We start from the raw sequence: 57,671 nt of genomic DNA on the forward strand, positions 1-57,671 counted from the left end.
ACGGGATCTCGAAGGCGGAGAGGGACCCGGAGACCGAGAGGATGACGGTCAGCGTCAGGATCGGCTTGATGCCGGGGAGGATGATGTAGCGGAACTGGTGCCGGCGGGTCGCGCCGTCCAGTTCGGCCGCCTCGTACAGCTCGCCGGGGATCGACTGGATCGCGCCGAGGAAGAGCACGAAGTTCAGGCCCAGGTAGCGCCAGATCGAGACGCCGGCGAGCGAGGTGTTCGCGGAGACCGGGGTGCCGAGCCAGGCGTGGTCGGAGTGGTACCCGAACAGGGCGAGGATCGAGTCGAGGGTGCCGCCGTCCTGGAAGAAGTACAGGAAGACGAAGCCGATCGCGACGCCGTTGATCAGGTACGGGAAGAACAGCACGCCCTTGAAGAAGTTCCGGAAGCGGGTGTTGAAGCTGAGGATCGTCGCGAAGTAGAGCGCGGCCACGATCTGCACGGCGGAGGCGGCCAGGTAGTAGCCGCTGACGAAGAACACCTCGAACAGGTCGGGGCGGGTGAACAGTTCGGTGTAGTTCTCGGCACCCGTGTAGTGCAGTTCGGGGCTGACGCCGTCCCAGTCGGTGAAGCTGTACGCGACCATGTTGACGATCGGCGCGTAGGTGAAGGTGATCAGCAGGGCGAGGGGTGCGAGCAGGAACAGCCAGGGGGTCAGGCGCCGCCAGACGCGGGCCCGGCGCGGGGCCGGGGCCGGCACGGGGGTGTCCCGGGCCGGCCGCGTCGCGGGGTTACGAAGGGCCGTGCCGGCCATCAGGACCCCACGGTCTTCTGGGTGTCGGTCCACTTCTTGCCGAGCTCGTCGAGGAAGTCGTCCAGGCTGCCCTTGCGGGCGCCGCGTGCGAGGTCGACCAGGTCCTGGCGGTAGTCGGGGGTGTTGATGCCGACCTCGGACTCGGCGTCGATCAGCTTGACCTGGGCGCCCTTGCTGTCGTCCAGCTCGATGAGCTCGACGCCCGCGTCCTCGTACGGCTGGAGCACCTCGGGCATGGGCGCGTCCTTCAGCGGCGAGATGGCCAGGTTGTCCTTGTCGTAGCCGGACTTGTCGGTGAACCAGTCGAGCCAGGCGCGGGCGGCTTCCTTGTTCTTGGAGTGGACGTTGATGCCCTGGTTGTAGTCGGGGCCGACCGTGGAGCAGAACGTGCCGTTCGTCTGGGCGGGGAAGGGCATGAAGCCGATGTCGTCGGGGTTCGTGCCGGCCTTCCGGGCGGCGTCCTGGAACTGGATGATCGCCCAGGTGCCGAGCCACTGCGTGGCGATCTCACCCTTGGCCAACTGCGGCTTGGACGCCTCCCAGTTGGAGGTCGTCGGGTCCTTCTCGGCGAGGCCCTCGTGGACGATGTCGTGCAGGAGGGTGTCACCGACGCGCAGGTCGGCGCCCTCGGCCCAGGGGTTGCCCTCGGCGAGTTTGGTGGTGGCCTGCGGGTCGCAGTGGACCGCGCCGTTGACGGCCGTCCAGCCGCTCAGGGTCCAGCCGGCGGCGAAGTTGGTGTAGTAGGGGACCGCGTCGGTCTTCTCCTTGATGGCCTTCAGGGCGTCGATGAACTCGGCGGGTGTGGTCGGCCATGCGGTGACGCCGGCCTGGCTCCAGACGCGCTTGTTGTAGAGGAAGCCCGGCATCACACCGTTGGGGCTCTGGCCGTAGACCTTGCCGTCGACGGACGTGAAGTCGGTGAACCGGTACTTCTCGCTGCGCTCCTCCACCGTGCCGAGGGAGGCGAAGAACTTCGGGTAGTCGTCCTTCTTGATGACCGCCGGGATCAGCAGGACGTCGCCGTAGTTCTCCGTGTTCATACGGATCTTGACTTCGGCCTCGTAGTTGGTGAGGCCCTCGAACTCGACCTTCACCTTCGGATAGACCTTGTTGAACTCTGCGGCGTACTTGTCCATCGTGCCGTCCTGCACGAGGTCGGTGCGGACGGTGAGGACCTTGATGGTGCCGCTGACCTTCGACGGATCGTCAGCGGCCTTGGCGTCGGCGCCCTTCGACGTGCCTCCGGTGGAGGTGCAGGCGGGGAGGACGAGCAGCGCGGCAGCCACGGCGGTGGCCAGAACAGTACGGCGGTTCATGTGCGTCAGCTCCGTTCGACTGGGACGGAAGAGCACGTGCGGGTTGGCTGATTCGGCACTCTGACAGCGCTTGCCTCAACCGGTAAAGTCCCAAACCCGCCAACGATGCGAGAACTGCGTCAGGTCCTGGACTGGACCGGTTTAGGGAGCGCGCATGCTGGAGGCCACACCGCTCGACGAGGGATGGATCCTGCGACACGAGGGGGGTGAGCTTCCGGCCCGGGTGCCGGGCTGTGTGCACACCGATCTGCTGGCCGCCGGGGTGATCCCGGACCCCTTCCTCGGACGGAACGAGACCGAGGTCGCGTGGGTCGGACGGCGGGACTGGACGTACGAGACCGACCTGGGGTCCACCGGCGGGCACGAGCAGACCGACCTCGTCTTCGAGGGGCTCGACACCGTCGCCGAGATCACGCTCGACGGCCGGCTCCTGGGCCGGACGAGGAACATGCACCGGGCGTACCGCTTCGACGTGACGGGGCTCCAGGGACGGCTCGCCGTGCGCTTCGTCTCCGCCTACGCCGAGGCCGAGGCCGTGCGCGGAAAGCTCGGCGAGCGCCCCGCCGCCTACGCCGAGCCCTACCAGTACGTGCGCAAGATGGCCTGCTCCTTCGGCTGGGACTGGGGGCCCACCCTGGTGACGGCCGGGATCTGGCGGCCGGTGCGGCTGGAGCGCTGGTCGACGGCGCGGATCGCCCGGGTGCGGCCGCTGGTGAGCGTCGAACAGGGCGCCGGTGTCGTCGAGTTGCACATCGACGTCGAGCGGACCCGGGTGGAGGCCGACCTCACGGTGGAGGCGCGGGTGGCCGGGGTCCGGGTGCGCGGGCGGGTCGAGGGCAGCGCCGCCGTCGTACGCCTTCAGGTGCCGGACGTACGGCTGTGGTGGCCGCGCGGTTACGGTGAACAGTCGCTGTATGACGTGGAGTTGACGCTGCTGCACGGTGTGGACGCGTTGGACGGATGGCGGCGGCGGATCGGCTTTCGCGACCTGGAACTGGACACCTCCGCCGACGCGCACGGCACCGGCTTCACCCTGGTCGTCAACAGGGAGCGGATCTTCGCGCGCGGCGTGAACTGGATCCCCGACGACGTGTTCCCGTCCCGGGTGACGCGTGAGCGGTACCGGGAGCGGCTCGGGCAGGCGGCCGACGCGGGGGTGGATCTGGTCCGGGTGTGGGGCGGCGGGATCTACGAGAGCGAGGACTTCTACGACGCCTGCGACGAGCTCGGGCTGCTGGTCTGGCAGGACTTCCCGTTCGCGTGCGCGGCCTACCCCGAGGAGCAGCCGCTGCGGGGCGAGGTGGAGGCGGAGGCCCGGGAGAACGTCGTACGGCTGATGCCGCATCCCTCGCTGGTGCTGTGGAACGGCAACAACGAGAACCTGTGGGGGTTCCGGGACTGGGGGTGGGAGGAGCGGCTGGCCGGGGACTCCTGGGGCGAGGGGTACTATCTGGGAGTCCTGCCGCGTGTGGTGGCCGAGTTGGACCCGACACGGCCGTACACCGCGGGTAGTCCCTGGTCGGGTTCCTGGGAGCATCACCCGAACGACCCGGCGCACGGCACGCACCACTCCTGGGAGGTGTGGAACCGGGTGGACTACGCCGAGTACCGCAGGGAAGTGCCGCGTTTCGTAGCCGAGTTCGGCTGGCAGGCGCCGCCCGCGTACGCCACGCTGCGGCGCGCCCTGCCCGGGGAGGAGCCGGCTCCCGGCTCCCCCGGGATGCTGCACCACCAGAAGGCCGACGACGGCAACGGCAAGCTGGAGCGCGGGCTCGCCCGGCACTTCGCCGTGCCGGAGAAGGACTTCGACCGGTGGCACTACCTGACGCAGGTCAACCAGGCGCGGGCGGTGGCCGCCGGGATCGAGCACTGGCGGTCGCACTGGCCGGTGTGTGCGGGCACGGTCGTCTGGCAGCTCAACGACTGCTGGCCGGTGACCTCCTGGGCGGCCATCGACGGGGACGGGCGGGCCAAGCCGCTGTACCACGAGCTGCGGCGGGTGTACGCGGACCGGCTGCTGACGCTTCAAGTGCGCGGCGGCGAGCTGCTGTTGGCGGCCGTCAATCAGGGCGGTGAGGAGTGGCGCGGTTCCCTGACGCTGCGTCGGATGAGCGTGGGCGGCGAGGTGATCGGCCGGGCCGGACTGGAACTGGTGGCCGGGCGGCGGGCCGTGGGTGAGGTGCGGGTACCGCCGGAGCTGGTGCCGGTCGGGGCGGAGGAGTTCCTGGTGGCGGATGCCGACGGTGGCCTGCGGGCCCTGTACTTTCCGGTGCCCGACCGTGACATCCCCTATCGTCGGCCGGAGTTCGACGTGCAGGTGGCGCCGGGTGCGGTGACGGTGACGGCCCACACCCTCGTACGGGATCTGCTGCTCCAGGCGGACCGGATGGAGCCGGGGGCGCGGGCGGACCGGGGGCTGGTCACGCTGCTTCCCGGCGAACGGGTGACCATCGGGGTCGAGGGCTGGGAGACTCCCGATGCCGCCGCAGCCCGATCCGCCCTGTACTGCTTGGAGCCCAGCCGATGACCGCACCCCGGGTGACGATCAAGGACGTGGCCGCGCGCGCCGGCGTGTCCAAGGGGGCGGTGTCCCTCGCGTTCAACCACAAGCCCGGCCTGTCCGAGGCCACCCGGGACCGGATCTTCGCGGCGGCGCGGGAGCTGGGCTGGGCGCCGAACCTCACCGCGCGGTCGCTGTCCAGCTCACGGGTCGACGTGGTGGGGCTGGCGATCTGCCGGCCGGCCCGGATGCTCGGCCTGGAGCCGTTCTACATGGAGTTCGTCTCCGGGGTGGAGAGCGTGCTGACCGAGCACTCCTGCTCGCTGCTGCTGCGGCTGGTGAAGAGCGTGGAGGAGGAGGTCGGGCTGCAGGAGGCGTGGTGGCGGGGGCGGCAGATCGGCGGGTCGATCCTGGTGGACTTCCGGGCCGACGACCCCCGGGTGGCGGCGGCCGAGCGGCTGGGGATGCCGGTGGTGGCGGTCGGGCATCCCTCGCTGACCGGGAGCCTGACCTCGGTGTGGACCGACGACGCGACGGCGATGACGGAGGCGGTGCGGTATCTCGCCGCGCTGGGGCACCGTCGTATCGCCCGGGTGGGCGGCACGGCGGCGCTCGGGCACACGGTGATACGGACGGCGGCCTTCGACGCGGCGGCGCGGGCGCTGGGGCTGGCCGGGGCGTCGCAGGTGGCGACCGACTACTCGGGGGACGCGGGGGCGCGGGCGACGCGGGGCCTGCTGACGGCCGCTCCGCCGGACCGGCCGACGGCGATCGTCTACGACAACGACATCATGGCGGTGGCCGGGCTGTCGGTGGCCGCCGAGATGGGTGTCCGGGTCCCCGAGGACGTCTCCCTGCTCGCCTGGGACGACTCGCAGCTGTGCCGCCTGACGCATCCGACGCTCTCCGCGATGAGCCACGACGTGCACGGCTTCGGCGCAGAGGCGGCCCGGACGCTGTTCGGTGTGATCATGGGAGAGGGCCCGGGCTCTCATCCCGTACCGACGCCGGTGCTGACGCCGAGGGGATCCACGGCTCCCCCGAAGGTGTGACCTTCACCGCTTGGACGTGCGGGACTGGGCAGCTACGTTACCCACAAGTAGCATGGGCCTGAGCGCGCGCTCAGCGCAGCGCACCGCAGCAGTGCCATCCCGCACCTGGAGGAGAGCCATCGTGCCTCGTACCGTCAGGGACGTCGTCTTCGTCGACGGCGTCCGTACCCCGTTCGGCAAGGCGGGCCCGAAGGGCATCTACCACGAGACCCGCGCCGACGACCTCGTCGTGAAGGCGATCCGGGAGCTGCTGCGCCGCAACCCCGGTCTCGACCCGAAGAAGATCGACGAGGTCGCCATCGCCGCGACCACGCAGATCGGCGACCAGGGCCTGACCATCGGCCGTACCGCCGGCATCCTCGCGGGCCTCCCGCAGTCGGTGCCCGGCTACTCGATCGACCGCATGTGCGCCGGCGCCCTGACCGCCGTGACCACGGTCGCCGGTTCGGTCGCCTTCGGCGCCTACGACATCGCGATCGCGGGCGGTGTCGAGCACATGGGCCGCCACCCGATGGGCGAGGGCGTCGACCCCAACCCGCGCTTCGTCTCCGAGAAGCTGGTCGACGAGTCGGCGCTGTTCATGGGCATGACCGCCGAGAACCTGCACGACCGCTACCCGCAGATCACCAAGGAGCGCGCGGACGAGTACGCGGTGCGCTCCCAGGAGAAGGCCGCCAAGGCGTACGCCAACGGCAAGATCCAGGCCGACCTGGTGCCGATCTCGGTGCGCCGTACGAACCCCGAGGCCGGCGAGACCGGCTGGGGTCTGGTCACCGCCGACGAGCCGATGCGCCCGGGCACGACGCTGGAGAACCTGGCCGGCCTGAAGACCCCGTTCCGGGTGCACGGCCGGGTCACCGCCGGTAACGCGGCCGGTCTGAACGACGGTGCCACCGCCTCCCTCATCGCCTCCGAGGACTTCGCCCGCGAGAACGGCCTGCCGGTCAAGATGCGCCTGGTCTCCTACGCCTTCGCGGGCGTGGAGCCGGAGGTCATGGGCTACGGTCCGATCCCGGCGACGGAGAAGGCCCTCGCCCAGGCGGGCCTGTCCATCTCCGACATCGGCCTGTTCGAGATCAACGAGGCGTTCGCCGTCCAGGTCCTGGCCTTCCTGGACCACTACGGCATCGCGGACGACGACGAGCGCGTCAACCAGTACGGCGGCGCCATCGCCTTCGGTCACCCGCTGGCCTCCTCCGGCGTCCGGCTGATGACGCAGCTGGCCCGCCAGTTCGAGGAGCAGCCGCAGGTCCGCTACGGCCTGACCACCATGTGCGTCGGCTTCGGCATGGGCGCGACGGTCATCTGGGAGAACCCGCACTTCGACGGAGGCAACAAGTGAGCACCACCGCTGAGCTCCTGAAGGGCGCGGCCGAGCTGTTCCCCGACGAGGTCGTCACCCAGGCGCACGTACGCCACCTCGACCTGCCGTACGGCGCGGGCCGCTTCGCCCTGATCACGCTGGACAACGGCTTCGACCACACCAAGCCGACCACGTTCGGCCCGGCCTCGCTGGCGAACCTCAACACCGCGATCGACCAGGTCGAGAAGGAAGCGGCCGAGGGCGACATCGTCGGCGTCGGCATCACCGGCAAGCCGTTCATCTTCGCCGTCGGCGCCGACCTCAAGGGCGTCGAGCTGCTGAAGGAGTACGACCACGCGCTGGCCATCGGCAAGGGCGGCCACGAGGTGTTCAAGCGCCTCGCGGGTCTCGCCGTGCCGAGCTTCGCCTACTACAACGGCGCGGCCATGGGCGGCGGCGTCGAGGTCGGTCTGCACTGCACCTACCGGACCGTCTCCAAGGCGCTCCCGGCGTTCTCCCTGCCCGAGGTCTTCCTCGGCCTGGTCCCCGGCTGGGGCGGCTGCACCCTGCTGCCGAACCTGATCGGCGCCGACAAGGCCGTCTCGGTGATCATCGAGAACAGCCTCAACCAGAACAAGCAGCTCAAGGGGCAGCAGGTCTTCGACCTGGGCATCGCCGACGCCCTGTTCGAGGGCGCGGACTTCCTGGAGCAGTCGCTGATCTGGACGGCCCAGGTGCTGAAGGGCGACGTCGAGGTCGAGCGCCCGGTGATCGACCGCGGCGACGCCTGGGACCAGGCCGTCGCCAGGGGCCGCTTCATCGCGGACTCCAAGGTGCACGGCGCGGCCCCGGCCGCCTACCGCGCCCTGGACATCATCGCCGCCGCCAAGAACGGCGACCTCCAGCAGGGCTACGACGCCGAGGACACGGCGCTCGCCGACCTGATCATGGGCGGTGAACTGCGCGCGGGCATCTACGCGTTCAACCTCGTCCAGAAGCGCGGCAAGCGCCCGGCGGGCGCCCCGGACAAGAACCTGGCGCGCCCGGTCTCCAAGGTCGGTGTCGTCGGCGCCGGTCTGATGGCCTCGCAGCTGGCGCTGCTGTTCCTGCGCCGCCTGGAGGTCCCGGTCGTCCTCACGGACATCGACCAGGAGCGCGTCGACAAGGGTGTGGGCTATGTCCACGCCGAGATCGACAAGCTGCTCGGCAAGGGCCGCATCAACCAGGACAAGGCCAACCGCCTCAAGGCGCTGGTCACCGGCGTCCTGGACAAGGCCGAGGGCTTCGCGGACGCGGACTTCGTCATCGAGGCCGTGTTCGAGGAGATCGGCGTCAAGCAGCAGGTGTTCGCGGAGGTCGAGGCGGTCGCCCCGGCGCACGCGATCCTGGCGACGAACACCTCGTCGCTCTCGGTGTCGGAGATGGCGTCGAAGCTGAAGCACCCCGAGCGGGTCGTCGGCTTCCACTTCTTCAACCCGGTGGCGGTGCTGCCGCTCCTGGAGATCGTCCGCGGCGAGAAGACCGACGACGCCTCGCTGGCCACGGCCTTCGCCGTCGCCAAGAAGCTGAAGAAGACCGCGGTCCTGGTCAAGGACGCCCCGGCGTTCGTCGTGAACCGCATCCTGACCCGCTTCATGGGCGAGGTCCAGAACGTCATCGACGAGGGCACCCCGGTCGACGTGGCGGAGAAGGCGGTGGAGCCCCTGGGCCTGCCGATGTCCCCGCTGGTCCTGCTGGAGCTGGTCGGCCCGGCCATCGGTCTGCACGTCTCCGAGACCCTCAACCGGGCCTTCCCGGACCGCTTCAAGGTCTCCCCCAACCTCAAGGCGGTCGTCGAGGCCGGCAAGCGCGGCTTCTACGTCTACGACAGCGGCAAGCCGGAGCTGGACCCGGAGGTCGCCGCGCTGCTCAAGCAGGGCGACACCGTCCTGACCGAGGAGCAGGTGCGCGCCCGCGTCCTGGAGGCGGTGGCGCAGGAGATCGGGCTGATGCTCGACGAGGGCGTCGTCGCCGAGGCGCAGGACATCGACCTGTGCCTGATCACGGGCGCCGGCTGGCCCTTCCACCTGGGCGGCATCACACCGTACCTGGACCGCGAGGGCGTCTCCGAGCGAGTGAACGGCAAGAAGTTCCTGGCTCCGGGCGTGGCCTCGGTGCCGGCGTAACGGCCGTACGTGACTGAAGAGGGCCTCCGCCTGCGGGCGGAGGCCCTCTTCGTCATCCCTGGTCCTGCTCGGCGGCCGCCGCGAGCTTGGCCCTCAGTTCGGCGTTCTCCGCCTCCAGGACGGCGATGCGCTTGCGGGCGAAGTACAGCTCCATCACGGCGTCATGGAACTCGGAGATGAGCTCTTCGGGCGTCAGTTGCATCTCATGTCCCCCCTACGCCGACGCCACTTGGGTGACCGTGCCGTTGCCGCCCTTCCAGTAAAGGGCGCCGTTGCGAGCGTAGAGGGAGCCGCCGCCGAGTGCGGCGGGCGCGTTCGTCGGTACGGCGGTGACGTCCGCCAGTCGTACCACGCCCTCGGCGAGCACGGCCGACGCAGCGTTCTCGGCGCGCTGCACCACATGCAGCTGCGCCTGGGGCGTGGCGCCACGGGCGATACCGATGCCGACCCGGCCCGAACCCTTGACGGTGAGGTCGTCCAGGCCGTCGTTGTTGCGCAGGACGAGCAGGGCGCCCTTGGTGGCGCCGTCGGTCGCGGTCACGAAGATGCCCTGCGCGGCCGTGCCCGCGGTCCGGAGGTCGAGGGAGAGCGCGGCGGCGTTCGCGTCCGAGCCGTCGGCGTACCCCATGTGGGAGATCTTCAGGGTGCCGCGCCCGGTCTCCCTTCCGGTCACGTACATCGCCGAGTCCTCCGGGTTGTCGGAGGTGACGTTCAGCGCCACCGACGCACCGGAGGTCGCCTTGTGGTTGATGGTGACGGTGTGCGCCGTCGTGGACGTCCCGTAGAACTGGGCGGGCGAGGTGTACAGCGTGTACGCGTCGTCGGCAGCCGCCTCCGAACCGGCCGCGACGGTCACCGCGCCCGTGGTGAAGGCGCCCAGGAAGACTCTTCGTCCCACTGCCATGAACGGACTCGCTCTCTTCGTGGTGGAGTCGCATCGCGTCCGCGTGATGCGGAGATCATGTGATCACACCTCCTGCCACGCTGTCAGGGCCAGGCCGGGCTCGTCCTTGCGGCGGCTGATGAGGAGCCTGCCGGTGGACGGGGACAGCGCGGCGGCGACCACCCGGTCCTCGGCGTCCTTGGCGAGCGCGATCTCGGCGTCGACGGGCAGGATCGGGCCGGATTCGGTCCACCAGGCGCCGGCCGACTCGTCCTCGGTGGGGTACGCAGCGAAGACGACGCGGCCGTTGGACGAGCGCTGGGCGAGCATTGTGCAGTCGTGGCCGTCAAGTTCACAGCGGATCGCGGCGACCGGGCCGGGGCCGGCGGCGCTGATCAGGGCTTGGGGCTTGGAGCCGGGGCGCCAGGCGCACAGCTCGCCGACCTCGTCCGTGAAGAATAGGGTGGTGTTCTCCTCGGAGGTGGCCACGGCGCACAGCGTGCCCGGGCGGGCCGCGACCTCCGCCCTCTCTTCCACCACGACGCCGGTGGCGGGCTTCTCCTGTCGCCGGTGCAGGAGGGCGCCGGGCGCGACCGCGTACACCTCCCAACGGCCGTTCTTGCCCGCCACGGCGGCGGGCGGGCCCTGGATGTCCTCGCCGCCGAGGTCGAACCACGGGCCCCATCCGCCCTTGATCGACTGGGCGCGCATGCTCAGCCCGCCCTTGGCATTGCGGACGAAGACATGGGCGCGGCCCTGATTGTCGACGGCGACGGAGGGGTCGCCGGTGCACCGGCCCTTGCCGTTCGGGTGGCCGATGGGCTCCCAGTCCAGGGGGGCCAGCAGGGGCCTGAAGTGCGTGGAGTGCACCAGGCCGGATTCGTCGGCCACCGTGGGACGCCATGAGACCAGATGTCCGTAGGCGTCGATGCCCTGGCCGACCGAGAGGACGGGGTGCAGGCGCTGGTCTCCGCCGATCTTGCGCGGGGCGTCCCAGGAACCGCCGGGTACCCGCTCCGCCCGGCACAGCACGGCGTCGCCGGAGAGCTGGTAGACACTGAGGCGGCCGTCCCGGCCGCGTATGAGCCACTTGCCATTCACCCGTTCACTCTATTCCGCCGGTCGCCCGCATCCCCGTCGGGGACCCCGCGGCGCGTGCGAGGCTGGACGCCCGGTCGGCCCGGGCGCTTGCTGTGCGGCATGTGCATAAGGTCCCGCAGGGCGTGCTGCACCAAGAGGAAGGCGTCGGCGAGCGCAGGCTCCCCCGTGTCGCAGCCGGTGACGGGAGTGACGTTGTCTGACAGCTGGAAGTGTTCGCGTACTCGGTCTGGCCCGATGGCACCGTTGAACGGCTGGAATCTGGTCCGCTCCTCGGCGACGTCTTCCATCAGGATGCGTCCCTCATCGCCGTGGCAGGACAAGATCACATAGGGTGCGATCGGTCTCATGCCGTCCAGCGCCGCCACCAGATGGCGAGGCGACCGGCTGGACCTCGCGCACCCGCGACGGACGCTGAGCGGCGAGCCACTCCGCTCTTCTCGATGCATCACTCGGCCAAGATGCCACGGCCACGGCCGTCGACACCGCTGATCACGAAACTGCGGTCGAGCCTCCAAAGTCACCGGTATCGCATCCAGGGTGTCTCTTTGACCCGTGGTTCCTGAAGCTCGGCCTCCCTCTGAAGGCTGACGGCGACGCGCGGGATTCTGTCGGAATGGATACGTTCGCGGCGCGGCTGGACGGCGCATGGGAGTGGTGGACGGCCGCCATTGAGGAAGCGCAGGAGGGACGCTGGGTTCGTGATGCCGTGGAGCGGCAGGTGGTGGCGGACGTCATGGCCGGCGACCATTGCCCTGCACGGAGGCCGACTGGCGCCGTTCACCGAGGACTCATGGCACGAACGCATAGGGCGGATCGGCAACTGGGCCGGGGTGCTCCGGCTCGCCGCCCGGGCAGGGGGTGGGAACTCCAACCTGTCGTCGGGCCCAGCCCGAAGCACCCGCGGGTATGGCCGAGCTGCTGTCCGGCATCCATACGATCGGCGAGCAGGGTGAAAAGGGGATGACTGAGCTTCTTCGAGAGCGTCGGGTACCGCCAGAGAAGGAAGTCCCCCAGCCGAGGGTTTCCTTACCGGGCCATGATCCATCGAGGATCTCGAGCTTTCGACGAGGGCCGAACCCTGACCCTCTGACCGCGCATCAAAAGTGACCCACTTGGTGATCTTCCTCTGACCATGACCTTGGTGATCAAGGTCATGAGGGAAGAGGTGATCTGCGTGGCGGACTGGGCGGAGATCCGCAGGCTGCACCGGGCCGAGCAGATACCGATCCGGGCGATCGCGAGACACCTGGGGATCTCGAAGAACACGGTGAAGCGGACGCTGGCCAGGGACCGGCCGCCGAAGTACGAGCGGGCAGCGAAAGGCTCGGCTGTGGACGCGGTCGAGGTGCAGATCTGCGAGCTTCTTCGGGAGACTCCGACGATGCCCGCCACGGTGATCGCGGAGAGGATCGGCTGGCACCGTGGGATGACGATCCTCAAGGAGCGGGTGCGTGAGCTCAGGCCGGCGTACTTGCCGGCCGATCCGGTCTCGCGGACGACATATCAGCCGGGCGAGCTGGCCCAGTGCGATTTGTGGTTTCCGGACGTGACGTGCCCCTCGGTTATGCGCAGACCGGCAGGCCGCCGGTGCCGTCCGGGCCAAGACCCTGCTCGCCGACAAGAACTACTACGGCCGCCAGTTCGAGCAGCAACCTGCCGAGCGCGGCGTGCGGCTGGTGCGTCCGGCCCGCAAAGGCGAGGCCCGACGGGCCGGGACACACCTGCCCAAGCCGCTTCGGCAGCTGATCGAGTCGGTCAACGACATCCTCAAGGGCCAGCTCGACTTGGAGCAACGCGGCGGCCGCACGCCTGCAGGCTCGCCTCACCGCCGCCATCTGGCGCAACAACCAGACCGGACAACCGATCCACCGCTCACTGACCGCCTACAATCACTGCCCCCTTGGAATCGATCACCTAGTCGCGGGCCGGTTCCACGGAGTCGACCTCGGCCGCCGGGCGGTCATAGCGCCCGTCGAGCTGGGAGACGAGGCCCGTGACCTGGCGGGCGATGTCCGGCGCGGTCAGCCCGATCTCGGCCATGACTTCGGCACGGGACGCGTGGTCGAGGAAGCGCGGCGGGATGCCGAAGTCACGCAGGGGCACGTCGACGCCCGCGTCGCGCAGCGCCTGGGCGATCGCGGAACCGACGCCGCCGACCCGGGAGTTGTCCTCTACGGTGACGACCACGCGGTGGCGCTCCGCCAGCGGAGCCATCGCCTCGTCGACCGGCTTGACCCAGCGCGGGTCGACGACGGTCGTCGAGATGCCCTGCTTGTCGAGGAGGGAGGCGATCTCCAGGCACATGGGGGCCAGCGCGCCGACCGACACGAGCAGGACGTCCGGCGTGTCCGTGCCCGGCTCCCGCAGGACGTCCATGCCGCCGACCCGGCCCACGGCCGGCACCGCGGGGCCGACCGCGCCCTTGGAGAAGCGGACCACGGTCGGCGCGTCGTCGACCTGCACCGCCTCCCGGAGCTGCGCCCGCACCTGGTCCGCGTCGCGCGGCGCGGCCAGCCGCAGCCCCGGCACCACCTGGAGGATGGACATGTCCCACATGCCGTTGTGGGAGGCCCCGTCGGTGCCGGTGATGCCCGCCCGGTCCAGCACGAAGGTCACCCCGCACCTGTGCAGGGCGACATCCATCAGCACCTGGTCGAAGGCGCGGTTGAGGAAGGTCGCGTACACGGCGAACACGGGGTGCACCCCCGCGTGGGCCAGGCCCGCCGCGGACACGGCGCCGTGCTGCTCCGCGATGCCGACGTCGTAGACCCGGTCGGGGAACGCCTTGGCGAACCGGTCGAGGCCGACCGGCTGGAGCATGGCCGCGGTGATCGCGACGATGTCCTCCCGTTCCTTGCCGAGCGCGACCATCTCCTCGCCGAACACGGAGGTCCAGTCTGCACCGGAGGAGGCGATCGGCAGCCCGGTGTCGGGGTGGATCTTGCCGACCGCGTGGAAGCGGTCGGCCTCGTCCTGGAGGGCGGGCTGGTAGCCGCGGCCCTTCTCGGTGAGGCAGTGCACGATGACGGGCCCGCCGAACCGCTTCGCCCGCGCCAGGGCGGACTCCAGCGCCTCGATGTCATGGCCGTCGATGGGACCGACGTACTTCAGCCCGAGGTCCTCGAACATGCCCTGCGGGGCGATGAAGTCCTTCAGGCCCTTCTTCGCGCCGTGCAGCGTGTCGAACAGCGGCTTGCCGACGACGGGGGTCTTCTCCAGCACCTCCTTGGTGCGGGCGAGGAACCGCTCGTACCCGTCCGTCGTACGGAGTGTGGCGAGGTGGTTGGCGAGGCCGCCGATGGTGGGCGCGTACGACCGCTCGTTGTCGTTGACGACGATGACCAGCGGGCGGTCCTTGGCGTCGGCGATGTTGTTGAGCGCCTCCCAGGCCATACCGCCGGTGAGCGCGCCGTCACCGATCACGGCGACGACATGGCTGTCACGGTCGAGCAGCTGGTTGGCCTTGGCGATGCCGTCGGCCCAGCCGAGCACCGTGGAGGCGTGGCTGTTCTCGATGACGTCGTGCTCGGACTCGGCCTGCGAGGGGTATCCGGACAGGCCGCCCTTCATCTTCAGCTTGGAGAAGTCCTGCCGGCCGGTGAGCAGCTTGTGCACATAGGACTGGTGTCCGGTGTCCCACAGCACCTTGTCCTTCGGCGACTCGAACACGCGGTGCAGGGCGATGGTCAGCTCCACCACGCCGAGGTTGGGGCCGAGGTGGCCGCCGGTCTTGGAAACGGCGTCGACGAGGAAGGTCCGGATCTCCTCTGCCAGCTGGTCCAGCTCCTCCAGGCTGAGCCGGTCCAGATCGCGCGGTCCCCTGATGCGGGTCAGCAGCGGCACCCGTGCCTCCTTGCAGTAGAGCTGATCGAGCTGTTGCCGGGCTTGCTGAGTCTAATGTCGCCCGGTCCTATGACACGACGATGCCCGGCACATCGAAGCGCCGGGCACACAAGAAGGGGCGCGGGGCCGCATCAATATGCGGCCCCGCCGCGGGGGGCGCGACCAGCCACAACGGCGAGTCGTCCGCAGCCCCACCGCACCCCGTACGGCGAGGGGCGTCTATCCGCGCCCGGCCGCCTTCTGGCTCCTGCGGGAGACCGAGTCGATGACCACCGCACCCAGCAGAACACCACCGGTGATCATGTACTGGATCGACTGGTTCATGTTCAGCAGGTTCAGGCCGGTCGTGATCGACTGGATGACCAGCATGCCCAGCAGGGCGGACCAGACGGTACCGCGACCGCCGAAGAGGCTGGTGCCACCGATGACCGCCGCGGCGATCGCGAGCATCAGGACGTTGCCGGCGCCGGCGCTCAGCGTCGCGGACGCCGTCTGGCCGGCGAAGAACATGCCGCCGACCGCCGCGAAGCCGCCGGAGATGGCGAACACGGTGATCCGGACCATCGGCACGTTGATACCGGCACGCCGCGCCGCCTCGATGCCGCCGCCGACCGCGAAGACCTGGCGGCCGAAGGTCGTACGGCGCAGCACGAAGTCGATGATCACCAGCGCCGCCAGGAAGACCACCAGCGCGTTGGAGACGCCCTCGGCGCTGTTCAGCACGGCCGCGGCCATGAAGGACACGATCGCCAGCAGACCGACGCGGATCAGGATCTCGCTGGTCGGCCGGAACGGCACACCCGCGGCCCTGCGCCGGCGCTGCTCGCCGAAGTTGCCGACGAGGCTCAGCACCACCGCGAGACCGGCCAGCAGGTAGCCGCCGATGATGGCCTGGTCCATGAAGTAGGAGTTCTTGGCCAGGATGTGCACCGGGCCCTCGTCCGAGGGGATGTTGATGGTGCCGCTGGAGCCCAGCAGCCACAGCATCAGACCGTTCCAGCCGAGGAGGCCGGCCAGGGTCACGACGAACGCGGGTACGCCGATCTTCGCGAAGAACCAGCCGTGCAGCGCGCCGATCAGGGCGCCGGTGAGGATCGTCAGGAACAGCGACAGCCACGGGTTCATGGAGTGGTCCACCACGAACACGGCGAAGACGGTCGACGCCAGACCGCTGACGGAGCCGACCGACAGGTCGATCTCACCGAGCAGCAGCACGAACACCAGGCCGATGGAGAGCATGCCGTACGCCGACATGAAGTAGCCGATGTCGGAGAGGTTGCCGGCGCTCAGGAACCGGTCGTTCTTCAGCTGGAAGATGGTCCAGATGACGATCAGACCGATGACGACGGGCAGGGAGCCCAGCTCGCCGCCCTTGACCTTGCGGATGAACTCGGTCCAGTAGCCCTTGAAGCCCTCTTCACGGACCAGCAGCCGGGGGTCGACGACGGCGACCGGCGCGGCCGTGGGGTCGTCGGCGGGGGCGACGGTGGTCTGGTGCTTCACGGCGTCGTTCTTCTCGGCCTTGTCGACCTTGGGGGTGTCGCTCACTTTTCCGCCTCCGTGCTGCGACGCTCCGCACGACGGGTCACGGCGTTCTCCGTGGCGCCCGTGATCGCGGCGATGATCTCTTCGTGGCTGGTGTCCTTCACCGGGAAGGAGCCGTTGTTCTTGCCCAGGCGCAGCACGGCGACGGTGTCCGCCACCGCCTTGACGTCCGCCATGTTGTGGCTGATGAGGATGACGGCGAGGTTGCGCTCGCGGAGCCGCTCCACCAGGTCGAGGACCTGGGCGGTCTGCTCGACACCGAGGGCGGCGGTGGGCTCGTCGAGGATGACCAGCTTGGGCTCGCCGATCAGCGCGCGGGCGATGGCGACGACCTGGCGCTGACCGCCGGAGAGGCTCGCGATCGGGATGCGCACGCTCGGGATGCGGATGGAGAGCGTGGACAGCAGGTCGCGGGCGTTCTTCTCCATCGTCACCTCGTCGATGACGCCGCGGTGGAGCAGCTCGCGTCCGAGGTAGAGGTTGCCGACCACGTCGAGGTTGTCGCACAGCGCGAGGTCCTGGTAGACCGTCGCGACGCCGAGGCCCTGGGCGTCGTGCGGCTTGTTGATGCTGACCGCCTTGCCCTGCCACTCGATGACGCCCTCATCGATGGGGTGGACACCGGCGATGGTCTTCACCAGGGTCGACTTACCTGCGCCGTTGTCGCCCACGAGGGCGACCACTTCTCCGGCGTGGACCTCCAGGTCGACGTCGGTGAGTGCCTGCACCGCACCGAATCGCTTGGAGACTCCGCGCAACGCCAGCACGGGCGTAGCGGACACGTGAACCATCTCCTTCGCCGCCTGACCGGCGGGGATGCCGCGCTTTTCGACAGGCGCGGAGGGGTGTGCGGGACGCGGCGGCCCGGAGTGTGAGCGGCGGCGTCGGCGCACGAGGTTTACAGGATGAACATGTGTGTGTCCGTCGCGCTGGGCGACGGACTCCTTCCGACGCCCGTCCCGCAGCGGGGTTGAGGGCGGGACGGGCGTCGGAGGGGCTTGGCGGGCCCATGGCCCTGCAGCGGCGGCCTTACTGCAGGCCGGCGGCCTTGCAGGCGGCGGCGTACTGGGGGGTGCAGATGTCCGCGACGGTGTACAGGCCGTCCTTGACGACGGTGTCCTTGATGTTGGCCTTGGTGACCGACACCGGGGTCAGCAGGTTGGCGGGCACCTTGTCGCCGGAGCCGCTGGTCACCTCGGTGGGGGCGAGGGACTTGACGTCCTTGCCCTCCAGCAGGGCGATGGCGAGCTCGGCGGCGGTGTCGGCCTCCGGCTTGTACGCCTTGTAGACGGTGGCGGACTGGGTGCCGGCGACGATCCGCTGGATGGCCGCGAGCTCCGCGTCCTGGCCGGTCAGCGGGACGTTGCTGATGCCCGCGCCCTTGAGGGTGTTGGCGATACCACCGGCCATGCCGTCGTTGGCGGAGTAGACACCGGCGATGTTCTTCGCGCCCAGCTGGGTGATGGCGGCGGCCATCTTCTCGGCGGCGACGGTGTCCTTCCACAGGCCGGTCTGCTCGTAGGCGATCTTGACCTTGCCGTCGAGGGCCTTGTGCGCGCCTTCCTTGAACTGGGCAGCGTTCGGGTCGGCGTCGTCACCGTTGATCATGACGACGTTGGCCGACGGGGTGGCCTTGTCGCCCATCGCGTCGAGCAGTGCCTGACCCTGCAGCTCGCCGACCTTCACGTTGTCGAAGGAGACGTACGCGGAGACCGGGCCCTGGGCCAGACGGTCGTACGCGACGACCTTGACGCCCTTGTCCACGGCGGCCTGGATGGACGACTTGATGGCGGCCGAGTCCTGGGCGGAGATCACGATGACCTTGACGCCCTTGGTGACCATGGTGCTGACCTGCTGGGCCTGCTTGTTGGCGTCAGCCGCGGCGTTCGCGTACTCGACGGTGCAGTCGGAGCACAGCTCCTTCACCTTGGCCTCGAAGTACGGCTTGTCGAACTTCTCGTACCGCGCGGTGACGCTGTCGGGAAGCAGCAGGCCGATCGACTTGCTGTCGGAGCTGCTGCTGTCGGAGTCGTCGTCGCCCGCCTTGCCGCACGCGGCAATCGACAGGGCCATGGAAACGGCGGTGGCGCCGATCACGACTCTACGCATCGTTGCGTTCATTGGGTTGTGCCTCCCTGACAGGGCCGCAACGCTGCGGCCGAGGTGGCTCGAAGTCAACTCGGCCGCCCGTTCGACGTCAAGAAGTAAATACTTAACGAGATGGCAACGGCGTCATTCGTTCTCTAAGTGAAGGCGGGCGTGGCAGCTGGGAGCGCACCCACGCCGGTTCCGTCCAAAAGCGTCGAATCACCCATCTCGCTGAGTGCGAGGGCGAGTGCTCCGAGCACCTCCGCACGGCCTCCAAGTGCCCCCGGAAGAATGGTGAGTTGACGTGCTGCACTGGGGATCGCGTAGCGACCGACGGACTCTCTGATAGGCCCGAGGACCAGCTCTCCGGCCTCGGCGAGATCACCGCCGAGGACCACCCGGCTCGGGTTCAGCAGATTGCAGAGGTTGGCGACTCCACTGCCGATATGGCGGCCGACGTCGGCGATCACCCGACGACAGCCCGGGTCTCCGTCCTTGGCCAGCCGCACCACGCCCTCCATGGTCAGATCGGTGCCGTGGCTGGGCTGGAGGAGCGGGAGCACATAGCGAGCGGCCGCGAAGGTCTCCAGACAGCCCCGGTTTCCGCAGCGGCAGACCGGGCCGGACTCATCAAGAGTAATATGACCGATTTCTCCCGCAGTGCCACCCGGACCGCGGTAGATCTTCCCCTCGATCACCAGACCGGCGCCGACACCGCTCGCGACCTTGATGTAAGCAAGATCACGGACGCCTCGCCCGCTGCCCCAGACCATCTCGCCGAGGGCGCCGAGGTTGGCGTCGTTGTCCACGTGGACGGGCACACCGAGGCGCTCACGCAGCTCCTGGGCGGGTCGGGTGCCGATCCAGCCGGGCAGGATGGCCGAGGAGCCGAGGGTGCCGGACTCCAGGTCGATCGGGCCGGGCACACCCAGGCCCACCCCGGCGATCTTGGTGCGATCCACCCCGGTGGCCTCGACCAGACGGGTGACCAGCTGCTCCGCCCGGTCGAAGCCCTGCGCGGAGGAGGCGTCCACATCGAGCGGCTCGGACTCCTCGGCGAGCACCTGGTGGGCGAGGTTGCCGATGGCGACCCGCAGGTGGGTGTGTCCGAAGTCGATCCCTATGACGATGCCGGCGTCGCCGCTGAGGGAGACGCTACGGGCCCGGCGGCCTCCGGCCGAGGTGGGGGTGACCTCGACGGTTCCGCCGTCCTTGAGCTCCCGGACGATGTTGGAGACGGTCGCCGCGGACAGGCCGGTCGTCCGGGCGATCTCCGCCTGGGTGAGGGATCCGGCCAGCCGGACGGCTCGTACCACCCGCTCCAGGTTGGCCCGATGCAGCGACGACTGCGACCCCGGAGTCTCCACGACGACCTCCTGCGCGCGGGGCCGCTTCGATGAGACCCCGTCTATGTCCAACTAGTGAACTCTAAGCTGAGCCGTTCGGCGTGCCTCCCGTCAAGAGGTTGAACACTATCCGCAGGGTCGAACGAGGGCGCGCGCCGGGGTCGCGGTGCGTGTGGGAGCGGCTGCGCGGCGTAGGGGAAGATCACCTTCCGCGATCTGGCGATCACAGCGGTGTGGGCGGTTTCGATCGGATTTGCGGCCGGGGTGGTGCCTTGCCGACGAGGGTTGAAGACGTGCTGACGGAGGTTGAACGCAAAGCCGCCGACGTACCCGTCGGCTACTTCAGCGCACCCGCCGTCAGGCCCGTCACCACCTGCCGCTGGAAGACGACGTACGCGCCCAGCACGGGCAGCATCGCCATCACCAGCCCCGCGAACAGACCGGACCAGTCACCCTTGTACCCCTGACTGACCGCCAGCTGCACCAGGCCCTGCGTGAGGACGTGCCGGTCCGGGTCCGTGTTCAGGACCGTCGGCAGCATGTACTGGTTCCACTGGCCCAGGAAGTTGAAGATCCCGACGCTGATCAGGCCCGGCTTGGCCATGGGCAGCATGATCTGGAAGAACGTCCGGGTGTGCGAGGCACCGTCCACGAAGGCCGCCTCCGCCACCGACGTCGGCAGGGTCCGGAAGAACGCCGTCAGGAAGAACACCGTGAAGGGCAGCGAGTAGGCGATGTAGACCAGGATCAGGCCGTGGATGGTGTTCAGCAGGCCGATGTTGTTGACGACGTAGAACAGCGGGACCAGCGCCAGCATGATCGGGAAGCTCATGCCGCCGATGAACAGGTAGTAGATGAACCGGTTGCCCGGGAAGTCGAAGCGGGCCAGCACATACGCCGCCATCGAGCCCAGCACCAGCGTGCCGGTCAGTGAACCGCCCACCACCAGCACGGTGTTGAGGAAGTAGTCACTCATATGGGCGTCGGTCCAGGCACGTGACCAGTTGTCGAAGTGCAGCTGGTCCGGCAGCGACCAGGGCGAGGAGAAGATGGACCGGTCGTCCTTGAAGGACGTCATCACCGCCCACAGCAGCGGCAGCACGACCATGATCGCCCAGATCACCAGGACGCCGTGGGAGAAGACGTTGAGGATCCTCCCCTCCCGCTTCCTCCGTCCGGCGGGCCGGCCGCCGGACGGCACGTCCACCTTCGTCACGGGCACGGGAGCGGGGGTGGTGTCCGTCGTCTTCAAGGTCAGTACTCCAACCGCTCGCGACGGCCCAGCCGCAGCACCACGGCGGCGAAGGCCAGGGTGACGACGAGCAGGGCGACGCCGATGGTGGTGGCGTAGGCGGCCTGACCGTCCCGGAACGCCTTCTGGTACACGTACAGGACCAGCACGGTGGTCGAGTAGTCGGGACCGCCGGGCCCGGTCGTCATGATCTGCACGACCGCGAACGACTCGGCGCCGAGGGCCAGGATGCCCAGATAGACCCAGCCGGACTGCACGGTGTCCCACAGCAGCGGCAGGGTCACCCGGAAGAACGTGGTGGCGCGCCCGGCCCCGTCGAGCAGCGCGGCCTCGTACAGGTCCGCAGGGATCGACGCCATGCCGGCGGAGAACAGGACGACGAAGAAGCCGACCGTCGACCACACCAGGACCGCCATCACGGCCCACAGGGCGAGGTCCGGGTCGCCCAGCCAGAGCGGCTGGACGCCGTCCAGGCCGATGCCGCGCAGGATCGAGTTGATGGCGCCGCTGTCCGGGTTGTAGGCGAAGGCGAACAGCAGGGCGACGATGGCGATCGAGAGGACCTGCGGAAAGAAATACACGATCTTGTAGAAGGACGAGCCCCGCACACCGGAAATCGCGGGACCGCCCTTCCTCCCTCGCCCGCCGACATTGATCATGAAGGCGAGGAACAGTGCCAGACCGATCGTCAGCACCGGCAGTACGAGGGCGAACACCAGGCTGTGCCGCAAGGACTTCCAGAAGATGTCGTCGTCGAGCATCCGCCGGTAATTGTCCAGGCCCACCGTCCTGAATTCGGGGCTCAGGCCCGTCCAGTCCGTGAACGAGTAGTAGATGGACTGGACGAAGGGCCAGAGCACGAAGAGCGCGTACAGTCCCAGGGGCAGCGCCAGAAACCCCACGATGAACCGGTACTTGCCGTGCTGCATCGCGTCACCGGTGCCTTTACTGGTGCTTGTAGTGCTTGATCGAGGTGTCCTTGGCGGTGTCGTCGGCGAAGTCCTGGATCTTCTTGATGGCCTCGGCGGGGGTGAGCCGGCCGGCCATCATCTCGCCGAGTCCGGACACGCCGATCTTCTCCTTCTGCAACTGCACGTACCAGTCCTGCATCCGCGGATTCAGCACGTTGTCGCCGGCCTTGTCCAGTGCCGCCACGCCCGACTTGAGGCCGGGGGTGAGGGTGATGCCGTCGGTGCCGCCGTTGTACGCGGTGAGCGACTTGACCTTGGCGGTGAAGTTCCGTGAGGACGCCTCGCTGAGCATGATGCGCAGCTGTTCCATGCCGCCGGTGCCGTTCCGCGCCTTGGCCGGCACGATGAACGGTTCGCCGCCGGAGGCCCAGAGGGTGCCGAAGGGCATCCTGTCGGAGGAGTCGAGGCCGGTGGGCGCGGAGACGGCGAGGTCGAAGTCGGCGGGGATGACGTTCGCCGACTCGTTCTCCACCCAGGAGCCGTTGGGCAGGAAGAGCGCCTTGCCCTGGGCCCACGCGGTCTGCGACTGGATGTGGTCCAGGCCGGGGGTGCCCTTGAGGACGTATCCCTTCCGGTACAGCTCGTAGTAGGCGTCGAAGCACGCCTTGACCGCCGGGTGCTTCCAGGCGTTCGGCTCCAGGTTGTCGATGGCGTCGAGGACCTCCCGGCCGCCGACCTTGCCGATCATCGGATAGAGCGAGAAGGGGAGGTAGTACGGGTACTTGCCCGCGTACGTCCAGCCCGCCATGCCCTTCTTCTTCGCCTTCTCGCAGACGGTGAGCATCTGGTCCCAGGTCTCGGGGTACTGCTCGTCGAGCGAGTCGAGGGCCTTCTGCGAGTACCAGACGCCGTAGACCGTGTAGGCGTAGTACAGGATCCACACCGGGGCGCCGTCGAACTGGCCCATCTCGACGATGCCGGGGCGCAGGGTGTCGCGGACCTTCTTGTCCGGGTCGTCGTAGGAGGGCGCGTCGAGCAGCGGGGAGAGGTCGGCGAGCTGCTTCTTGCCGACGAGGACGCCCATGTCCATCTGCTCGGCGCCGGAGTTGTCGATGAGGTCGGGCGGGGTGCCCTGGTTGAAGCGGGGCTGGAGGGTGGACTGGATCTTCTGGGTGGCGGAGAACTTCACTCTCGCGCCGGGGAAGTTCTGCTCGTAGATCTTGACCGCGTCCTCGGCGTATTCCTTGCCGAAACCACCGTCGAACAGGACGAACTCCATCTGCGCGGTGTCATTCACGCCGAGGGGGTTCTCCACCGTCTTCTTGCCCCCCTCGGCCGGCCCCTCGTCCCCGCTGCCGCCGCTGCTGGCGCACGCCGAGAGGAAACCCGTCGCCGGGAGGGAAATCAGGCCGAGCGCGGTGGACCGCTTGATCAGATCGCGACGGCCGATTCCGGCCGGCCCGTGGTTCGCTGCGGAGGTGGATCCCATGCTCAAGTCCTCGCCTTCTCCAGGAACGGGTCAAGCTGGGTTCGTGCAGGAAACGCCGACAGGTATAGTCCACTTCCCGCCGGGTGGGCAAGATCGGACACAGGGTTCGCCGGTGGTCTTTTCCGAGTTGAGATCTGGTGGAAATACGACCGCTCATCGAGAATGTTCGAGCCGCCCGCGACCGAGGGGCGGTCCGTCACGAGGAGGGGGAAGTGCGGATGCGCTTCGGCAGAACGCTCGCGGGCGGGCTCGGCGGCGCGTTACTGGCGGCGGGGGCCCTGTTCGCCACGGCGGCCCCGGCCCAGGCGTACAGCCCGAACCCGTCGATCGCCAAGTACTACTACGACACCGGCAACTGCCCGTGCAGCGGCGGCAACCTGACCGACCCGTTCGACAACACGTACTTCGCACACGACGCCGGCGGTTACGCCGTGAAGATGGAGATGACCCATTCGGGTGCCTTCATCGGCAAGGTCGAGTTCCATCCGTACGACGAGAAGCTGTGGCTGTACGACACGGCCAACGACGGCGACGGCTACTACGTCAGGGTCAGCTACTCCTACGGCGGCACCACCCACAACCTGGGCACCTTCAGCCCGCCCGGCACCAGCGCCGTCATGGACTACCGCGTCCTGGACTTCGACCTCCCCGAGGGCGCCTCCGTGGACATCTCGGTGTACGACGACTCGGGACTGACCGACCTGATCGGTGCGGCGCGCGGCACCGGATCGGCGATCGCCTGACGCCATGCGCCCCACTCCGGACCCCGCCTGGCTTCCCCCTGACGCGTTCCGTGCACTGGGCCGTCGACGAGTCCTGGTCCACGGCTCCGGCCCGCTCGTGGAGACCGTGCGCCGGGAGGTGGCGTACGCCTGCGGGCGGTTCGGGGGTGAGGTCGTCGGGGATGCGCCGTACGACCTGCTGCTGGACCTTCGAAAAGCCCCCGAGCTCGGCGACGAGGGGTTCGCCTGCGTCCGCGACGGCCGTACGACCACCGTCACCGCGTCCGGTCAACGCGGGCTGCTCTACGGCCTGTTCCATGTCGTGCGGCTCGGTGAGCGGGCGTTCCGGGGAAGCCGGGCGCGTGAGGTCCACCGTCCGGCGGTCGCGCTGCGGATGCTGGACCACTGGGACAACGTGGCCGTGCACCCGGTCATGGGCCAGGTGGAGCGCGGGTACGCGGGCGGCTCCCTGTTCTGGCGGGACGGGCGGGCCCGGAGGGATGTCGCCCGGATCCGGGCGTACGGGCGGCTCCTGGCGGCCTGCGGGATCAACGCGGTCGCCGTCAACAACGTCAATGTGCACGCCGCCGAGGCGCGGCTGCTGACCGAGCGGATCGGTGAAGTCGCCGAAATCGCCGACGCGTTGCGGCCGTACGGCATCCGTACGCATCTGTCGGTGTCCTTCGCTTCGCCGGTCGTGCTCGGCGGTCTGGACACGGCCGACCCGCTGGACGAGGGCGTGCGCCGCTGGTGGGCCGAGGCGGCCGGTCGGGTGTACGAGGCGATCCCCGACTTCGGCGGGTTCGTGGTGAAGGCCGACTCGGAGGGGCAACCGGGCCCCTTCGCATACGGGCGCAGCCACGCGGACGGCGCGAACCTGCTGGCCGCCGCGCTCGCCCCGTACGGCGGTACGGTCCACTGGCGGGCGTTCGTCTACGACCACCGGCAGGACTGGCGGGACCGCTCCACGGACCGGGCGCGGGCCGCGTACGACCATTTCGCCCCGCTGGACGGGCGGTTCGCGGACAACGCCGTCCTCCAGGTGAAGCACGGGCCGATGGACTTCCAGGTGCGCGAACCGGTCTCCCCGGTGCTCGGCGCGCTGCCGCGCACCCGGCTGGCGGTGGAGTTCCAGGCCACGCAGGAGTACACCGGTCAGCAACGGCATGTGTGCTGGCTGGGGCCGATGTGGAGCGAGGTGCTGCGGTTCCGGCCGGAGGAGGCGCCCGTGGGGGAACTCGCCGACGCCTTCGTCGCCGTGTCCAACGTGGGCGACGACCCCTACTGGACCGGGCATCCGCTGGCCCAGGCGAACCTGTACACCTTCGGGCGGCTCGCCTGGGAACCCGGCGCCGACCCGCACCGCGTCCTGGACGAGTGGATCGGTCTCACCTTCCCCGGCGCCCCCGAGCGGCTGGCCGACGGGCTGCGCTCGGTACTGGCCGGGTCCTGGCGGACGTACGAGAAGTACACGGCCCCGCTGGGTGTCGGCTTCATGGTGCAGCCGGGGCACCACTACGGGCCGAACATCGACGGCTACGAGTACAGCCCCTGGGGCACCTACCACTTCGCCGACCGCGACGGCGTCGGCGTCGACCGCAGCGCCGGCACGGGCACGGGTTACGCGGCGCAGTACGCCAAGCGGTGGGCGGAGGTGTACGAGTCGCCGGACAGCTGCCCGGAGGAGTTGCTGCTGTTCTTCCACCATGTGCCGTACGGGCATGTCCTGCACAGCGGGCGGACCGTGATCCAGCACATCTACGACACCCACTTCGAGGGAGTCGAGGAGGTGGAGCGGGCCCGCAGGGTGTGGGCGGGCCTCGCGGAGCTGATGGACCCGGCCTGGCACGCACGGGTGGCGGAGCGGTACGAGGAGCAGCTGCGGTCGGCGCGGGAGTGGCGGGACCAGGTCAACAGCTACTTCTTCCGGAAGTCGGGGGTGCCGGAAGCGCGGGGGCGGCGGATCTACTGAAGTCTCAGCAGGGCCACTCCCAGGGGGCCCAGGTGGAGGGGGTCGCCCTTTTCGGCGCGTTTGCCGGTGAGCAGGTCGGTCGCGGTGGTGTGGGCGGTGAGGCGGGCCGGTTCGGTGCTGTGGTTGAGGAGGAAGAGGAGACGGGTGCCGTCGGGGGTGACGCGGGTGGCGGTCTCCACGCCCTGGTAGGGGCCGATCAGGTCGTGCCGGGCGAGGACGTGTCGCACCACCCTGTCGACGCCCGCCTGGTCGAGCGCGGTGGCGACGTACCAGCCCTCGCCGTGGTGGAAGCGGTGGCGGGTCACGGCCGGGGTGCCGGCGTAGAAGTCCGTGCCGTACGTGGCGACCGGCTCGGCGCCGCGCGGCAGCACGATCTCGAAGACGAGGCGCGCCTCGGCGTCCAGCTCGGCGATGGGCTGGGCGAATTCCGGGGGTCGCGCGTCCCACTCGTCGATGCGGATGCCCATCAGGGGCGCCAGCGGGCCGGGGACATCGGTGAGGAAGGCCCGGTCGTGCTCGTCGACGCGGCCGGAGAGGAAGGTCGCGAGGACGGTTCCGCCGTGTGCGGCGACGGCCTCCAGGCGGGCGGCCAGGTCGCCCTTGAGGAGGTAGAGGGCGGGGGCGAGGACCACGTCGTACGGGGCGAGGTCGGCGGTGACCGGGACGACGTCCACGTCGGCGCCGGCCTCGCGGGCGGCCCGGTAGTAGGCGTGGACGACATCCAGGTAGCGGACCAGCCGGGACGGGCCGTCGGAGAGTTCCAGCGCCCACCAGCTGTCCCAGTCGAAGAGGAGAGCGGTGCGGGCCGGGGTGCGGGCACCCAGGGTCACACCGCCCAGTTCGGCCAACTCCGCCCCCAGCTCGGCCACTTCGCGAAAGACGCGGGTGTCGTCGCGGCCCGCGTGGCCGATGACCGCGCCGTGGTGCTTCTCGCAGGCGCCGCGTGAGGCACGCAGCTGGAAGTAGAGGGCCGCGTCGGCGCCGTGGGCGAGGGCCTGCCAGGTGGCGAGGCGCAGTTCGCCGGGGCGGCGCAGCGGGTTGACGTCGCGGCAGGCGGTGGTGGACGGGGTCTGCTCCATCAGCCAGAAGGGGGCGCCGTCCTTCAGGCCCCGCATCAGGTCGTGGGCGAGGGCCGGGCGGGTCGGCGGAGCGTCCGGGGGCGGGTAGTTGTCCCAGGAGGCGAAGTCGAGGTGGGGCGCCCAGCGGTGGTAGTCGAGGGGCTGGTAGGTGCCCATGAAGTTGGTGGTGACGGGGGTGTCGGGGTCGCGGGCGCGGATCGCGTCCTTCTCTGCGGTGAAGCAGCCCAGCAGGGCGTCGGTCATGAAGCGGCGGTAGTCGAGGGTGATGCCCTGGAACGCGGTGTGGTCGGGGCCGCGCCAGTGCTCGGTGAGGGCGCTGGGCGGTTCGATCTCGTCGAAGTCGGTGTAGCGGTGGGACCAGAAGGTGGTCCACCAGGCGTCGTTGAGGGCGTCGAGGGTGCCGTACGTGCGCCGGAGCCATCCCCGGAACGCGTCGGCGCACAGGTCGCAGTAACAGGCGCCGCCGTACTCGTTGTTGATGTGCCAGGCGATCAACGCCGGGTGTGGTGCATACCGTTCGGCGAGTCGGCCGGCCATCGCCGTAGACAGTCGTCGGTACGCCGGTGAGCTGGGACAGAAGTTGTGGCGCTGGCCGTAGCGGTGCTGGCGGCCCTCGAAGTCGGTGCGGTTGACCTCCGGGTACCGCTGGGCGAGCCAGGGCGGGACGGCGGCGGTGCCGGTGGCCAGGACGGCGCTGCGGCCCTCGGCGGCGGCGCGGTCCAGGACCCGGTCGAGGACCGTGAAGTCGTAGGTGTGCTCGGCGGGTTGGGTGAGCGACCAGGAGAAGACGCCGACGGTGAGGGTGTCGATACCGGCCTGTGTGAAGAGGCGGTGGTCGTCGGCCCAGACCTCCTCGGGCCACTGCTCGGGGTTGTAGTCACCGCCGTAAGGGATCTTGCGGGTCATGCGGTGAAGTCCTCCTCGGTCTCGGCGATCACCGGGCGGCTGCTGTGCAGCAGGGACAGCACCAGGGGTGCGGCGAGCAGGGCGGGCAGGGCCTCGGTGAGTACGGCGGTCAGGCCGGCGGTGAGGATCAGCAGGGAGGCCGCCGCGAGGGTGGCACGGCCGTGCCGGACGAGGAAGTACGCGGCGAGCCGGGCGGTGTCGCGGGCGCGGAAGGCGAACAGGGAGGTCAGGATCAGGGCGTGCGCGGCCCACAGCAGGGAGGCGAGCCCGATCAGTGCGAGCAGCACCGCCCACCAGCCGGGCAGGCCGGTGGCGGTGAAGTGGGTCAGGGTGAACGCGATGACCGTCAGCCAGACCAGCAGGGGTGCCCACAGCTTCAGCGCGGGCAGCGCGTTGAGGCGCCAGCCGCGTGCGTAGGCGCGGGCGGGGTGGAGTTCGGTGAGGTCGCGGCTGCGGTGGTGCAGGGCGTAGACGGCGGCGGACAGGGCGGGGCCGAGCGGGAGCAGGCAGAGGGCGGCGAGGGGCAGGTTGGCGGGGTCGCCGCCCAGCAGGAACAGGGCGGCCAGGCCCGGTGAGGCGGCGGCGAGGAGAAGGAGCTGGGTGGTGAGGAGGGTGTGGATCAGCGCGGTGGCGCGGGAGAGGACGCCCGTGCCGAAGTCGGTGACCGTGCTGCCGCTCATGACGGCTCCCGGCCGAGCAGTCGGCGCTCGTCCCACCAGGGCGGGGTCTCGTCGACGAGCGGTGTCAGCTCGACGAGGGTGATCTCGTGGCGGGCCAGGGTGAGGCGGAGGTCGGCGCGGCCGTCCGCGAGGGGCAGCCGGGTGTGGCTGCGGCCGGGCTCGGCGGCCTCGTGGAGGACGTCGAGCTGCCCCGGCTTCGGGGAGCGGGGGCTGCCCATGTGGCGCCAGGCGGTGTACGCGTTGCCGTGCTCCTCGTCGACGGTGGAGCGCCGGACGAAGGTCTCCCCCGCTCCTCCGACCGGCACGGACAGCCGCAGCTCGTGCCGCTCGGGGCCGGGTGTCGTACCGCTCGGGTCGACGGGGGCCCAGGCCAGGACGGTGACCCGGCCGTCCGGGTGGCGGGTGACGAGGTGGTCGTCGCCACGCGCCAGCAGGTCGGCGCCCATCCGGGCCATGAACGCGTACAGGTGGTACGTCGGCTTGCGCACCTGCCGGTGGGTGAGCAGCCCGAAGCCGCCGTGGAAGAGCGCGGTGGGCACACCCGCCTCCTCGAACATGTCGCTGAAGGTCCAGTACGAGAAGGAGTCGGCGAGGTCCCCGCCACAGGCCAGCACGGGCGCCAGGTAGGCGGCGTTGAACGCCGTGTCGTGGATCGGGTTGTCCGGGCAGTAGGAGGAGTTGAACTCGGTGATGTGGACCGGCAGTTCGGCGTACGGGGGGCCCTTGAGCTGTTGTCGCGGGGTGCCGAACTGCCGCAGCAGGTCGCTCGCCGGGGCGAGGGTCTGGTGGGAGCCGAAGGGCACGTGCTGGGCGGGGCCGGAGGTGTAGGCGTGGCGGGAGACGAAGTCGAGGGGCACGTCGTGCTCGGCGGTGAACTCGGCGAAGCGTACGAGCCAGGGGTCGGCGCCGGGTGAGATGGCGGGGCCGCCCACCTGGAGGCCGGCGTCCACCTCCTTCACGGTGTGCGCGGTGACCTCGTAGAGCCGGTGGTACGCCTTGGCGTCGGCGTCCTGCCAGAACTGCGTGAGGTTGGGCTCGTTCCAGACCTCGATGGGCCAGGTGCGTACCTCGTCGAGGCCGTAGCGGTCGATGAGGTGGGAGAGGGTGGCGCGGATCAGGTCGGCCCACTGCCGGTGGTCGCGGGGCGGGGTGACATTGCCACGCCACCAGAAGACGGTCTGGTCGCCGGAGGCCAACTCGGCCGGCATGAAGCCGAGTTCGAGGAAGGGGCGGATGCCGAGGTCCAGATAGGCGTCGATGATCTGGTCGACGTAGGTGAAGGAGTGGTGGACGTGCCGGGCACCCTGCCAGTCGTAGGGCCGGTACACGCCCATGCCGTCGCTGAGCAGGCCGTGCCCCCGGATGTACCGGAAGCCGATGTCCCGCTGGAGGAGCCTGAGGGAGTCCTGGTAGTCGCGGCGCAGGGCGAGTTCGGTGCGGCCGGTGCCGACGCAGTGGCGCCAGGCGTCGGGGAGGCGGCCGGCCGGGGTGTCGGGGACGCGGATCACCCGTTCTCCTTCTTGAAGCGTTCGTACGCCTTGTTGTGCAGGTCGATCAGGCGGTCCATGTTCTTCGCCTTCAACTCGCCGACGTAGTCGTCCCACTGGGACAGGGGGCGCTTGCCGAGGATGAACTGGAGGGTGTTCTGGAAGACGTGGTCCCTCAGCGGGGTGTCCCAGAGGGTCGCCTGCTCCTGCTCGATCGACTGCAGGGGGTGGGCGGGGTCGACGGGCAGCTGACTGCGCTGGGCCATCGCGTCCTGGAACCTCTTCTCGTCCGGGGTGAAGGAGGAGGAGACCAGGGCCCAGCTGCCGCCATAGGCGAAGACGCCGTTGGAGAAGCCGAAGTCCTTCTGGAGGTTCTTCGGGGCATCCGGGTCGGAGCCCATCAGGTCGATGCCGTCCATGGTCCGGTACTGGCCGCCGGACTCGGTGTACGTGGTGTCCTTGACGCCCCACTTGGCGAACCGCTGGCCCTCGTCCGAGTACCACAGCCAGTCCACGAACTGCATCAGGGCGACGAAGGTGTCGTTCTTGAGGGCGTCGCTGGAGATCATCAGACCGTTCTCCAGGCGGCCGCCGCCCAGCACCACCGGCCCGGCCGGGCCGAGCGGGACCGGAACCATCTCGATCGACGAACCCCTCACCTGGCGCTGGAGGTTGTAGCGGTAGTTCTGCACCAGCTCCTGCGGGTTGGCGCTGATCGCGAAGGACTTCTCGGCGAGCAGCTTCTTGATCGCGTCGTCGTCGGTCTGGGTGAAGCTCTCGGGGTCCATCAGCTTCTCGGCGACCAGCTTGTGCAGGAACTCGACGATCTGACGGTAGGCGTCGGTGGCGCCGGTGAAGACGAACTTGCTCTGCTGCTGGTCCCAGCTGGTGTTCCCGTACGACCAGCCGGCCCGGACGCCGTACGCCTGACCGAGGTAACCCAGCAGTGCCCCGGCCGAGTTGGGCGGGTTGCTCCAGCGGTCGGAGAACGGGTAGCGGTCGGGGTACTCGGCCTTGATCGCCCGGAAGACGGTGTACACCTCGTCCCAGGTGGTCGGCAGGGACAGGCCCAGGCGGTCGAGGACGTCGGTCCGGAACGACAGCGAGTAACCCTGCTTCACCTTCTCGTGCAGGCCGGGCAGCAGGTAGTACTTGCCGTCGGACTGGCGCAGCGAGTCCAGCTCCGGCTGCAGCCCCCATCTCTTGACCTTGTCCTGGAAGTTGGGCATGAGGTGGACGTAGTCGCTGACGGGGATGATGGAGCCCGAGGAGACGAAGGGGGTCTCCTGTCCCGGGTAGGTCTTGGGGATCAGCAGCGGGGCGTCGCCCGCGCCGATGAGCAGGCTGCGCTTCTTCTCGTAGTCGCTCGCCGGGACGGTGGTGGGCTTGAGGGTCACGCCGGTGCGGCGGGTCAGCTCCTTCCAGAACAACCAGTCGGACTTCAGCGGGTAGTTGGGCATGTTGTTGTGCAGCAGGCTGAAGGACAGCGCGGACGCCGCCTTGAACTGCTGGCCGACGCGGTACTCCTTCATCGCGCCGTTCTGCTTCTTCGACAGGTCCTTGGTGTCCCCGCCGTCGTCGCCGCCGCCGCACCCGGTGAGCGCGGCGAGGCCGACGAATCCGGCGGCGGCGAGGACTCGGCGCCGTGACAGCTGTTCGCCGTTCATCACTCAGATCCTCCTAGGACGATGACCGAATCGGTCCGTGAGCCCTTGAAGGCACGAACCGGAGCGATCCGGGGAGACGGTTGTGGTTGGCGTCGACCGGTCTGTTGTCGCCGGGCCTCCCGGCGTGGGGCCCTGTCATCGGTCCCGCTTCCCGCTGGAGACGGCATCCGCGGCGGATGCGACCCGTGACCGTCCCGTTCCGGCGACTCGCCGGATGGTTGAGGGCTGGGCATCCGGCTCAGCCCTTGACCGCGCCGAGCATCACGCCCGACACGAAGTAGCGCTGGACGAACGGGTACACGCACAGGATCGGCAGTGAGGTGAGGACGATCGTGACGGCCTGGATGTTCGCCGCGACCTGGGTGCCCTGTTCGGTGGTGGCGCCCGCGTTGGTGGCGCCGGTGGCGCCGGCGATGAGGTTGCGCAGATAGACGGTGACCGGCATGAGGTCGGTGCGGTCCATGTAGAGGAACGCCTGGAACCAGGAGTTCCAGAAGGACACCGAGTAGAAGAGCACCATCGTCGCGATGACCGCCTTGGACAGCGGCAGCACAATCCGGAGCAGGATGCCGTAGGTGCTCAGCCCGTCGATCTCCGCGGCCTCCTCCAGCTCGGACGGCAGGCTCTCGAAGAACGCCTTCATCACCAGCAGGTTGAACACACTGATCGCGTTCGGCAGGGCGATCGCCCAGACGGAGTTCTTCAGGCCGAGGCTGGTGATCAGCACGTAGTTCGGGATCAGTCCGCCGGAGAAGAACATGGTGAACACGGCGACACCGACGAGGAATCCGCGCCCCTTGAGGTGCTTCTTGGACAGTACGTAGGCGTAACAGGTCGTCAGGACCATGGCCACGGCGGTGGAGACGACGGTGTAGAACACCGTGTTGCCGTAGCCCCGCCAGAACGTCTCGTCCGTGAAGACGATCCGGTAGGTGGTGAGGTCGAACCCCTTGGGCCACAGGGTGACTTCACCGGCCCGGATGTGGCGTTCGCCGCTGAAGGAGCGGGCGACGATGTTGACGAAGGGGTAGAGGGTGACGATGACGACCAGGGTGAGGATCACCCCGTTGACGCCCTGGAAGACGCGGTAGGAACGGCTCGGTCTCACCACAGGCTCGTCCCCACGGTGCGGCGCGACAGCTGGTTCGCGGAGGTGATCAGGACCAGGCCGATGACCGCCTCGAACAGGCCGATCGCGGCGGCGTAGCTGAAGCTGTTGGACTCCACACCGGTCCGGTAGAGGTAGGTGGAGATCACATCGGCGGTCGGGTAGGTCAGCGGGTTGTAGAGCAGCAGGATCTTCTCGAAGCCGACCGCCATGAAGGTGCCGATGTTGAGGATCAGCAGGGTGATCATGGTGGGGCGGATGCCGGGCAGGGTGACGTGCCAGGTCTGCTGCCAGCGGTTGGCGCCGTCGATGCGGGCGGCCTCGTAGAGGTCCTCGTCGATGGTGGTGAGCGCGGCGAGGTAGAGGATCGTGCCCCAGCCCGCGGTCTGCCAGACCTCCGAGCCGACGTAGATCGTGCGGAACCACTCGGGTTCCTGGATGAAGCGGACCGGATCGTGGCCGAACCAGCCCAGGAGGTGGTTGACCGGGCCGTCGGTGGCGAGCATCTGCATGGTGATACCGGCGACGATCACGATCGACAGGAAGTGCGGCAGGTACGACACCGACTGCACGAAGCGTTTCAGCGCGGTGCGGCGCACCTCGTTGAGCAGCAGCGCCAGGATGATCGGGACCGGGAAGCAGAACAGCAGGGTCAGCGCGCCCAGCCACAGGGTGTTGCGGAAGACCTGCCAGAAGGTGGGGTCGGACAGGAACATGCGCACATAGCGCAGCCCCACCCACTGCTCGCCGAGGATCGACCCGCCCGGCTCGAAGCGGCGGAAGGCGATCACGTTGCCGATCATCGGCAGGTAGCGGAACACCAGGAAGAACGCCAGCGGCAGCACGACGAGCGAGTACAGCTGCCAGTCGCGGCGCAGCGCCCGCCGCCAGCCGCGCCGCGGGGACGGGCGTACGGGCGGTGCTCCGGTCTTCGGTGGCGGTGGGTCCTGGGTGCCGGGCGGCGGAGCCGGCGTGGTGGACGTGCTCATGCTCGGGCCTCCCGGAGTGGGGACGCGGAACCGAAACTTTCGAGCGCTTACCGGTAACTTCGCGGCAACCTATGGGCACCGAGAAAGCGCTGTCAATGGGTCATGCGGCAGATTCCCCTGATGCGAAGGGGACGTTGGAAGCCACCCGCGGCGGGGTAGAACCCGCCAGACCGACCGCTCGCCGTCTCCGCAAGTTTCCCTGTCGACTCCGACTCCTGCGAGGTGCGCCGTGCCCGCCTTCGATATGCCGCTGCCGGAGCTGGAACGCCATCGCCCGGACCTCGAAGAGCCCGCCGACTTCGACGAGTTCTGGCAGCAGACCCTCAAGGAGGCCGCACAGCACGACCCGTTGGTGTCGATGCGCCCGGTGGAGACCGGGCTGCGCCTCACCCGGACCTGGGACGTGACCTTCCGGGGCTTCGCCGGGGACCCGGTCCGGGCCTGGTTCAGCGTCCCGGCCGGCGCGACCGACCCATTGCCCGCCGTCGTCGAGTACGCGGGCTACGGCCGCGGCCGGGGCCTCCCCCACGACCGGCTCACCTGGGTCAACGCCGGCTACGCCCATCTGCTGATGGACAACCGCGGCCAGGGCGACCAGTACGGCGACGGCGGCGCCACCCCGGACCCGCACGCGCACGCCCCCGGCGGGCCCGGCCCGGCCGTGCGCGGACTGCTCGACCCGCGCGACTACCACTACCGGCGGCTGATCACGGACGCGGTTCGCGCGGTGACGACGGTCCGGACACTCCCCGGCGTCGACCCGGCCCGCACGGCCGCCGTCGGCAACAGCCAGGGCGGCGGGCTCGCCCTCGCCGTCGCCGGGCTGGTCCCCGACCTCGCGGCGGCCATCGTCACCGCGCCGCTGCTGTGCGGCATCCACCGCGCCCTGGACCTGACGGACGCCGGGCCCTACGGCGAGATCACCGGGTATCTCGCGGTCCACCGCGGCGCCGAGCGGGCCGCCCGCCGCACCCTCTCCTACGTGGAGGGCATCTCCTTCGCCCGCCGCGCCCACGCGCCCGCGCACTTCGGCACCGGCCTGCGCGACAACGTCTGCCCGCCGAGCGGGACCTACGCGGCCTACAACCGGTACGGGGAGCTGACGGGGGCGTCGCCGCGCAGGGAGATGCACGCGTATCCGTTCAACGGGCACGAGGGCGGCGAGGGAGTCCAGGTGCGACGCCAACTGCTGTGGCTGGCGGGGGAATTGGGTTCCCCCTGAGCCGAAACGGTACGGACCCGGTGGCGGATCGGCCCGCGCCACCGGGTCCGCGCCGAGCGCGCGTCGAGCGGGGTTTCAGCCGACCCGGCAGGGCAGGGTCGTCGCGCTGTCACCGCCGGGTCCGGTGACGACGTAGCCGAAGGTCGTGCTCTGGCCCGGACTGAGCGAGCCGTTCCAGCCGGCGTTGTGGACCATCACGTTCTGGCCGGTGTAGGTGGCGCTGCCGTTCCAGAGGCTGTCCACCGACTGGCCGCTCGGCAGCGTCCAGTCGACCATCCAGCCGAGCATCGGGACGTCACCGGTGTTGGTGACGGTCACCTCGGACTGGTAGCCGCCGTTCCAACTGCCCGTCGTACGACGCGTGGCGGAGCACTGGCCGGGCACCGGCTCGGTCGGGTTGCCGGGCTCCTTGATGCCCGTCACCTCGCCGTTGCCGCCGTCGAAGACGACATCGGAACAGGAGTAGAAGGTCTCCTGGCTGTCCGAGCGCTGCCACACCATGTAGACGATGTGGCGGCCCGACTTGCCCTCGGGGAGCTTGCCGGACCAGGAGTAGTTGGCCTCGACCGTGCCCGGGGAGCCGTTGAGCGGCGGGTGGTCGACGGAGAGGAAGGGCTGGTCCTCGATGTCGTCCCAGGTGAGCGTCCGGGTCGCGTCGAAGCCGTCCTTGGTGATGTAGACGTAGAACCAACCCGGGTGCGCCGCCCAGGCGTTGTAGGAGAAGTCGACCGTCGCTCCGGCGGTCAGATGGGTGAGCGGCCAGTCGTCGCGCGGCACGTTGAAGCCGGTGAAGTTGGTGTTGCCGCCGCTGCACAGCTCGCCGTCCGGCACGAAGCCGCGGGTGCGGCCGGCGCCGTCCGAGCGCAGCACGGAGAACCAGTTGTAGAACGGCGTGGTGCCGCTGATCTGCTGGGCGTTCCGGCAGGCCGGGTTGATCGGCTTGATCTCCCCGGTGTCGGTGAGGCCGTCCTGCCAGCACAGGAAGGTGCGGCTGCCGGGCTTCATCGGGGTGCCGTGCGCCTTCGCCTCACCGCCGGTCGAGACGACCAGACCGATGGCGGGGATGGTGGCGAGGAGGGAGACGAGAACGAGGAGAAGGGCTTTGAGGCGTAAGCCCGACCGGGCCGCCAGGTGGGGGTGTGCAGCCGAATTTGTCATGATCATGACAGATCAGTCCGTCCTTCCATGTACGGACCGTGCGGGTGGGGTGTGTGCGGATGCGGGGGCGGGAGGGCTCCGGTGCGGCGGGTTCCGGTCCACCGGATGGGAGCGCTCCCACCCCTCTGTGGCGGAAGGTAGCGCCGCACGGCGCACTTGTAAACGCCTGACGCGGGGGCGGCGTTCTTCTCCGCGCCGCGCGGATGCGAAGGTGTGGGGGCAGAAGTCCGCCGCGACGCAAGGGAATCCTCGGCATGGCCGTCATCCACCACACCGAACTCAGGCCGACCAAGCTGGAGTTGCTCACCGCCTGGCTGCCGTCCCGTCCCTGGTACCGGGGGGCAGCGGCGGAACCGGAGTTGGCCAAGGCGGGCGGCTTCCGGCTGGACGATCCGGAGGGCGAGGTCGGGATCGAGTTCATGGTGGTCACCGACACCTCCGGCTCCGCCCCGACCACCTACCTGGTACCGCTCACCTATCGCGGCACTCCGCTCGACGGGGCGGAGCACGCCCTCGTGGGCACCATGGAGCACGGCGTGCTGGGGCGGCGCTGGGCCTACGACGGCTGCCACGACCCCGTGCTGGTCGCTCAGTTGCTCGCCCTGGTCGAGGGACGGGCGCAGGCCCAGCACCAGAGCCTCAGCGACACGCCCGACCGGGAGGTCGTGGTCTCCTTCACCGGCGACGGCCCCCTCTCGGCGGACGTCACCGCGACAGACGACCGGCAAGCCACCTCACTGACCGCACCGGACGGCACGACACTCCGCCTGCACCGGCTCCTGCGGCCCGCGCCGGACGGCCGTCCCCGGGCAGCGATCGGTCACGTCACCGGCGCCTGGGAGACACCGGAGGGCACGCGCGCCCGTGGGGTGTTCGCCGTCCTGCAGGCCGGTATGCGGGCGTAACCAACCGGATCCGGTCCGGCGAAAGGAGCCGGCTCCGGCATGGGCACATGGCCGGCGGAGGTGTACGAGGTCCTGGGCGCACGCTGCTGGCCGCCGACGTCGTCCACGTCTTCTGCCTGAGCGTCCCCGAGATCGCGCTCCCGCTGATCCTGGTGACGCGGCTGGACACGTCCCCGGTTTGGGCAGCGGCCGTCTTCGCGGCCAACACGGTGCTGGTGGTGACCCCGCAACTACCGGTCACCGTGGCGCTGTCCCGCTACTCCCGGCGGGCCGTGCCGGCTCTCGCCGGCGGGCTGCTCTCCCTGTCCTTCGTCGGTTTCCTCGCGGCCACCTCACTGGGGCACGGCTGGGATGCCCCGGCCGTCGCCGCGGTGTCCGTGGTCTGCACGATCGGCGAGATCATCTACGCCGGCAGCGCCACGGCGCTCGTCATGCACCTCGCCCCGGCCCACGTCTTGGGACGCGGCCTCGCCCGCTTCGAGCTCTCCACGGGCTTCGGCCTCGCCATCTCCCCGGGGTCATCACCGCCCTCGCACCGCACGGCCCGGCCGCCCTCTGGGGGAGCCTCGCCGCCGCGACCCTCGTCTGCGCCGCCGTCGTCGCCTAGTCCGCCACCAACGCGCCCACCAGGCGCGTCATGGCGGGCCGTGGGTCGGGTGTGCCCGGCCAGCTGGTCATCAGCAGGTGGTGGGCGGTGCCGACGACGGCGAGGGCCGCGGTGTGCGGGTCGAGGGTCTCCGCGACACGGCCGAGTCTCCGTTCGTCGTCCAGGTAGGCGGTGATGGCCTCCTGGATCGCGGTGAAGCCGGGCGCCCCGCCCTCCAGGGCCTCGCGGATGCGCAGCGCGGCCGCGGGGCGGCTCATGGCGAGGCCCGACAGGGCGGGACCGCCGGAGTCGAACAGCGCCAGGGCGACGGCCTCCAGATTGCCCACCACCGTGCCCTGTCCGGCGCGCCCCGACAGCGCCTGTGCCTGTGCCGCCGTCCGCGCGAACCGGTCGAGGCAGAGCTCGGCCACGAACTCGTCGAACCCCGCGAAGTGCGCGTGCAACAGCCCCTTGGCGCAGCCCGCCTCCGCGGTGACGGACCTGCTGGTGAGCGCGCCGGGCCCACCCTTGTCCACGACGCGCTCGGCGGCCGCGAACAGCCGCTCGCGTACGTCCGGGGTCGCCACTCCGCGCGGTGACATGGGTCGTTCTCCGTTCTCGCGTTCCGGGTCAAGGTGCGCAACTCCCCGGAGGGTAGCGGGGATTGCCAGTTTGGGCATGCGCCCATACTGTTTGGGCGCACGCCCATTCCCGGTCATCCCTCACAGGAGGCACCCGTGCCGGACATCGTCAACACCGAGCAGGCGCAGGCGTGGAACGGTCCGGAAGGCGTCCACTGGGCCCGCCACCAGGACCGCTGGAACGCCGTGAACGAGGGTTTCGACGAGCCACTGCTCGACGCCGCCGGCATCACGGAGGAACACCGCGTCCTCGACCTCGGCTGCGGCTCCGGGCAGACCACGCGCCTCGCCGCGCTCCGGGCACCCCGGGGGCGCGCGCTGGGCCTCGACCTCTCCGGCCCGATGCTGGCCGAGGCGCGCTCCCGCGCGGAGGGTGAGGGCATCACCAACGTCTCCTTCGTCCAGGGCGACGCTCAGGTGTACCCCTTCGAGGCGGGGGCGTTCGACGCGGCGATCAGCCGCTACGGGGTGATGTTCTTCGCCGACCCGGTGGCGGCCTTCGGCAATGTCGGCCGGGCGCTGCGCCCCGGCGGACGCCTGGCGTTCGTCTGTCCGGCAGACGCCGGGCTCAACGGCTGGGTGACGGCGGTGGCGTCACTGCGCGACTTCCTGCCGGTCGGCGACTTCGGCAGGCCGGGACTGCCCGGCATGTTCTCGTTGGCCGCTCCGGACCGCATCCGTGACGTCCTCACCGCGGCCGGCCTCACCGGCATCACCATCACGGAGGCGCAGGCCGACGGGGCATGGGGCCAGGGAGCCGAGGACGCGGCGGACTTCCTGCTGGGCACGGGCCCCGGCCGCTTCCTTCTGGAACAGGCCGACACGACGGCACGGGCCCGCGCCCGCCGCACCCTGACGGACCATCTGCGCGACCACCTGACAGCGGACGGCACGGTACGGCTGCGCAGCACGTCGTGGCTGGTCACAGCGGACCGCCCGACCGCACCGTGAACTCGGTACGACCCTGGCGGGCCGGACCCGGACACGGCGAAGGGCCGTGCCCCCGGAACCGGGGACACGGCCCTCGACTGCCCTGTGCCGCGGCTTACTTGCGGATCAGGCTGCGCAGCACGTACTGCATGATGCCGCCGTTGCGGTAGTAGTCGGCCTCACCGGGGGTGTCGATGCGGACGACCGCGTCGAACTCGACGCCCGTGTCGGTGGTGACCTTGACCGTGCTCGGCGTGGTGCCCTCGTTCAGCTCGGTGATGCCGGTGATGGAGAAGGTCTCCTCGCCGGTCAGGCCGAGCGAGTCGGCCGACTGGCCGGCCGGGAACTGCAGCGGCAGGACGCCCATGCCGATGAGGTTCGAGCGGTGGATGCGCTCGTACGACTCGGTGATGACGGCCTTGACGCCGAGGAGGGCCGTGCCCTTGGCCGCCCAGTCGCGGGACGAGCCGGAGCCGTACTCCTTGCCGCCCAGGATCACCAGCGGGGTGCCGGCGGCCTGGTAGTTCTGGGAGGCGTCGTAGATGAAGGAGACCGGGCCGCCCTCCTGCGTGAAGTCGCGGGTGTAGCCGCCCTCGGTGCCCGGCGCGATCTGGTTGCGCAGGCGGATGTTGGCGAACGTACCGCGGATCATGACCTCGTGGTTGCCGCGGCGGGAGCCGTAGCTGTTGAAGTCGCGGCGCTCGACGCCGTGCTCCGTGAGGTACTTGCCGGCCGGGGTGTCGGCCTTGATGGCGCCGGCCGGGGAGATGTGGTCGGTGGTGACCGAGTCGCCCAGCTTGGCGAGGACGCGGGCGCCGGTGATGTCGGAGACCGGGGTGGTCTCCATCGTCATGCCCTCGAAGTACGGGGGCTTGCGGACGTACGTCGACTCCGGGTCCCACTCGAAGGTGTTGCCGGTCGGGATGGGCAGCGCCTGCCACTGGGCGTCGCCGGCGAAGACGTCGCTGTAGGACTTGGAGAACATGTCCTCGCCGATGGCGTTGGCGACGACGTCGTTGACCTCGGCCTCGGAGGGCCAGATGTCCTTCAGGAAGACCGGGTTGCCGTCCTGGTCGGTGCCCAGGGCGTCCTTGGTGATGTCCACCTTCATGGAGCCCGCGATGGCGTACGCGACGACCAGCGGCGGGGACGCCAGGTAGTTCATCTTGACGTCGGGGTTGATCCGGCCCTCGAAGTTGCGGTTGCCGGAGAGGACCGAGGTGACGGCGAGGTCGTGGTCGTTGACGGCCTTGGAGACCTCCTCCGGCAGCGGGCCGGAGTTGCCGATGCAGGTGGTGCAGCCGTAGCCGACCAGGTTGAAGCCGACCTTGTCGAGGTACGGGGTCAGGCCCGCCTTGTCGAAGTAGTCGGTGACGACCTTGGAACCCGGGGCGAGGGTGGTCTTGACCCAGGGCTTGCGGGTCAGGCCCTTCTCCACGGCCTTCTTCGCGACGAGCGCGGCGGCGACCATGACGTACGGGTTGGAGGTGTTGGTGCAGGAGGTGATGGCCGCGACCGTCACCGCACCGTGGTCGATCTCGTACGTCGAGCCGTCGGGGGCGGTCACGGTGACCGGGTTGGACGGGGCGCCGTTCGGGGAGACGGCCGGGGCGTCGGAGGCCGGGAAGGACTCCTGGCCCGCCTCGTCGACGACGTCGACGTAGTTGCGGACGTCCAGCTTGAACTGCTCGGCGGCGTTCGCGAGGACGATACGGTCCTGCGGGCGCTTCGGGCCGGCGATGGAGGGGACGACCGTGGAGAGGTCGAGCTCCAGCTTCTCGGAGAAGTCCGGCTCGGCCTTCGGGTCCAGCCAGAGGCCCTGCTCCTTGGCGTACGCCTCGACGAGCGCGACCTGCTGCTCGGAGCGGCCGGTGAGCTTGAGGTAGTTCAGGGTCTCGTCGTCGATCGGGAAGATCGCGGCGGTGGAACCGAACTCGGGCGACATGTTGCCGATGGTGGCGCGGTTCGCGAGGGAGGTGGCGGCCACGCCCTCGCCGTAGAACTCGACGAACTTGCCGACGACGCCGTGCTTGCGCAGCATCTCGGTGATGGTGAGCACCAGGTCGGTGGCGGTGGTGCCGGGCTGCAGCTCGCCGGTGAGCTTGAAGCCGACGACGCGCGGGATCAGCATGGAGACCGGCTGGCCGAGCATGGCGGCCTCGGCCTCGATGCCGCCGACGCCCCAGCCGAGGACGCCGAGGCCGTTGACCATGGTGGTGTGGGAGTCGGTGCCGACGAGGGTGTCGGGGTACGCCTGGCCGCCTCGGACCATGACGGTGCGGGCCAGGTGCTCGATGTTCACCTGGTGGACGATGCCGGTGCCGGGCGGGACGACCTTGAACTCGTCGAAGGCGGTCTGGCCCCAGCGCAGGAACTGGTAGCGCTCCTTGTTGCGGCCGTACTCCAGCTCGACGTTCTGGCCGAAGGCGTCCGGGGTGCCGAACTTGTCGGCGATGACGGAGTGGTCGATGACCAGCTCGGCCGGGGCCAGGGGGTTGATCTTCGCCGGGTCGCCGCCGAGCTCCTTGACGGCCTCACGCATGGTCGCGAGGTCCACGACACAGGGCACGCCGGTGAAGTCCTGCATGATCACGCGGGCCGGCGTGAACTGGATCTCCTGCGACGGCTGGGCCTGCGAGTCCCAGTTGCCGAGGGCACGGATGTGGTCGGCGGTGATGTTGGCGCCGTCCTCGGTGCGGAGCAGGTTCTCCAGCAGGACCTTGAGGCTGTACGGCAGGCGGGCCGAGCCCTCCACCTTGTCCAGCCGGAAGATCTCGTACGACTCGTCGCCCACCTGCAGCGTGCTGCGGGCGTCGAAGCTGTTCGCCGACACGACAGTCTCCTTCATTGATGTGCGCGTACCACCGCATCCTGCCGCCACGCGAGCTTGGCCCATCCGCTAAGGTAAGGCTAAGTTAGGTAACCCTTACTCCCAGACCGATGTATGCGTGCGGCCGCGGTGCGCCTCGGCAGATATCTCGATGTCGAGATAACTCTAGTACATGGGCGCTGGATGGTCATGCCCCGGCTCACGGATGGGCCCCGCTCAGGTCACCAGGTCCTGCCGGCCTGGTCCCGGGTCGTGCGGTTGATCCGGTTGAAGAAGTTGGCCAGATCTCGTCGGTCACACCCGGCGCGCCGTCCTGGATCCGGGTGGCGGCCTCGGTCAGCGCGAGCGCCGCCCGCTCGCGCTCGGTGAAGAAGGGCGTCTCACGCCACGCGACCACGTGGTGCAGCCGCTCCTCAGTCTCCCCGCGCTTCTTCGCCGACGCGACTCCGCCGAACACGCACGGGCTGCAGCCGTTAACAACATGTCCGACAGCAGCCCGACGGACCCGGTGACCGAGGCGTTCGAGGCCCAGCGCGATCGTCTGCGCGCGGTCGCCCACCGCATGCTCGGCTCACACGCCGACGCCGAGGACGTGGTCCAGGAGGCGTGGCTGCGGCTCTCGCGCCAGGACGCGGCGGCCATCCACAACCTGGCCGGCCGGCTGACCACGGTGGTCGGCCGGATCAGCCTCGACGTCCTGCGATCGCGCCAGTCCCGCCCCGAGGCGCCCTACGACGACCGGCTGCCCGAGCTCGTGGTGACGGTCGACGACAGCCGCGCGCCGGAGGAGGACATGGCGCTCGCCGACTCGGTCGGGCTCGCCCTTCTCGTCGTCCTGGAGTCCCTCGGGCCGAGCGAACGACTGGCGTTCGTGCTGCACGACCTGTTCGCGGTGCCCTTCGACGAGATCGGCCGGATCCTCGGCAGGTCGACGAACGCCGCCAAGATGCTCGCCAGCCGCGCCCGCAGAAAGGTGCAGGTGACAGAGCGTCCGATCGCCGTCGGACGGGAGCAGCGAGAGGTGGTCCGAGCCTTCCTGGCGGCGGCCCGCCACGGCGACTTCCAGGGGTGCTGCACGTGCTCGACCCCGAGGTGAGGCTGACCGTCGACGGCCCCGACGGTGTGGTCGTCGTCCTTGGCGCCACCAAGGTCGCCGCTGGCGCGGCCACGCTGGGGCGAGAGGTGCTCGTCAACGGCCTTCCCGGGATCGTCTCCTGGAGCGAGGACCGCGTCCCGCTGTCGGTCATGGCGTTCACCGTCACCGAGGACCGGATCACCGGGATCACGGTCCTGACCGACTCGACCAAACTCAAGCAGACAGGAATTTTCTGACATTGGGTGATTTGCGCCGACTTTCCTCGCGATTCCTCAAGCAGGACAGAGGCCGTTGACGGCATGTCACTCCAACAGACCCCCCGGCATGCGCCATCTCATATCTGAGATAACCTCAACCCCATGGCAGACGACTACCTCGTACGCATCGGCAAGCTCATCCGTGACGCCCGGCAACACCGGGGCTGGACGCAGACGCAGCTCGCCGAGGCTCTCGGTACCAGCCAGAGCGCCGTCAATCGCATCGAGCGCGGCAACCAGAACATCAGCCTTGAGATGATCGCCCGAATCGGTGAAGCCCTGGACAGTGAGATCGTCTCACTGGGCTACGCCGGTCCGATGCATCTGCGGGTGGTCGGCGGCCGCCGCCTGTCCGGTGCGATCGACGTCAAGACGAGCAAGAACGCGTGCGTGGCCCTGCTGTGCGCCTCACTGCTCAACAAGGGCCGTACGGTGCTGCGCCGGGTCGCCCGCATCGAGGAGGTCTACCGCCTGCTGGAGGTACTCCAGTCCATCGGCGTCCGCACCCGGTGGATCAACGACGGCGTCGACCTCGAACTCGTCCCGCCGGCCGCGCTGGACATGGACGCCATCGACGCGGAGGCCGCCGTACGCACCCGCTCGATCATCATGTTCCTCGGCCCGCTGCTGCACCGTATGGACCGCTTCAAGCTGCCGTACGCCGGCGGCTGCGACCTGGGCACCCGGACCATCGAGCCGCACATGATCGCGCTGCGCCGCTTCGGACTCGACGTCGCGGCGACCGAGGGGCAGTACCACGCCGTCGTCGACCGCTCCGTGCGCCCGGACCGGCCCATCGTGCTGACCGAGCGCGGCGACACGGTGACCGAGAACGCGCTGCTGGCCGCCGCCCGGCACGACGGCGTCACCGTCATCCGCAACGCCTCCTCCAACTACATGGTCCAGGACCTGTGCTTCTTCCTGGAGGCACTCGGCGTCAAGGTGGAGGGCATAGGCACGACCACGCTGACCGTGCACGGCGTGCCGCACATCGACGTCGACGTGGACTACTCCCCCTCCGAGGACCCGGTCGAGGCGATGAGCCTGCTGGCCGCGGCCGTCGTCACCGAGTCCGAGCTGACGGTGCGTCGGGTGCCCATCGAGTTCCTGGAGATCGAGCTGGCGGTCCTGGAGGAGATGGGGCTCGACCACGACCGCACGCCGGAGTACGTCGCAGACAACGGCCGTACCCGCCTGGTGGACCTCACCGTGCGGCCCTCCAAGCTGGAGGCGCCGATCGACAAGATCCACCCGATGCCGTTCCCGGGCCTCAACATCGACAACGTGCCCTTCTTCGCGGCCATCGCCGCCGTCGCCCAGGGCAAGACCCTCATCCACGACTGGGTCTACGACAACCGCGCCATCTATCTCACCGACCTGAACCGCCTCGGCGGCCGCCTCCAGCTCCTCGACCCGCACCGCGTCCTGGTGGAGGGCCCCACCCGCTGGCGCGCCGCCGAGATGATGTGCCCACCGGCCCTGCGCCCCGCCGTGGTGGTCCTCCTCGCGATGATGGCCGCCGAGGGCACGTCCGTCCTGCGCAACGTGTATGTCATCAACCGCGGTTACGAGGACCTCGCCGAGCGCCTGAACTCGATCGGGGCACAGATCGAGACCTTCCGGGACATCTGAAGGTCTTCAGAAACAACAGAACGCCAACTGCTGCGTTCGGCGGGGCCCAAGGCCCCAACGTGGACAGGCACCGGCCGAGCGCAGCGTACCCGGCCTTGTCTCGGCGCAGGCGCAGGCCGACCCCAGGCGGTCAAGCCGAGCTCTGCTGCCTCGATCCGGGCCGCGCCGCACCGCGACCGGTCTCCAGGACGGCGCGACACGAGGCGCGGCCTCAAGAGCGGCGACCCCTGATGTCGGGGTGAGCTGGTACCGGAGCGCCCGTTGCCTGATGCGGGACCAGGAGTTCGGGCACCCGTCGCAGCCAGTAGTCACGGGCGGCGGCATATAACCGCTGTGCCGGACATGCAGGATCCTTCCTCGTGCGCGGGCAGCCCGGTCGTCGCCGCGGGGCGTGCTCGAAACGCCCGGCGCCGCACGGAGTCCGCCATGAAGGCCGTCCGACATCACGGCGGCGCTACGTCAAGCGCTGTGCTCGGGCGGATGTTGTGGCTGAACCGGAACAGGTTGTGCGGGTCGTGCAGCGTCTTGACGCGTCGCAGCCGCTCGAAGTCCTCGGCCGCGAAGAGTTCCCGCACCTGCTCCTCGGAGACCGGGGCACCGTCGTTGTAGACGGAGTTGAGGCTCCGGCCGACGGTCCAGGGCTTCAGGGCGTCGTAGACGCGCTGGTGGACCGGCCGGGCGACCGTGGACGGCGCGGCCGTACCGCCGGTCATCACGCGCAGCATGTACGCGGCGTCCCGGCCGCCGACCGCGCCCGGGTCGGGGGGCCGACGGGCGAAGGCCCCGCCGAGATGACGGATCTCGACGCTGCAGGGCACGGTCGCATCGGGCCCGGCCACGTCCACGACGGTCCGCAGGGCCGTGGGATCGAGTTCGCGCAGCTGGACGTTCCCACCGAAGTAGGCGTGCGGGACGTGCGGGTCCTGGTAGATGGTGCCGACCTGCGCGTACGGCATCTCCCGGACGGTGTCGATCAGCCGCGGGCCGAGCTCCCGCAGGGGCGCCACGAGCCGTTCGCCCTCCTCGGCGGAGCCCGTGAAGGCGATCCGCACGTGTGCGGCATAGCGTCCGCGCAGGGGCTCGGGGACTGACGGCCACGGCGGGCTGGTCATGAGGCAGATCGAGGAGGTGAGTTCCTCGGGCAGCGTCAGGGTCCATGCCCGGTAGGCGTGCAGCAGGTCGACGGGGTGGTCCGCGGCGAAGTGGAGGCCGCCGCCGTAGAGCCGCGTCACCGGCACGAGGGCGGTTTCGACGGCGGTGACGGCGCCGAAGTTGCCGCCGCCACCGCGCAGCGCCCAGAACAGGTCGGGGTCGGAGCCGGCCGTGACGTGGCGCAGCGCGCCGTCCGCAGTGACGAGGTCGAAGGCGCGGACGTAGTCGCTGGCGTAACCGGTCCGGCGGCCGAGCAGGCCGATACCGCCGCCGAGGAGGTAGCCGACGACGCCGATGTGCGGAGCCGAGCCGTTGACGGGGGCCAGACCGTGCGGGGCGGCCTGCTCGATGACCTCTCCCCACAGCACGCCGGCCTGGGCTGTGACGGTTTTGGCCTCGGCGTCCACCGCGACGGCCTTCATCCGGCGGGTGGTGATGAGGACGCCCTCGCCGTCCAGGGCGGTGACGATGCCGTGTCCGGTGGACTGCACGGCGACGGGTAGCCTCCGCTCGGCGGCGAAGCGGACCGCGGCGCGCACGTCCTCGGGGCGGGTGGCGCCGACGACGACGGCGGGGCGGTGCCGAAAGCCGGCCTGGAAACCGGCCCGTTCCTCGTCGTACTCCCGGCTGCCGGGCGTGAGGACGGGTCCTCGCACCTCGGCGGCCAGCGTCTCCACGTCCACGCTCATCCGTTGTTCTCCTTCCGTGGACGGCGTGGCCACCGCCCCGCGAGGGCCGCTCGGCAGACAGGTCCGCTACCGCAGGGACGAGTTCTCCTGCACCCAGTGCAAGCCACGGCCGACCAGCGGGAAGGTGCCGAGGTCGCGGCGGCGCAGGTGCAGGCGGAGGTGGCAGCCGTCGGCCTTGCCCTCCAGGATCAGGTGATCGTCGGCCGGGCGCTCGAAGGCGAACGTCACCTGCCACTTCGGGTCGGCCATCCTGGTCAGGGCGACCGAACGGGCGTTCATGTCGATCGCCGCCATGCAGGGGGCGAGCGAGTCGTCCATGTACTGGATGGCCACGGCGTCGACGGAGTCCACCACGACTCGGCGCCAGCGTCGGCCGTCGGTCGTCACAGGCGGGTGCTGCTCGCCGTCGACGGAGAAGTCGGTGACGTCCCAGACGCCGTACAACTCGGGCTTCTCCCGTCCGCCCCCGTGGTTCTTCCAGAACGTCCAGTCGTTGCGCAGTTGCGCGCCGAGCAGCCAGAGTCCGGCCCCGACCTGGAGGGCGGTGGCGATCCGGTTCGCCCGGCGGGAACGGAAGAGGTCCGCGGGGGTGGCCGCGGGGAGCGGGCGCTGCGTGAGCATGGCCTCGGCCAGGCGAGGCGCCTGCGGGGCCAGCAGAAGCAGGCTCAGCAGGAGCAGTTGGAAGGAGTGGACCTTGACGGGGACATCGAAGGTCATGTTGAGCAGGAGCACCTGGGCCATCTCCGCCGCCGACAGCAGCGCGCCCAGCGACGCCGTGCGCGGCACGATGAGCAGCAGCCCGCCCGCGATCTCGGCACAGCCGAGCAGCATCTGGTACGGCGTCGAGGATCCCGTCTGCGCCCACAGCAGGCTCATCGGGCTGAGCTCGCCGAGCGGCTCGACGAGCTTGGACGGCGGCAGCTGGAACTGGAGCGGGACCGCCTTGGCCGCGCCGTAGGAGAACATCTGTCCCGCGAGGCAGAAACGGGCGGCCAGGCGGAACCACTTGTCCAGCGTCGCGTAGTCCGTCCGGTGCCGGTCCAGCACGTACCAGACCGGCGTGGTGGCGGCGGCGCCCGCGAGCCAGCAGAGCTGCCCGGCCCAGGTGTGCGGGTCGTCGCCGCCGTCGAAGCGGTCACCCAGCTCCCTGCCGAGGACCCGGACGGACATCCAGTTCCGCACCGGGCGTATCGCCCAGAGCTTCGCCCAGGCGTCGGCCGCTTCCTGCAGACGCCCCATTCCGCCCCCGCGCAGGGCCAGGTAGACCTGCGGGGTGGTCAGGCAGTACAGGCCGGCGTAGACGCAGCCGAACCGGTAGGCGGTGCGGGCGGCCCCGGCCCAGTTCGGCGGGGCCGGGGAGGTGCCGGCCTGCGGGAAGGCGCGTCTGGCCGCCCGGCCGGCCGGTGAAGGCGCGACGGTCCGCAGCCACTTGCCTACTCGCACCTTCATCGTTCATCACCTTCTCAGGGGCCGTCTTCGGTGGTCACGGTCAGCTACGGCGGAAACGTCCGAGCCAGGCATGCACGTCGAGGAGTTCCGACGTGGTCGGGATGACACCGCGCATGAGGGCCTCGTCGATCGACTCGACCGTCCAGGCGTCGGCGAAGCCGTCGCGCAAGTGGTCGGCGGAGCGCTTGAGGGCGCAAGGCGCGGCGTCGTCCGGGAGCGGCGCCGGTATCTCCTCGATGGCCTCGGCGAGCCGCGCCTGCATCTGCGCGGATCCCCGGTCGCTGATCGAGAGGATGTACGCCACCGCCCCCGGGCGGCAGGCGCGGTGCAGGGCCGCCGCATAGGCGTGCAGCCTGTCGCCCTCGAAGGTGTGGGCGAGGCCGGAGTCGATCACGGTGTCGAAACGCCCTTCGTAGCCCGTGAGGTCGAGGGCGTCGGCGACTTCGAAGACAGCGCCGAGTCCGCGTGCGGCGGCCTTGTCCCGGGCGAGGGAGATCGCTGTCGGGGACAGGTCCAGCCCCGTCACCGCGTAGCCCTTGCCCGCCAGGTGGAGGGCGTCCTCACCGGTGCCGCAGCCCGCGTCGAGCACCGTGCCGCGGATGAGCCCCGCTTTCTCCAGGGCGACGTAGACGGGTTGGGGCGCCCCGATGTCCCACGGCGGGCGCTTGCCGAACGGGCTCTCCCCGCGGTAGACGGCGTCGAATACCTCGGTCATCACCGCGGGTCCGTCCGGTGCTCCGGCAGGTTCAGTCATGGCTGCCATGATTGCGTCGCCCCCCGGCGCCTCCTCGGTCTCTTGCGGACTTCTGTCACGGAGGTGTCGTCCGCCGGTCAGCGTGAGCCGTACTTGCGGACCGCGAGCGGGGCGAACACCGCGATCAGGCCGACCGACCAGGCCACGGTCTGCAGGACGTAGCTGGTCGCCGGGCCCCCGGTGAACAGTGCGCGCAGCGCGTTCACGGCCGCCGTCATGGGGCTGTGGGCGGCGTACGCCTCCAGCCAGCCCGGCATCGTGCCGGTCGGTACGAACGCCGAGGAGATCAGGGTGAACGGGAAGATCCACACACCGCCGACCGCCTGGGCGGCTTCCGCGTTGCGCACCAACAGCCCGAGGTAGGCGGCGAACCACGACACCGCGTAGCCGAACAACAGCAACAGCAGCAGGCCGGCCAGCGCGGGCACGAGGCCGTTGCGGAACCGGAAGCCGACCAGCAGACCCACTCCCACGGTCACGCCGGCCACGCCGACGTTGCGGAAGATCTCCGACAGCGTGCGGCCGATCAGCACGGCGGTACGGCTCATCGGCATCGACCGGAAGCGGTCCATGAGGCCCTCGTGCATCTCGGCGGCGACCCCGATGGTGGTACCGGCGGCGGAGCCGTACAGCGCCATCTGGACGAGGATGCCGGGCAGCAGGAACTGGGCGTAGCGTTCGCCGCCGACGTCGATGGCGCCGCCGAAGACGTACGTGAACAGCAGGATGAACATCACCGGCTGGACCAGTGAGAACATCACCAGTTCGGGGCTGCGCAGTACGTGCCGTACGTTGCGCAGGGTCATTTGCCACACGTCGCAGAACCACCATGCGAGGGCGTTGCCCGACGGCGTGTACGACGTGCCGCTCTCGCGCGTCAGAGTGGTGGAGGTCATGGCCGCTCGGTTTCCTTCCCACTGTTGCGCCGGTCGGTGCCGTGATCGGCGGATCTGCCCGTCACGGCGAGGAAGACGTCGTCGAGAGTGGGCCGGCGGAGCGCCACGTCACCTATCGCGATCCCCGACTCCCTGAGCAGGTGAAGCAGGTCGGGCAGTGTGCCGCCGTCGGGCAGCGGCGCGTGGACCTGCATCTTCTCGGAGTCGGCGACCGGGTCGGTGCCCAGCCGCTCCCGCAGGATCCGGACCGTGCGCTCCATGGCTCCCGTGTCGAGGAGCGTGATGCCCACCCGGTCCGGGCCCACCTGGGCCTTCAGCTCGTCCGGGGTACCGCTGACGATGACCTTGCCCCGGTCGATCACGGACAGGGAGTCGGCGAGCTGGTCCGCCTCCTCCAGGTACTGCGTGGTGAGCAGTACGGTCGTTCCGTCCGCGACCAGTTCGCGCACGAGCCGCCACACCTCCATACGGCTGCGCGGATCGAGGCCGGTGGTCGGCTCGTCGAGGAAGACGAGCCCGGGCCGCGCCATGAGGCTGGCCGCGACGTCGAGCCGGCGCCGCATCCCGCCCGAGTACGTCTTGGGCTGCCGGTCGGCCGCGTCCTCCAGGCCGAAGCGTTCCAGCAGTTCGCTCGCGCGTGCCCGGCAGTCGGACTTCGACAGCCGGAACAGCCTGCCGATCATGTGCAGGTTCTCGCGCCCGGTGAGCAGTTCGTCGACAGCAGCGTACTGGCCGGTGAGCCCGATCATCGACCGGACCCGCCGGGGGTCGCGGCGCACGTCCACGCCGAACACCTCGGCCACTCCCTCGTCCGGCGCGATGAGGGTGGCCAGGATCCGGACGGTGGTGGTCTTGCCGGCGCCGTTGGGGCCGAGCAGGCCGTGCACCGTGCCCTCGGGCACCGTGAGTTCGAGGCGGTCGAGTGCGGTGAGCGAGCCGAAACGCTTGCACAGACCGGCCGTCCTGATCGCTGCTGGCATCTGCCGTGATTCCTTTCCTGGTCCGACGCGCCCTGAGGTGCGGGGTGGCGGGGCGGCGACCCGGTTCAGTGGTGCACGGCACCGAGCAAGGCCGACATGTGGATGGCGTCGGCGGCCGCCGCGCCCGCCGCGGTCGACGCGGTGACCGACTGCTTCCAGCGACTGGTCAGGTCCCCGGCCGCGTACAGGCCCGGCACGCTGGTGCACTGGGAGGCGTCGACGCCGACGAAGCCGGCGTCGTCGACTGTCAGCTTCAGTTCGTCGGCCGCCCGCTGCACGACGGGTTGCTGCCGCTGTCGCGGCGTCCACACCAGGGTCTGCCGCTCCAGGACCCTGCCGTCGGCCAACTCGATGCCGTACAGGGCCCCTTCCCGGTGGTGCAGGCGGCGGACCGTTCCCGTGACGACGTCCCCTCCCCTGCTTCGCGCGGTCGCGCGAGCGGTCTCCAGGCCGGGCATCGACTCCTGGCAGATCGCGATCGTGTCCTCGCTCCAGGCGCGGAAGGCCACGGCCGACAGTCCCGCGAGTTCCGCGTTGTCGGCGACCGTCGCCCAGCGCCGACCGGCGTTCTCCTCACCCAGGCAGAACGGGCAGTGGATCACGCTGCGGCCCCAGCACTCCGCGAAGCCGTCCACGTCGGCCGGATGGACGTCGACGACACCGGTCGCGAGCAGGACGGTTCGGGCCTCGACGGTCTCAGCGCCGCCGAGGGCGATCCGGAAGCCCCCGTCGGGAGCGGGGAGCACGCTGTCGGCGTCGTCCTCCAGCCGCTCCACGGTCGTGTACCGGGAGAGCTCCCGCCAGGCGCGATCCCGGAACTCGGCGGGAGTGACGCCGTCCATTCCGATGTGGCCGTGAACGCCTGCCGACGCGCTGTTGCGCGGTGCCCGGGGGCTGTCCACGACGATCACCTGGTGCCGGTATCTGGCCAGGCCGAGTGCCGCGGTGAGCCCGGCGGGGCCGGCTCCCACGATCACGGTGGTGTGGTCGGCGTGCGAGGACATCTCTGATCCCTTCCGTCGGGCGGCATGAGCGGGTCCGTCCACCGCGGGAGCGGTCCGGCAGGTGCCCGGTGGGGGAACGCCGGGATGGGGCAGTCGGCGGGCGGAAGCCGTCGGCCCGCATTGTCGTTGCCGCCGCGGTGGTGGAGAGGTGCGGGCGAAAGAGGTGAGCCAGACAGTCGTGCGCCTGCGCGGCAGGGGTGATGCCGGCGCTTCTCCGCCCAGGCACCAGCCGGCCGCGGTCGACGCCCCCGCCCCGAGTCACCGGGCGGGGGCAGGCGCATGGCCGCGTCTCGTCAGGCGCCGACGTACTGGGCGAGGTGCTCGCCCGTGAGGGTGGAGCGGGCGGCGACGAGATCGGCGGGCGTGCCCTCGAAGACGATCCGGCCGCCGTCGTGGCCGGCGCCGGGGCCGAGGTCGATGATCCAGTCGGCGTGCGCCATGACCGCCTGATGGTGCTCCACGACGATGACCGTCTTGCCGGAGTCCACCAACCGGTCGAGCAGGGCGAGCAGTTGCTCGACGTCGGCCAGGTGCAGGCCGCTGGTCGGCTCGTCGAGGATGTAGACGTTGCCCGTTCCCCCCATGTGGCCGGCGAGCTTCAGCCGTTGCCGCTCGCCGCCGGAGAGGGTGGTGAGCGGCTGGCCGAGGCCGAGGTAGCCCAGGCCGACCTCGGCGAGCCGGTCGAGGACGGTGTACGCGGCGGGCGTCCGTGCCTCACCGCTGCGGAAGAACTCGGCGGCCTCGGCCACCGGCATCGCGAACACCTCGCTGATGTCCCGGCCGCCGAGCCGGTACTGGAGCACCGATGCCTGGAACCGCTTGCCCTCGCAGTCCTCGCAGGTGGTGGCGGCACCGGCCATGATCGCCAGATCGGTGTAGATGACACCGGCACCTTTGCAGGCGGGGCAGGCGCCCTCGGAGTTGGGGCTGAACAAGGCGGGCTTGACCCCGTTGACCTTGGCGAACGTCTTGCGGATCGGTTCGAGCATGCCCGTGTAGGTGGCCGGGTTGCTGCGCCGGGAGCCCTTGATGGGCGACTGGTCCACCGTGACGACGCCGTCGCGGCCCGCTACCGAGTCGTGGATCAGGGAACTCTTGCCGGAGCCCGCGACCCCGGTGACCACGGTGAGCACGCCGAGCGGGATGTCCACGTCGACGTCGCGCAGATTGTGGGCGTTGGCCCCGCGCACCTCCAGCACACCGGACCGCTCGCGCACGGACGGCTTCAGCGAGGCCCGGTCGTCCAGGTGCCGTCCGGTGACGGTGCCGCTGGCCCGCAGACCCTCGACGGTGCCCTCGAAGACCACCTCGCCGCCCTTGGTGCCGGCGAGGGGTCCCAGGTCGACGACGTGGTCGGCGATCACGATCGTCTCCGGCTTGTGCTCCACGACCAGCACGGTGTTGCCCTTGTCGCGCAGTCGCAGCAGCAGGTCGTTCATCCGCTGGATGTCGTGCGGGTGCAGGCCGACGGTGGGCTCGTCGAAGACGTAGGTGACGTCGGTGAGCGCGGAGCCCAGGTGGCGGACCATCTTGACGCGCTGGGCCTCACCGCCCGAGAGCGTGCTCGAGGACCGGTCGAGCGAGAGGTAGCCGAGGCCGATCCGGACGAACGAGTCGAGGGTCTGGCCGAGCACCGTGAGCAGTGTCGTGACCGACGGGTCGGTCAGACCGCGGATCCAGGCCGCGAGGTCGCTGATCTGCATGGCGCAGGCGTCGGCGATGCTGAGGCCGTCGATCTTCGCGGACCGGGCGGTCTCGCTGAGCCGGGTGCCGTGGCACTCGGGGCAGGCGGAGAACGCCACCGCCCGTTCCACGAAGGCACGGATGTGCGGCTGGAGCGTCTCCTTGTCCTTGGACAGGAACGACTTGCGCACCCGCGCGAGGAGGCCCTCGTAGGTGGTGTTGACGCCCTTCACCTTGACCTTGACCGGGTCCCGGTGCAGGAAGTCGTGCCGTTCCTGCTCGGTGTAGTCGCGGATCGCCTTGTGCGGGTCGAGGAAGCCCGACTCGGTGAACGACTGCACCACCCAGCCGTCCGGCTTCCAGCCGGGGACCGTGATCGCGCCGTCCGCGAGCGACTTGGAGTCGTCGAACAGCTGGGCGGGATCGATGTCCGAGACGGTGCCCATGCCCTCGCACCGCAGGCACATGCCGCCGACGACGCTGAAGCCCTTCTCGATCCTCTTGCCGTTCACCACAAGGACACCCGACGCGTCGGCCGAGGCCACGTTGAAGGCGAACGCCTTCTGCGAGCCGATGTACGGCTTGGCGAGCCGGCTGAAGAGGATGCGCAGCAGTGTGCCCGCGTCGGTGGCGGTGCCGACCGTGGAGCGCAGGCTGGTGCCCATCGGCTGCTGGTCGACCAGGATCGCGGTGGTCAGCCCGTCGAGCAGGTCGGCCTCGGGCCGCGCCAGGGTGGGCATGAAGCCCTGGATGAAGGCGCTGTAGGTCTCGTTGATCAGCCGTTGCGACTCTGCGGCGATCGTGTCGAACACCAGGGAGCTCTTGCCCGAGCCGGAGACCCCGGTGAACACGGTCAGCCGCCGCTTGGGGATCTCCACATGCACGTTCTTGAGGTTGTTCTCACGTGCTCCGTGCACACGGATCAGATCATGGCTGTCGGCGGCACACAGCGCAGCGGGCTGGGTGTCCGTCTCCGTGCCGGCCGTCATGGTGTCCCTCCTGTTTGTCGGACGCGGCACGCCTTCGTCATGCGACGTGGTGACGAGTTCCTGAACGTCCCGGTTCATGGCCTCAAGCGTATACCTGCAAAGTCGGTTGAGGGTTTTGGAGAAACAACGCCGAGTTGCTCGTATAAAGTCTCAAACCGTGAAGTACCTGCGTCCATACGACCTGGCCCGTGAGCACGGCATTTCCACCCAGGCGGTCCGCAACTACGAGCGGGACGGGTTCATCCCGCTCGCGCGGCGCACCCCGTCTGGCTACCGCACCTACACCGAGATCCACGCGGCGGCCCTGCGCGCCTATCTGGCGCTCGTCCAGGCATACGGTTACGCCACGGGTGGCGAGATCATGCGCTCGCTCAACACCGGCGACCTCGACGCCGCGCTGACCGCCGTCGACCGCGGCCACGCCCAACTGCTGCGCGACAGAAGCACGCTGGACGCGGTGGGGCGGGCGGTGGAGCACCTCACCCGCGGCCCCGGCCTCGCCGAGCACACCTCCGCCGGCAGCGAGCCGCTCAGCATCGGCGAACTCGCGCGCCGCCTCGGGGTGACCGCGGCGACCCTGCGGAACTGGGAGGCGGTGGGCATCCTCACCCCCGCCCGGGAGCCGGTCACCGGTCATCGTTCGTTCGGCGCCGCGGACGTGCGCGACGCCGAGCTGACTCATCTCCTGCGGCGCGGGGGGTACCCGCTGGAGCACATCCGCACGGTGGTCCGGCAGATCCGCACGGCCGGCGGCACCGAGGCGCTGTCCGCGGCCCTCGACGACTGGCGGCGGCGGCTCACGGCCCGCGGTGTGTCCATGCTCGACGCGGCGGCCCGTCTCGGCGGGTACGTGGCCCTGCTGGGCGTCGCCCCGGCCGGACCGCCGGCCGCCGCGGAACCCGCTCCCGCGCCGGGATCCCCACCGACGGTTTGAGACCCCGCGGCCCGGCGAGTCCGCCCGTGGCGCCGACCGCATCGCCGTAAGCCTCAACAGGTCTTTCAATGATTCGATTGACAGACATGAGAAAGGACTTCCACGACCTTCCCGTGGCCTCGTGCGCCGTGCTGGCGCTCGGCGAACCCACCCACCGGGAACCCGCCTTCGGGTGGGTACGCAACGAGCTGTTCGCCCGGCTGACCCGACTCGGCTTCCGCTCGATCGCCCTGGAGACCGACCGCGTGGCCGCGCTGCGCGTCGACGACTTCGTCAAGGGCGGCGACGGGGATCTCGACGAGGTGGCGCGGGTGGGCTTCTCCCACGGCTTCGGCGATCTTGAGACCAACCGGCGCCTCGTCGCCTGGATGCGCGACCACAACGCAGACCTGCCGCCGGAGGAGCAGCTGACCTTCCACGGCTTCGACGTCCCGACGGAGACGACCAGCGCCCCCAGCCCGCGGCGCTGTCTCGAGCACGCCCGGGACTATCTGGGGCTCGACCTCGACCTGACCGGGCTGTTCGGCACGGACGAGCAGTGGAGCCGTACGGAGGCGGTGATGGACCCGGCCATGTCGGTCGGGGCCACGCCCGAGGCGGAGCGGCTGCGGTCCCTCGCCGACGACATGCTCACGCTGCTCCACGCCAACGCCGCCGAACGGATCGCGCAGACCTCGCGCGCGGCGTGGCTCCGGGCCAGGACCCACCTCACCGCCGGCCTCGGTCTGCTGCGCTACCACTGGCAGGCGGCCCAGCGCCTGGAGAACAACACCCGGCTGTCCCGGCTGTTCGCCACCCGGGACGCGCTCATGGCGCAGAACCTCCTCGACATCCGCAGCATCGAGGGCCGCCGGGGCGCGACGCTGGTCTTCGCCCACAACGTGCACCTCCAGCGGACCCCGAGCACCTGGAGCCTGGGAGACCTGCGCGTCGGCTGGCCCGGGGCCGGCACCGTCGTGGCACCACTGCTGGGCGAGCAGTACGTCTTCGTCGCCGGCAGCCTGGGCCGCAGTGAGGCCATCGGGCTGGGCGACCCCGAGCCAGGCACCCACGAGGGCGTTCTGCAGGACCGCGTCACCGACTGGGCCCTGGCCCCCACCGGCACGGCAACCGCCGCCCGGCCCAGGACGGACACGACCCCGCAGCAGGGCTACTTTCCGCTCGACCAGGCCCTCCTGGGCACCGCCGACGCGGTCCTGCACGTCCGCGACGGCGCCGCCGTCACCCCGTCGGGGGACCTCCTGCGCACCCCCGCCGGTGCCGGGAGCGGGCACTGACAGAGACAGGAAGGATTCGCCGGGCTCCCCGGGCGCCGGAGATTAGATTCGCCGTCGATCAGGGAGCCTCCCGAAGGAGCTGACCGCGCTTGAACACGGTTCCTGCACTGTTCGAGTCAATCGTCGCCCGACGGGGCAATGAGCCCGCCCTCGTCGACGGGGAGGGCACCCTCGGGTACGCGGAGCTGAACACCCGGATCAACCGGCTCGCCCGCAGGCTCGTCGCGCACGGTGTCGGTCCCGACTCGCTCGTCGCGATCGCGATGCCGAAGTCGCGAGAACTGATCGTGGCGATCATGGCGGTGCTCAAGGCCGGCGGCGCCTACCTCCCGCTCGACCCGGACTATCCGGCGGAACGCCTGTCGTTCATGCTGTCCGACGCGCGGCCGGTGCTGCTGCTGCGGTCCTCCTCGGTGGCGCCCCTCGGCGCGGGTCCGGAG

At 69.9% G+C, this 57,671-nt stretch carries 43 protein-coding genes and 4 pseudogenes (2 of these 47 only partly in view); 16 read left to right on the plus strand and 31 right to left on the minus strand.

The genetic code is table 11. The features are described from left to right. Both ACH5AC_RS14395 and ACH5AC_RS14400 read right to left on the minus strand, forming a co-directional pair. A protein-coding gene (locus ACH5AC_RS14395; protein WP_398862059.1) for a carbohydrate ABC transporter permease crosses the window boundary here: on the minus strand, nt 1–763 show its 5' portion. 182 nt of this gene lie to the left of the window's left edge; only the first 763 of its 945 coding nucleotides appear in the window; its start codon is at nt 761–763; its stop codon lies beyond the left edge, outside the window. Beyond that, entirely contained in the window at nt 763–2,079 is a 1,317-nt protein-coding gene (locus ACH5AC_RS14400) for an extracellular solute-binding protein (protein ID WP_398862060.1), read from the minus strand. The genes ACH5AC_RS14395 and ACH5AC_RS14400 overlap by 1 nt, the downstream gene beginning before the upstream one ends. 154 nt (nt 2,080–2,233) lie before the next feature. On the opposite strand from ACH5AC_RS14400, the gene ACH5AC_RS14405 reads away from it, so the two are divergent. The 4 genes from ACH5AC_RS14405 to ACH5AC_RS14420 all read left to right on the plus strand — a co-directional run bounded on the left by ACH5AC_RS14405 (nt 2,234) and on the right by ACH5AC_RS14420 (nt 9,099). Next, the gene (locus ACH5AC_RS14405; RefSeq protein WP_398862061.1) at nt 2,234–4,606 is read left to right on the plus strand and encodes a glycoside hydrolase family 2 protein; all 2,373 of its coding nucleotides are present in this window, start codon (nt 2,234–2,236) and stop codon (nt 4,604–4,606) included. Continuing rightward, nucleotides 4,603–5,631, plus strand: a complete 1,029-nt coding sequence (locus ACH5AC_RS14410) for a LacI family DNA-binding transcriptional regulator (RefSeq protein ID WP_398862062.1) — start codon at nt 4,603–4,605, stop codon at nt 5,629–5,631. The genes ACH5AC_RS14405 and ACH5AC_RS14410 overlap by 4 nt, the downstream gene beginning before the upstream one ends. A 121-nt stretch (nt 5,632–5,752) precedes the next feature. Then, on the plus strand, nt 5,753–6,973 hold the full coding sequence (locus ACH5AC_RS14415; protein ID WP_398862063.1) for a thiolase family protein: 1,221 nt from the start codon (nt 5,753–5,755) through the stop codon (nt 6,971–6,973). Beyond that, complete coding sequence (locus ACH5AC_RS14420; protein ID WP_398862064.1) at nt 6,970–9,099, plus strand: 3-hydroxyacyl-CoA dehydrogenase NAD-binding domain-containing protein; 2,130 nt, start codon at nt 6,970–6,972, stop codon at nt 9,097–9,099. The genes ACH5AC_RS14415 and ACH5AC_RS14420 overlap by 4 nt, the downstream gene beginning before the upstream one ends. Nucleotides 9,100–9,151: 52 nt before the next feature. Here the strand turns inward: ACH5AC_RS14420 and ACH5AC_RS14425 are convergent, their stop codons facing one another. The 4 genes from ACH5AC_RS14425 to ACH5AC_RS14440 all read right to left on the minus strand — a co-directional run bounded on the left by ACH5AC_RS14425 (nt 9,152) and on the right by ACH5AC_RS14440 (nt 11,430). Further along, nucleotides 9,152–9,301, minus strand: coding sequence for a hypothetical protein (locus ACH5AC_RS14425; protein WP_398862065.1), 150 nt, complete (start codon nt 9,299–9,301; stop codon nt 9,152–9,154). A gap of 12 nt (nt 9,302–9,313) precedes the next feature. After that, nucleotides 9,314–10,003, minus strand: a complete 690-nt coding sequence (locus ACH5AC_RS14430; protein ID WP_398862066.1) for a hyaluronoglucosaminidase — start codon at nt 10,001–10,003, stop codon at nt 9,314–9,316. 63 nt (nt 10,004–10,066) lie between these two features. Further along, nucleotides 10,067–11,083: a hypothetical protein gene (locus tag ACH5AC_RS14435; RefSeq protein ID WP_398862067.1), complete on the minus strand. Its 1,017-nt coding sequence runs from the start codon at nt 11,081–11,083 to the stop codon at nt 10,067–10,069. Continuing rightward, the gene (locus ACH5AC_RS14440; protein WP_398862068.1) at nt 11,080–11,430 is read right to left on the minus strand and encodes a hypothetical protein; all 351 of its coding nucleotides are present in this window, start codon (nt 11,428–11,430) and stop codon (nt 11,080–11,082) included. The genes ACH5AC_RS14435 and ACH5AC_RS14440 overlap by 4 nt, the downstream gene beginning before the upstream one ends. A gap of 818 nt (nt 11,431–12,248) precedes the next feature. Between ACH5AC_RS14440 and ACH5AC_RS14445 the strand changes: the two are divergent. Beyond that, nucleotides 12,249–12,641 (plus strand): annotated as a pseudogene (locus tag ACH5AC_RS14445) (helix-turn-helix domain-containing protein); the annotation flags it as partial. 356 nt (nt 12,642–12,997) lie between these two features. Here ACH5AC_RS14445 and dxs read toward each other — a convergent pair. The 8 genes from dxs to ngcE all read right to left on the minus strand — a co-directional run bounded on the left by dxs (nt 12,998) and on the right by ngcE (nt 23,557). Continuing rightward, on the minus strand, nt 12,998–14,926 hold the full coding sequence (gene dxs, locus ACH5AC_RS14450) for a 1-deoxy-D-xylulose-5-phosphate synthase (protein ID WP_398862069.1): 1,929 nt from the start codon (nt 14,924–14,926) through the stop codon (nt 12,998–13,000). A 219-nt stretch (nt 14,927–15,145) separates the two neighbouring features. Then, nucleotides 15,146–16,474, minus strand: coding sequence for a sugar ABC transporter permease (locus ACH5AC_RS14455; protein WP_398862070.1), 1,329 nt, complete (start codon nt 16,472–16,474; stop codon nt 15,146–15,148). Further along, entirely contained in the window at nt 16,471–17,262 is a 792-nt protein-coding gene (locus ACH5AC_RS14460; protein WP_398862071.1) for an ATP-binding cassette domain-containing protein, read from the minus strand. Before ACH5AC_RS14460 ends, ACH5AC_RS14455 begins: the two co-directional genes overlap by 4 nt. 238 nt (nt 17,263–17,500) lie before the next feature. Then, entirely contained in the window at nt 17,501–18,592 is a 1,092-nt protein-coding gene (locus ACH5AC_RS14465) for a sugar ABC transporter substrate-binding protein (RefSeq protein WP_398862072.1), read from the minus strand. Nucleotides 18,593–18,714: 122 nt separating this feature from the next. Beyond that, a complete protein-coding gene (locus tag ACH5AC_RS14470; protein WP_398862074.1) occupies nt 18,715–19,926 on the minus strand; it encodes an ROK family transcriptional regulator in 1,212 nt (403 codons plus the stop codon). Between the two features lie 316 nt (nt 19,927–20,242). Continuing rightward, complete coding sequence (locus tag ACH5AC_RS14475; protein ID WP_398862075.1) at nt 20,243–21,157, minus strand: carbohydrate ABC transporter permease; 915 nt, start codon at nt 21,155–21,157, stop codon at nt 20,243–20,245. Nucleotides 21,158–21,159: 2 nt separating this feature from the next. Further along, a complete protein-coding gene (locus ACH5AC_RS14480) occupies nt 21,160–22,086 on the minus strand; it encodes a carbohydrate ABC transporter permease (protein WP_398862076.1) in 927 nt (308 codons plus the stop codon). A gap of 16 nt (nt 22,087–22,102) precedes the next feature. After that, entirely contained in the window at nt 22,103–23,557 is a 1,455-nt protein-coding gene (ngcE, locus tag ACH5AC_RS14485) for an N-acetylglucosamine/diacetylchitobiose ABC transporter substrate-binding protein (protein WP_398862077.1), read from the minus strand. A 218-nt stretch (nt 23,558–23,775) separates the two neighbouring features. Here ngcE and ACH5AC_RS14490 point away from each other — a divergent pair, with 218 nt between their 5' ends. Together ACH5AC_RS14490 and ACH5AC_RS14495 are read left to right on the plus strand one after the other, a co-directional pair. Beyond that, a complete protein-coding gene (locus ACH5AC_RS14490; protein WP_398862078.1) occupies nt 23,776–24,300 on the plus strand; it encodes a hypothetical protein in 525 nt (174 codons plus the stop codon). Between the two features lie 4 nt (nt 24,301–24,304). Next, a complete protein-coding gene (locus ACH5AC_RS14495) occupies nt 24,305–26,251 on the plus strand; it encodes an alpha-glucuronidase (protein ID WP_398862079.1) in 1,947 nt (648 codons plus the stop codon). Here the strand turns inward: ACH5AC_RS14495 and ACH5AC_RS14500 are convergent. The 6 genes from ACH5AC_RS14500 to ACH5AC_RS14525 all read right to left on the minus strand — a co-directional run bounded on the left by ACH5AC_RS14500 (nt 26,245) and on the right by ACH5AC_RS14525 (nt 34,167). Beyond that, complete coding sequence (locus tag ACH5AC_RS14500) at nt 26,245–28,236, minus strand: beta-galactosidase (RefSeq protein WP_398862080.1); 1,992 nt, start codon at nt 28,234–28,236, stop codon at nt 26,245–26,247. The two genes, ACH5AC_RS14495 and ACH5AC_RS14500, sit on opposite strands and share 7 nt — an antisense overlap. Next, nucleotides 28,233–28,916 carry a hypothetical protein gene (locus tag ACH5AC_RS14505; RefSeq protein WP_398862081.1) on the minus strand — a complete coding sequence of 228 codons (684 nt, stop codon included), beginning with the start codon at nt 28,914–28,916 and terminating at the stop codon, nt 28,233–28,235. The genes ACH5AC_RS14500 and ACH5AC_RS14505 overlap by 4 nt, the downstream gene beginning before the upstream one ends. Continuing rightward, a complete protein-coding gene (locus tag ACH5AC_RS14510) occupies nt 28,913–30,424 on the minus strand; it encodes a xylan 1,4-beta-xylosidase (RefSeq protein WP_398862082.1) in 1,512 nt (503 codons plus the stop codon). The genes ACH5AC_RS14505 and ACH5AC_RS14510 overlap by 4 nt, the downstream gene beginning before the upstream one ends. Then, on the minus strand, nt 30,421–32,073 hold the full coding sequence (locus tag ACH5AC_RS14515) for an extracellular solute-binding protein (protein ID WP_398862083.1): 1,653 nt from the start codon (nt 32,071–32,073) through the stop codon (nt 30,421–30,423). Before ACH5AC_RS14515 ends, ACH5AC_RS14510 begins: the two co-directional genes overlap by 4 nt. A gap of 235 nt (nt 32,074–32,308) precedes the next feature. Then, entirely contained in the window at nt 32,309–33,181 is an 873-nt protein-coding gene (locus tag ACH5AC_RS14520; RefSeq protein WP_398862084.1) for a carbohydrate ABC transporter permease, read from the minus strand. After that, entirely contained in the window at nt 33,175–34,167 is a 993-nt protein-coding gene (locus ACH5AC_RS14525) for an ABC transporter permease (protein ID WP_398862085.1), read from the minus strand. The genes ACH5AC_RS14520 and ACH5AC_RS14525 overlap by 7 nt, the downstream gene beginning before the upstream one ends. Before the next feature lie 229 nt (nt 34,168–34,396). Here ACH5AC_RS14525 and ACH5AC_RS14530 point away from each other — a divergent pair, with 229 nt between their 5' ends. After that, complete coding sequence (locus tag ACH5AC_RS14530) at nt 34,397–35,389, plus strand: acetylxylan esterase (protein WP_398862086.1); 993 nt, start codon at nt 34,397–34,399, stop codon at nt 35,387–35,389. A 75-nt stretch (nt 35,390–35,464) separates the two neighbouring features. Here the strand turns inward: ACH5AC_RS14530 and ACH5AC_RS14535 are convergent, their stop codons facing one another. Further along, a complete protein-coding gene (locus tag ACH5AC_RS14535) occupies nt 35,465–36,547 on the minus strand; it encodes a lytic polysaccharide monooxygenase (RefSeq protein ID WP_398862228.1) in 1,083 nt (360 codons plus the stop codon). A gap of 254 nt (nt 36,548–36,801) precedes the next feature. Here ACH5AC_RS14535 and ACH5AC_RS14540 point away from each other — a divergent pair, with 254 nt between their 5' ends. After that, nucleotides 36,802–37,452: a 1,4-alpha-glucan branching protein gene (locus ACH5AC_RS14540; protein ID WP_398862087.1), complete on the plus strand. Its 651-nt coding sequence runs from the start codon at nt 36,802–36,804 to the stop codon at nt 37,450–37,452. Nucleotides 37,453–37,502: 50 nt separating this feature from the next. Continuing rightward, a pseudogene (locus tag ACH5AC_RS14545) lies at nt 37,503–38,059 on the plus strand (MFS transporter); the annotation flags it as partial. On the opposite strand, the gene ACH5AC_RS14550 reads toward ACH5AC_RS14545, so the two are convergent. Further along, on the minus strand, nt 38,056–38,640 hold the full coding sequence (locus ACH5AC_RS14550) for a TetR/AcrR family transcriptional regulator (RefSeq protein ID WP_398862088.1): 585 nt from the start codon (nt 38,638–38,640) through the stop codon (nt 38,056–38,058). The pseudogene ACH5AC_RS14545 and the gene ACH5AC_RS14550 sit on opposite strands and share 4 nt — an antisense overlap. Before the next feature lie 135 nt (nt 38,641–38,775). Between ACH5AC_RS14550 and ACH5AC_RS14555 the strand changes: the two genes are divergently transcribed. Next, the gene (locus ACH5AC_RS14555; RefSeq protein WP_398862089.1) at nt 38,776–39,630 is read left to right on the plus strand and encodes a class I SAM-dependent methyltransferase; all 855 of its coding nucleotides are present in this window, start codon (nt 38,776–38,778) and stop codon (nt 39,628–39,630) included. A gap of 94 nt (nt 39,631–39,724) precedes the next feature. Here the strand turns inward: ACH5AC_RS14555 and acnA are convergent, their stop codons facing one another. Both acnA and ACH5AC_RS14565 read right to left on the minus strand, forming a co-directional pair. Further along, complete coding sequence (gene acnA / locus ACH5AC_RS14560) at nt 39,725–42,442, minus strand: aconitate hydratase AcnA (RefSeq protein ID WP_398862090.1); 2,718 nt, start codon at nt 42,440–42,442, stop codon at nt 39,725–39,727. Nucleotides 42,443–42,660: 218 nt separating this feature from the next. Beyond that, a pseudogene (locus tag ACH5AC_RS14565) lies at nt 42,661–42,917 on the minus strand (carboxymuconolactone decarboxylase family protein); the annotation flags it as partial. A 3-nt stretch (nt 42,918–42,920) separates the two neighbouring features. Here ACH5AC_RS14565 and ACH5AC_RS14570 point away from each other — a divergent pair. Further along, nucleotides 42,921–43,771, plus strand: a pseudogene (locus ACH5AC_RS14570) (sigma-70 family RNA polymerase sigma factor). Between the two features lie 123 nt (nt 43,772–43,894). After that, nucleotides 43,895–45,424 (plus strand): helix-turn-helix domain-containing protein, encoded by a 1,530-nt coding sequence (locus ACH5AC_RS14575; RefSeq protein ID WP_398862091.1) that lies wholly within the window; start codon nt 43,895–43,897, stop codon nt 45,422–45,424. Between the two features lie 443 nt (nt 45,425–45,867). Here the strand turns inward: ACH5AC_RS14575 and ACH5AC_RS14580 are convergent, their stop codons facing one another. The 7 genes from ACH5AC_RS14580 to ACH5AC_RS14610 all read right to left on the minus strand — a co-directional run bounded on the left by ACH5AC_RS14580 (nt 45,868) and on the right by ACH5AC_RS14610 (nt 55,020). Continuing rightward, the gene (locus ACH5AC_RS14580; RefSeq protein ID WP_398862092.1) at nt 45,868–47,265 is read right to left on the minus strand and encodes an FAD-binding oxidoreductase; all 1,398 of its coding nucleotides are present in this window, start codon (nt 47,263–47,265) and stop codon (nt 45,868–45,870) included. 66 nt (nt 47,266–47,331) lie between these two features. After that, a complete protein-coding gene (locus tag ACH5AC_RS14585; protein ID WP_398862093.1) occupies nt 47,332–48,714 on the minus strand; it encodes a DoxX family protein in 1,383 nt (460 codons plus the stop codon). A gap of 40 nt (nt 48,715–48,754) precedes the next feature. Continuing rightward, nucleotides 48,755–49,468, minus strand: a complete 714-nt coding sequence (locus ACH5AC_RS14590) for a class I SAM-dependent methyltransferase (RefSeq protein ID WP_398862094.1) — start codon at nt 49,466–49,468, stop codon at nt 48,755–48,757. A 77-nt stretch (nt 49,469–49,545) separates the two neighbouring features. Then, complete coding sequence (locus tag ACH5AC_RS14595; protein WP_398862096.1) at nt 49,546–50,364, minus strand: ABC transporter permease; 819 nt, start codon at nt 50,362–50,364, stop codon at nt 49,546–49,548. After that, entirely contained in the window at nt 50,361–51,344 is a 984-nt protein-coding gene (locus tag ACH5AC_RS14600; RefSeq protein ID WP_398862097.1) for an ATP-binding cassette domain-containing protein, read from the minus strand. Before ACH5AC_RS14600 ends, ACH5AC_RS14595 begins: the two co-directional genes overlap by 4 nt. Nucleotides 51,345–51,409: 65 nt before the next feature. Continuing rightward, entirely contained in the window at nt 51,410–52,348 is a 939-nt protein-coding gene (locus ACH5AC_RS14605) for an NAD(P)/FAD-dependent oxidoreductase (protein ID WP_398862098.1), read from the minus strand. A gap of 293 nt (nt 52,349–52,641) precedes the next feature. Then, entirely contained in the window at nt 52,642–55,020 is a 2,379-nt protein-coding gene (locus ACH5AC_RS14610) for an ATP-binding cassette domain-containing protein (protein WP_398862099.1), read from the minus strand. 157 nt (nt 55,021–55,177) lie between these two features. On the opposite strand from ACH5AC_RS14610, the gene ACH5AC_RS14615 reads away from it, so the two are divergent. The 3 genes from ACH5AC_RS14615 to ACH5AC_RS14625 all read left to right on the plus strand — a co-directional run. Further along, complete coding sequence (locus ACH5AC_RS14615; protein WP_398862100.1) at nt 55,178–55,954, plus strand: TioE family transcriptional regulator; 777 nt, start codon at nt 55,178–55,180, stop codon at nt 55,952–55,954. A gap of 68 nt (nt 55,955–56,022) precedes the next feature. Continuing rightward, nucleotides 56,023–57,231 carry an erythromycin esterase family protein gene (locus ACH5AC_RS14620; RefSeq protein ID WP_398862101.1) on the plus strand — a complete coding sequence of 403 codons (1,209 nt, stop codon included), beginning with the start codon at nt 56,023–56,025 and terminating at the stop codon, nt 57,229–57,231. A gap of 89 nt (nt 57,232–57,320) precedes the next feature. Continuing rightward, a protein-coding gene (locus ACH5AC_RS14625) for an amino acid adenylation domain-containing protein (RefSeq protein WP_398862102.1) crosses the window boundary here: on the plus strand, nt 57,321–57,671 show its beginning. The gene runs 1,410 nt beyond the window's last position; the window shows 351 of its 1,761 coding nt (coding positions 1–351); the start codon lies at nt 57,321–57,323; its stop codon lies off the right edge, out of view.

Source organism: Streptomyces sp. NPDC018693, from assembly GCF_044391385.1.
In the GTDB taxonomy this organism is placed as follows: Bacteria; Actinomycetota; Actinomycetes; order Streptomycetales; family Streptomycetaceae; genus Streptomyces.

What these genes read in the sequence shown, in the direction of transcription:
- ACH5AC_RS14460 (WP_398862071.1), bottom strand. Translation starts at nt 17,262, where the DNA reads ATGGTTCACGTGTCCGCTACGCCCGTGCTGGCGTTGCGCGGAGTCTCC.
- ACH5AC_RS14480 (WP_398862076.1), bottom strand. Translation starts at nt 22,086, where the DNA reads ATGCAGCACGGCAAGTACCGGTTCATCGTGGGGTTTCTGGCGCTGCCC.
- ACH5AC_RS14425 (WP_398862065.1), bottom strand. Translation starts at nt 9,301, where the DNA reads ATGCAACTGACGCCCGAAGAGCTCATCTCCGAGTTCCATGACGCCGTG.
- ACH5AC_RS14600 (WP_398862097.1), bottom strand. Translation starts at nt 51,344, where the DNA reads ATGCCAGCAGCGATCAGGACGGCCGGTCTGTGCAAGCGTTTCGGCTCG.
- ACH5AC_RS14490 (WP_398862078.1), top strand. Translation starts at nt 23,776, where the DNA reads ATGCGCTTCGGCAGAACGCTCGCGGGCGGGCTCGGCGGCGCGTTACTG.
- ACH5AC_RS14400 (WP_398862060.1), bottom strand. Translation starts at nt 2,079, where the DNA reads ATGAACCGCCGTACTGTTCTGGCCACCGCCGTGGCTGCCGCGCTGCTC.
- ACH5AC_RS14500 (WP_398862080.1), bottom strand. Translation starts at nt 28,236, where the DNA reads ATGACCCGCAAGATCCCTTACGGCGGTGACTACAACCCCGAGCAGTGG.
- ACH5AC_RS14575 (WP_398862091.1), top strand. Translation starts at nt 43,895, where the DNA reads ATGGCAGACGACTACCTCGTACGCATCGGCAAGCTCATCCGTGACGCC.
- ACH5AC_RS14525 (WP_398862085.1), bottom strand. Translation starts at nt 34,167, where the DNA reads ATGAGCACGTCCACCACGCCGGCTCCGCCGCCCGGCACCCAGGACCCA.
- ACH5AC_RS14465 (WP_398862072.1), bottom strand. Translation starts at nt 18,592, where the DNA reads ATGAACGCAACGATGCGTAGAGTCGTGATCGGCGCCACCGCCGTTTCC.
- ACH5AC_RS14535 (WP_398862228.1), bottom strand. Translation starts at nt 36,547, where the DNA reads ATGACAAATTCGGCTGCACACCCCCACCTGGCGGCCCGGTCGGGCTTA.
- ACH5AC_RS14605 (WP_398862098.1), bottom strand. Translation starts at nt 52,348, where the DNA reads ATGTCCTCGCACGCCGACCACACCACCGTGATCGTGGGAGCCGGCCCC.
- ACH5AC_RS14590 (WP_398862094.1), bottom strand. Translation starts at nt 49,468, where the DNA reads ATGACTGAACCTGCCGGAGCACCGGACGGACCCGCGGTGATGACCGAG.
- ACH5AC_RS14580 (WP_398862092.1), bottom strand. Translation starts at nt 47,265, where the DNA reads ATGAGCGTGGACGTGGAGACGCTGGCCGCCGAGGTGCGAGGACCCGTC.
- ACH5AC_RS14430 (WP_398862066.1), bottom strand. Translation starts at nt 10,003, where the DNA reads ATGGCAGTGGGACGAAGAGTCTTCCTGGGCGCCTTCACCACGGGCGCG.
- ACH5AC_RS14410 (WP_398862062.1), top strand. Translation starts at nt 4,603, where the DNA reads ATGACCGCACCCCGGGTGACGATCAAGGACGTGGCCGCGCGCGCCGGC.
- ACH5AC_RS14505 (WP_398862081.1), bottom strand. Translation starts at nt 28,916, where the DNA reads ATGAGCGGCAGCACGGTCACCGACTTCGGCACGGGCGTCCTCTCCCGC.
- ACH5AC_RS14405 (WP_398862061.1), top strand. Translation starts at nt 2,234, where the DNA reads ATGCTGGAGGCCACACCGCTCGACGAGGGATGGATCCTGCGACACGAG.
- ACH5AC_RS14440 (WP_398862068.1), bottom strand. Translation starts at nt 11,430, where the DNA reads ATGAGACCGATCGCACCCTATGTGATCTTGTCCTGCCACGGCGATGAG.
- ACH5AC_RS14585 (WP_398862093.1), bottom strand. Translation starts at nt 48,714, where the DNA reads ATGAAGGTGCGAGTAGGCAAGTGGCTGCGGACCGTCGCGCCTTCACCG.
- ngcE (WP_398862077.1), bottom strand. Translation starts at nt 23,557, where the DNA reads ATGGGATCCACCTCCGCAGCGAACCACGGGCCGGCCGGAATCGGCCGT.
- ACH5AC_RS14495 (WP_398862079.1), top strand. Translation starts at nt 24,305, where the DNA reads ATGCGCCCCACTCCGGACCCCGCCTGGCTTCCCCCTGACGCGTTCCGT.
- ACH5AC_RS14620 (WP_398862101.1), top strand. Translation starts at nt 56,023, where the DNA reads ATGATTCGATTGACAGACATGAGAAAGGACTTCCACGACCTTCCCGTG.
- ACH5AC_RS14610 (WP_398862099.1), bottom strand. Translation starts at nt 55,020, where the DNA reads ATGACGGCCGGCACGGAGACGGACACCCAGCCCGCTGCGCTGTGTGCC.
- ACH5AC_RS14595 (WP_398862096.1), bottom strand. Translation starts at nt 50,364, where the DNA reads ATGACCTCCACCACTCTGACGCGCGAGAGCGGCACGTCGTACACGCCG.
- ACH5AC_RS14540 (WP_398862087.1), top strand. Translation starts at nt 36,802, where the DNA reads ATGGCCGTCATCCACCACACCGAACTCAGGCCGACCAAGCTGGAGTTG.
- ACH5AC_RS14550 (WP_398862088.1), bottom strand. Translation starts at nt 38,640, where the DNA reads ATGTCACCGCGCGGAGTGGCGACCCCGGACGTACGCGAGCGGCTGTTC.